Here is a 57,671-nt window from a genome sequence, read left to right as displayed (position 1 = left end):
GTTGTTGGGTTGGGTTATTGGGGGGATTTCGTTTACGATAAGTTCGAGTTCCGCAATTGAATAACACGGAAGTATTGCAGGAGGAACACTTTTGGTTACTCTTGCGTATACTGTTTGATTGAAAGGAACTGTATTTGTGTACAGTCCAAGAATCTCTGTCCCTGGTATTCCATTTTGTGCGCTTTGAAGCGTTTCATAGTATCTAATATTAACATCAGGTTCACCGTCAATAATATCAAGATCTGCTAAAGTTAAATCCCATTCTCCAACAATACCATCATTGTCATCATCACAAAGTTCAAGTGGGTCTGGGTTATAATTGATGTTTGGGTTTGGAAATACTTGTAATGTAAGTTCAACAATATCATAACAACCTTCAGCACTATTTGGATTTGGCGGAATAGTTCCATTAGCATTGCTCACCAATAAAATATAGATGGTCTGTGGATTGTTTGAATTAAGAAAGTTAGAAGGATTAGTAATTGCCTGCGAAAAATCTGGATTTGTAGCTGCTAAATCTCCAGCGGTTGTTGCGTCTGCCAAACTTTCATAATAATAAAGATCAAAACCCAACGGATCTAAACTTCCAAGAACTTCCGTGGCTACTGTAGTAAGGTCAAAAAATGCAAAGCCATCATTGTTATCATCACATACACGCAAAGGTGCTGGAGTATTTCCAACGGGAGAAAAACGTACTTCCAGCCCAAAAGGAACAATATTTATTTCACTACTGGTACTACTTTCTACTCGCGCCCAAGCTCCACCTGTTCCATAATTTGGATCATTAGGATCAGTAAATGGGACATCCAAATATCTTTGATCATTCACATATGGAGTAGGCAATGGCAAAACACCGTCCTCAGCATTCAAAAGCGTTCCGTGATAAGTTACTGATAATTCAGGGTCGCCCATAGTTATCACTAGATCTTGTTCTGCGAGATCGAATGGATAAAACCCATCATTATCGTCATCACAAGCTACTAAATTCGCAACGGGAGGATTCACTATAATCTGCGCCTGCGTTGAAATACAGAACGTCATAACTAAAAAAAGTACTAATTTCTTCATAAGTAATAATTTTCCATGCAAGATATAAAAATATTTCAAAAAGTTAAGAAACTTTTAACTTCAGCATTTTATACTTGACAACATTATCTTTTTTCAGTAATCTTGCTTTATTAATACCTTAAAAAAAAATGAAATCCTATTTATACAAAATAATTCTCTTTACTGTCATACTATCATTTTCAAGCTGTGAAAAACTTGAAATTACCAATAACGAAAGACTCTTGGTTAAAGGAATAATAGTTGATCAAAACGGAAATGCATTATCCAATATTTCCATAAAAACCGAAGCCGTAAACCGCATTCTTGCTAAAACCAGCACAGATGCAAATGGAAACTTTGAGCTTACATCGCTTAACGCAAGTACTGATCCACTGTATGTTTTGGTAAATATTGAGTCCAATTTCTATTTCGAAAACGAAAACCCCGATTATGCAAGTAAAGTATATTCTTCTGAAGACGCCAACAAGCAGTTGTTGTTAGATTTGGGAACCGTAACTCTTAGTGGTTTAGGCTCTTTTTCACTATTATTAAAAAACCTTCCAGGTGATAATAATACTGTGGAGTACACACTTTCATACACTTCAAAAGTTTGTCATCTTCCCTTAGAATTTAACAACGACATTTGTGAATTTGACCAGTCCACTCAGGACTTTTTGGAAGTCAATTCACAAAACCGAACGATAGGTGGTGAAAGTATTTTAGGCTCCGTTGCTGTTTTTGAGTACAAAGTAAATGGCGGAAGCACACAAACTATCGAAATTCCAGTAACAAATCCCCCTACTACGTATGTTTTTGAATATTAGAATACTTTTCATTTCCCTGCTTTTTACGGCAGCTACTTTTGCACAACAAACGGAAACGGAAATAGAAAATGAAACAGCCCAAGAACAAACTAATCTTGGAACCAAAGTAGGCAGCATTACTGTAGGCGCCTATCTGCCCATTGCTTTTGGAGAAAACTTTGTAAACGATGGAATGGATTTAAAAACGGGCGCACAAGCACAACTTAAACTAAATGTTATGGGAGATTTTTATATTGGCCCAGCCATGAGTTTCTTTTTTGCTGATGTTACCAATCGAAACCTTGTAGGCAATTACGATGAAATGTCCAATTTAGTATTGGGAGGTGTAATTGGCTATGAAAAACAATTGGAACGGTTTGACCTCTCCATTGGTTTAGGCGTTGGCTATTCGGGCTATTTCAACAAAGGCTTGGGCGATAGTTTTGAAGACAATGCCACCGCGCTATGGCTAAGACCGGAGGTAAGCTATAAATTGGCAAACTATGTTTCAATTTATGTAGCCCCAGAATTGCGCCATGATTTTATGAATATTGAAGTCCCATCAGAGCTAGAAGACACTTTTGGAGGTGTAAACTATTTTAATATTGGTTTTGGTCTTCGCATCAATTTGGGTACTGGATATAAATTTCAGTAGCGTATCTTTGGAAAAGTTTTAAGTAGCAGTTAGCAGTAAAAATAAATTGCGACTACTATCTTCACGAGACATTTTTCAAACACAATATGTACAAAAACATCACAAGCTTTCAAAATCCGCTGATAAAACAGATTGTTTTATTGCAAGAAAAGTCGCGCGAACGTCGCAAAACACAACTTTTTGTAATTGAAGGACTGCGCGAAATTTCATTGGCAATAAAAGGTGGCTATCTTTTGAAAACGGTACTTTTTTGTTCCGAAATAGTTTCCGAAGAAGAAATTTATATTCTGAAAGAAACTGGCGATAACGAAACTGAGTTTATTGAGATTTCTTCTGAAGTATATGAAAAGCTAGCCTACAGAAGTTCCACCGAGGGCGTTTTGGCTATAGCATATTCCAAAACCTTAGAACTTGCCGATCTTCAACTTGCAACCAAAAACCCTTTAATTTTAGTAGCTGAAGCCCCCGAAAAACCAGGCAACATAGGTGCGATACTCCGAACCGCGGACGCCGCAAATGTAGATTGTGTAATCATTGCCAACCCGAAGACCGATATGTTCAACCCCAACATCATCCGCAGCAGCGTGGGTTGTTTGTTTACAAACAGGATTGCCACTGGAAGCACTTCAGAAATCATATCGTTTTTAAAGGAATCCAAAATCAACATTTATTGTGCTGCTTTGCAGGCGTCTGTAAATTACGACACTCTAGATTTTAAAAAACCAACCGCAATAGTTGTAGGCACTGAAGCCACGGGACTTTCCGAGGAATGGCTACAAAACAGCACCCAAAACATCATTATCCCGATGCAAGGCGAAATAGACAGCATGAACGTTTCCGTAGCCGCGGGAATCCTTATATTTGAGGCAAAGCGTCAGCGTGGATTTTAATATTCAGTCGCAGTCGCAGTTTGGAGTAGTAATTTGAAACCTGAAACTTGAAACCAGAAACACTTTTTTACATAATAATAGCAATCCTAGTCATCAGCTTTGTTATTGACCAAATATTAGATTTCCTCAATGCAAAACACTTCAACGACCCACTTCCCGCAGAACTGCAGGATGTTTTTGATGAGGAAGAATACAAGAAATCGCAACGCTACAAAAAGGAACGTTACAAATTCGGAATAATCACAGCCGCCGTTTCCCTCATTGCTACCCTCCTCTTCTTCTTTTTAGACGGTTTTGCATTTGTAGACAGTGTAGCCCGTTCCGTTTCAAACAATGAAATTATCATCGCCTTGGTTTTCTTCGGAATTATTATGATTGCCAGCGATATCCTCAGTACGCCCTTCAGCTATTACAGCACTTTTACTATTGAAGAGAAATACGGTTTTAATAAAACCACACGTAAAACTTTTTTCCTTGACAAACTGAAAGGTTGGGCAATGGGGGCCGTTATTGGGGGAATTCTTCTAAGTGCAATTATTTGGTTTTACCAAAGCACGGGTAAAAACTTTTGGCTTTACGCTTGGGGCGTCATTACTGTTTTTACAGTTTTAATGAATCTTTTTTACGCGCGTTTTATCGTTCCACTTTTCAACAAACAAACCCCTTTGGAAGAAGGCTCGCTTCGTTCCCAAATTGAAACCTATGCTTCAAAAGTAGGATTCACCCTCGATAAAATCTTCGTGATAGACGGGAGCAAGCGCAGCACAAAGGCCAATGCCTATTTCTCAGGTTTTGGTAGCGAAAAGCGCGTTACCCTTTATGACACTCTAATTAAAGATTTAAACGAAGAAGAAATAGTAGCCGTCCTTGCCCATGAAGTAGGCCATTACAAGCGAAATCATATTATCATCAACCTTTTTGCAGCCATTATCACTACGGGATTTACACTTTGGCTTTTGTCATTGTTTATTGGTAATCCTTTATTTTCTGAAGCTTTGAATGTTTCCCATCCTACATTTCATATTGGCCTGGTCGTTTTCGGAGTGCTTTATAGCCCAATTTCAGGCATTACAAGTTTACTGATGAATTATTTAAGTAGAAAATTTGAATACCAAGCAGATAATTACGCAAAGAATACTTTTGCGGCATTGCCGCTGATTTCAGGTTTAAAAAAGCTTTCTAAAAATAGCCTGAGCAACCTTACACCGCATCCGCTTTATGTGTTTGCGCATTATTCACATCCTACGCTATTGCAAAGGTTCCGAAATTTGAAGAAATAATTTTTATCATTTGAATATAATGTAGGAAAAAGCTACTTTGCGACCTCTTAAAAATTTCAAATGAATACAAGACTACTATTATTTTCAACCATACTTTTTTCCTTTTCAATTAATGCCCAAATAGATTTTGAAGCGCATATTACTGTCGATGACACTGGCGGAACTAATAATCCAACATCGGTATATGCTGCAGATCTTGATGGTGATGGTGATATGGATATAATATCTTCTTCCATAAACGACTCTAAATTAGCCTGGTATAAAAATACAAATGGAAGTTTCGGAGCACAACAAATAATTACAGAAAACGCAATTAGAACCAACCAAGTAATTGCTATAGATATTGATAATGACAGTGATATAGATTTAGTTAATGCTACCTATTATGGTATCTTTTGGTATGAAAACGTAGACGGTCAAGGAAATTTTGGAACTCCGCAAACTGTTAGCGCTCCAGATACACAAGCCAGAGAAATTCAAGCAGCAGATATGGACGGCGACGGCGATTTGGATATAACTGCAAATTCTAGCTCAACCAATTCAATTGCATGGTTTGAAAATATGGATGGGCAAGGTACTTTTTCTGTTGAGCACATTATCGCAAACAATTCAGCTAGCTATAATAATATTTATGTGGAAGATCTTGATAGCGATGGCGATATGGATATTTTGGTCTCAGACTATACAAATGATAATGTTTCTTGGTTCAAGAATATCAATGGCCAAGGAGATTTTGGCCCAATACAAGTTATCTCAACAAATGTGCAACGTCCAAGAGGGGTTTCGGCGGCAGATATTGATGGCGATGGAGATAAAGACGTTCTTGCCACTTCCCTATTATTCGACCAAAAATTAGTTTGGTATGAAAATTTAAACGGACAGGGCAATTTTGGTCCACAGCGTTTTGTAAGTGCTGATGTACAAGGTCAATTTTTGGTCACTTCTGCAGATGTGGATAATGATGGCTATTTAGACGTAATATCAGGATCCGATGCCCAAGGAATAATTTATTGGTACAAAAATCTGGATGGCCTTGGTAATTTCGGACCAAAACAACAAATAACAAACCAAACAGAATATCTTAGGGAAATCAACTTGGCAGATTTGGATAGCGATGGCGATTTAGATTTAATTTCCGCCTCTGCTACAGATGACAAAATAGCATATTACATAAATACTGATGGACAAGGAAATTTTGGTACTCAAAATGTTGTGGTGGAAATTAACGGTACCAACAGACCATATACAGTTATGTCTATTGATATGGATGGTGATGGCGATAAGGATGTAATTTGTGCATCCAGTGGTGATGACAAAATATCTTGGTTAGAAAATATGGATGGTATAGGAAACTTTTCTTCACCAAAAACCATTTCTTTACAATTGAATTATCCAATCTCTATTGACGCGGCAGACATTGATGGCGATGGAGACATGGATGTAGTTTCTCAATCATATTATAATAACACAGTAGCGTGGTTTGAAAATATGGATGGGCAGGGCACCTCTTTCACAGCTCATATTTTTAGTCCGCTTATTTCATCTCCTTACGTAACCTATCCTATGGATGTAGATAATGATGGAGATATTGATATTGTTTCTGGTGGAGATTTTGGGTTGTTATGGTATGAAAACACGAATGGCCAAGGAAATTTTGGCCCAACCCAATTAATTAATAATACAGGTATGTGTATAGAATCTGTTAGAGCTGCAGATATTGACAGTGATGGACTTTTAGATTTAGTTGCAGCAGACTGGTGTAATGATGTCCTATTTTGGCATAAAAATAACGGGGGAGGTAACTTTGGAGCACAACAAACAATTTCAACAGAAATAAGTGGTTCATTATCCGTGGATATAAAAGATATGGATAATGACGGCGATCAGGACGTCCTTGCTTCCTCATTCGGCGACCATTCCGCAATTTGGTTTGAAAATTTAGATAATCAGGGTACATTTGGCCCATTGAGAGCTATAAATAATAATACAGAGGGCGCCTTTGAAGTCTATGCTAAAGATTTAGATGCAGATGGAGATATGGATGTACTTACAGCTTCTTTTTCTAGCAATACGGTCTTTTGGCATGAAAATCTTGGTAGTGGGAATTTTGGTTCAGAACAAATAGTCTCCTCCCAAGTTGACAATACAACTTGTGTATTTGCAGATGATTTTAACGGCGACGGGAAAATGGACGTACTAGCATCGTCATATTCCTTAGACGAAATAATCTGGTTCGAAAACCGCGGCCCACTCGGCATAGAAGAAAACACAAAAAACCATTTAAGCATCTATCCAAACCCAACAAACGGTTTTTTAAACATTAAATCCGCTACACCGCTTTCCGAAATAACCGTTTATAACAATCTTGGCCAATTGCTCTTAGTTTCAGAAAAGAACAATCAGGTAGATATTTCAGCTTTAAGCCAAGGAATTTATTTCGTGAAAATTAAAGATGAAAACGGACAAACAGAAACTAAAAAAGTGGTAAAAAAATAAATTGAAGTATCTTTCAAGGTAATTTATCCAAGCCCTTGAAACCTATAACCCGCACTGTCTGGATTCTCTCACTAGTCAGCCTGTTTACAGACATGGCAAGTGAAATGCTTTATCCAATCATGCCTATCTATTTAAAAAGTATCGGCTTTTCAATTTTATTGATTGGTGTTTTGGAAGGTTTGGTTGAAGCCGTGGCGGGACTCAGCAAAGGCTATTTTGGGCAATTAAGCGACAGCAAAGCGAAACGAGCCCCTTTCGTGCAACTCGGTTACTCGCTGAGCGCCATTTCAAAACCGATGATGGCTTTCTTCGTCTATCCGCTGTGGATATTTTTTGTTAGAACTACAGACCGATTGGGAAAGGGAATCCGTACCGGCGCCCGAGACGCCATGCTTTCAGCGGAGACAACAAAGGCAAACAAAGGAAAGGTTTTCGGCTTTCACCGCTCTATGGATACTTTCGGAGCCGTACTCGGTCCTGCCCTTGCCTTGGGCTATTTATACTTTTATCCCGAAGATTACATAAACCTTTTTTACATCGCCTTTATTCCGGGTGTGCTGGCTGTAATTGCTTCCTTTCTTTTGAAAGATAAAAAAGTAGAAATTTCTTCTGAAAAGAAAAAAATAAGTTTCTTCTCCTTCATCAACTATTGGAAACAAAGCCCTGCGGAATACCGAAAAGTAGTGATTGGCTTACTTTTTTTCGCCCTTTTCAACAGCAGTGATGTTTTTTTGTTATTAAAAGCGAAAGAAGCAGGACTGGACGACGCCTGGGTGATCGGAATTTATATTTTTTACAATTTAATTTATGCTCTCACCGCATACCCCTTGGGAAGTTTTGCAGATAAAATTGGTTTGAAAAAAATGTTCATTTTTGGATTAATCATATTCAGCTTAGTTTACTTCGGAATGGGTTTAACTACAAATTTATACGCAATAATCGCTCTCTTCTTCGGCTACGGAATTTATGCCGCAGCAACCGAAGGTATTTCCAAGGCGTGGATCACGAACATTTCCAAAGACGAAAACACTGCCACCGCCGTGGGCACTTACACCGCCTTTCAAAGCATCATCGCGATGGCAGCAAGCGTAATGGCTGGACTACTATGGTTTTATTTTGGGGCGAGCGTAGCCTTCATCGTTACAGCTATCGCTACGGTTTTGGTTATCCTGTATTTTGTCGGAAATTTTTCTGCAACAACTAACTAAAAATTTCCTACACTCCCGAAAAACCGCTAATTAAATTTTCAAAGCCATCCCTCATACAACACTCCGCACTCCGCACCCAGCACCCAGCATCCGTCACCCGTCACCCAGCACCAAGCACCCAGCATCCATCATCCATCAAAAATTCTCAAATCCAAAATCGTAAATCTAAAATCGTAAATACTATCTTTGCCCTCTGTTAAGAATTTACACCTATGACAATTTCATACAACTGGCTAAAACAATTCATCAACCTCCCTTGGGACGCCGAAAAAACTGGCGAATTATTGACCGATCTCGGACTTGAAGTAGAAGGAATAGAAGATTTCTCTTCCGTAAAAGGAGGATTGGAAGGCGTTGTGGTAGGCCACGTTTTAGAATGCACCCAACACACAAACGCTGACCGACTAAAAGTGACCAAAGTTGACGTTGGCACGGGCGAACCCATACAAATAGTTTGTGGGGCACCCAATGTTGCGGTAGGTCAAAAAGTACCCGTTGCTACCGTTGGCACCACACTTTACGATGCTGAGGAAAAGCCTTGGCAGATAAACAAAGGCAAAATACGCGGCGAAGTTAGCGAAGGAATGATCTGCGCCGAAGACGAACTCGGCCTCGGAAAATCGCACGACGGAATCATGGTTTTGGATGCTAAATTAAAGCCCGGAACCCCTTTAGCTAAAGTTTTGGAGGTTGAAAACGACAAAGTTTTTGAAATTGGCCTGACCCCAAACCGTGCCGATGCCATGAGCCATTGGGGCGTTGCGCGCGATTTAAAAGCTGGACTGCTCCATCAAGGTATTTCTACAAAACTAAATACACCATCAACCAGCAGTTTCAGAATTGATAATCGCACCCTTAAGATTGACGTAAATGTAAAAGACAATGCTTTGGCGCCACGTTATTGTGGGATTACAATAAGCAATCTCAAGGTTGGAACTTCACCTGCTTGGCTTCAAAATAGATTGAAATCCATTGGGCTATCACCTATAAATAATATTGTGGATGTTACCAACTATGTGCTTCACGAACTTGGCCAACCATTGCATGCCTTTGATGCTTCAAAAATTGCTGGGAATATTGTGAATGTGAAAACACTTCCCCCAGGAACAAAATTTACAACCCTCGATGGCATAGAACGCGAACTGCACAAAGAAGACTTAATGATTTGTGATGCTGAAAAACCCATGTGCATCGCAGGAGTTTTCGGAGGAATTAATAGTGGCGTCACAGAAAGCACAACAAGTATTTTCTTGGAAAGCGCATACTTTAATCCTGTAAGCATTCGCAAAACTGCAAAACGCCACAGTTTGAGCACAGATGCTTCCTTCCGTTTTGAAAGAGGCATTGATCCAAACATTACTGATTACGCGCTTCGTTACGCAGCCATTTTAATTATTAAAGTAGCCGGAGGACAAATAACTAGTGATTTAATAGATGTTTATCCTAAGAAAATTGAAGACCATCAAGTTTTTCTGAATTTTGAAAAAGCAAATAAACTTATTGGTGAAGAAATTCCGAAGGAAACCATTAAAGACATCCTTACTTCGCTTGAGATGAAAGTGAATAACGTAACCGAAACCGGCATCGGGATGACTATTCCCGCTTACCGAAACGACGTTACCCGTGATGTTGATGTTATTGAGGAAATACTTCGTGTTTATGGTTACAACAACATAAAGTTTACTCAAAAACTGAACGCTTCAATTTCCACCATTTTGCCCGGTGAAGATTATGATGTTCAGAATAAAATAGCTTTGCAGTTAACGGGGCTTGGTTTTAATGAAATGCTGAACAATTCGCTTACCACACCAAAATACAACGAACTGAGTGAAACCATCAAAGAAAACTATAACGTAACTATGCTCAACCCCTTGAGCCAAGATCTTTCTGTGTTGCGCCAGTCCATGTTATTTTCAGGTTTGGAAGCTATTGAATATAACAGCAACCGAAAAAACAGCGATTTAAAATTGTTTGAGTTCGGAAAGACCTATCACAATTTTCCGGGTGGAAGAACAGAGACAAAACACCTTTCTCTTTTCATCACAGGTTTGAAAACGGAAGGAAATTGGGTATCCCCAGAAACAAAAAGTAATTTCTTCTTCGGAAAAGGAACTGTTGCAGCTTTAATGGAACGCTTAGGGCTTGAAGGTTTTACCGAAGATTCCACTGATAACGATATTTTTGCTGAAGGAATTTCCCTAAAAAGAAATAAAGAAAAAATCGTTGAATTTGGTATTGTAAAACAAAAAGTCACCAAAGAACTTGATGTTGATGCCGAAATATTTTTCGCAGATTTCAACTGGGATGCGGTTCTGAAACAAATTTCAACTAAAAATTTTAAGTTGAAACCCATCGCAAAATTCCAAGCAGCGCAACGCGACTTTGCTTTGTTGCTTGATAATTCAGTGCGTTTTGGCGATCTGCAAAATGCGGCCTTTAATACCGAAAAGAAATTCCTAAAAGCTGTTACACTTTTTGATGTTTATAAAGGCAAAAATCTTCCCGAAGGCAAAAAAAGCTATGCGCTTAGTTTTACTATTCAAGACGAAGAAAAAACTTTGACCGATAAACAGATAGACAGAATAATGGGTAAACTCCAACAAAAATTTGAAAACGAATTTGGAGCAACACTTCGATAAAAACAAAAAAACAGCGACTTTAGAAGGTCGCTGTTTTCATTTTAATTGATTGGGAATTGGGTCAAAATTACTTTGGTAAAACAACACTATCAACTACGTGAATCACTCCATTCGATTGGTTAACGTCAGCAATAGTAACAGTTGCCATTCCCCCATTTTCATCCATCAACATAACATTTTTGCCTTTCATCATCGCTGTTAAAGTTCCGCCATTCACAGTTGTATAAGTAGCTTTGCCATTCCCTTTTTTGATATCCTTCATTATGGCTGCAGCACTGTGTCTACCTGCAAGAACGTGATAGGTTAGGACGGTTTGCAATGTTTTTTTGTTTTCAGTTTTCAGTAAAGTTTCCACAGTTCCTTTTGGTAGTTTTTCAAAAGCCTCGTTTATTGGTGCAAAAACTGTAAACGGACCATCGCTTTGAAGTGTTTCCACCAAATCTGCAGCTTTTATGGCTGCTACAAGTGTTGTGTGGTCTTTTGAATTTACTGCATTTTCAATAATGTTTTTGCTGGGATACATTGCTGCCCCGCCAACCATAACTGTTTTTTCGTCTTTCATCATTTTGTCTTGAGCAAAAATTGATGAAGTTCCAGCCATAAGGGCAATAGAAAATAATGTTGCTGTAATAAATCTTGATTTCATAATAATGTGTTTTTAGTTTTAAGTTTATGTGTATATAAACGAAAGTCCGGAAACTACGGTTTTGCAGTTTCCGGACTTTAGGGTTTATTTAACTTTTATAAAACTATTCTTCCGAAGGTGGAAAAATTAATCCATCAATAATATGAAAAAAGCCATTTTTATGATAATAGTCTGGAGCTATAACTCTGGCAATATTTTTATGTTCATCAATTAGCATTAATTGTCCCGCATTTTCCATAATTTCTAATCTGTGTCCCTCAATGGTCGTCAAGTATGCCTTACCGCTATTTTTCTCCACTGCAGTTTTAAGGCTATTGCTATCAAGTCTTCCGGGCACGGCTAGGTACTTTATCATTGAATTTACTAAAGGGGTATTTCCTAAAATTGAGTCCCTGCTTTTCTTCGGTAAGTTTAAAAACGCCTCATCCGCTACTGCAAAAATGGTAACCATCTCTTGATTTTCCAACTTTTTACGCAAGTGTTCATTTTTTAAGATTTTAGCCAAAATCATAAAATCTGGAGCTTCTTCAATATTTTCATAAAACGTTTTACTTGAAGTAAACTCGCTATCTCCCAACATTTTGGTAACCTCTGCATTTTTAGTTGACTTGTACTTCTGTGCGGATACGGTTGCTGTAAAACAAATTATGAAAACTAAAAGGAATGTATGTTTGATCTTCATTTGTGTAAGAAATTTAATAAAGTGAAAAGCGAAATGTCCGAAAAGTTACTTCTGAAAATTTTCAAATCAGTTCGGAACATTTCCTAAAAAATTAGATTGTAAATATAGCAAATACGAAGCCAAATTATCTATGAATGAAAAAGCGTTTCCAACATTTAAAATTTCACTCAAACTGTGTTAAATTCTTGTTTTGCACAAATGTACTGTGTACATTTATTTTTCCAAAAAATTGCAACTTATGTTTTCTCGGACCAATATTGAAAAACAACTGTTGAAATATCGTTCAAAACGAATTGACGAGCAGTCTGTTATGGATGAAGTAAACCGAATTTTTTCTGAAAATAAAAAACAGCGCGAAGCAATATTTGCAACACTAGAGAAAGAATCTGTAGAAATTGAAAATCATTTTAATTTTGATTTACTGGAAAGTTCACACATTTTTCACATAGATGACATTAAGAATCTTTGCATAAATTATCGTTTACGCTTTTTGGGATCACATTTTTTTAAGGGCGATTTTCCCGAAGAGGCAATTTCAGAAATTAGAAATCTTGAAAACAAACACGGCATTGCCTTGAAAAACTTTAAGATTGTTGCTCCCGCAAAACTTCTTAAACTTGAAAATGCTGACGATCCGTTGCTATTTGCACCAATGGGCAACGATTATTTTTACTTAATCCACAAATGGGGCAATGATCTGCATCCGTTTAGAAAATTATTGATGTGGCCCTATAAAAATTTTGAAAATCTGGTGTTTACCGTAGCTTTACTGAGTCTTTTCATAACTGTCTTAATGCCCATGCAATGGTTCACCCCGAACGCAACTTTTGCGGAATATCTTTTTTTATTCCTTTTCATTTTCAAAGGTGTGGGCGGAATGGTAATTTTTTACGGTTTTTCAAAAGGAAAAAATTTCAACGGCGCCATTTGGAAAAGTAAATATTACAATGCTTGATTTCAGAATTGAGTAAAAAAATTAACTTATTATTTAATAACAAATAATTTAAAAATCATGTCAGAAAACAAAGAAGAAACCGTTCGCATATATACAGGCTCCGATATAATAGCAACAGGATTAGTAGGAAGATTGGAGGACGCAAATATCACCCCAATACTTCGGGACGATGAACAAAGTGGAGTCATGTTTGGTTCGGGAAGTAAATATGACGATCAAGTTCGTGTATTTGTTCGCAAAGATGAACTTGCCATTGCCCAACCAATTGTGGATGCCTATTTGAAGGAAATTGAGGAATAGTAAATCCTTAAAAAATACAATGTAACAATGAGCACTAAAAGCAAAAGAATACTCGCTCTATTGTTGGATTTGACGATAATTGGTGTTATCGCAAGTGTAGCAACAAACTTTTTTAAATTTGAATGGGAACTGGGTGAATATTTATTATTTAACCATCACATAACTTGGGGATTAAGTCTATCCTTTTTATTCTATTTGATGTATTTTATTTTATGTGACGTTTTTGGAAATTCAGTTACTATTGGTAAAGAAGTATTGAAAATCAGAACGATTTCTGTTAGTGGTAAGCAATTAAAATTAAAAAATCGAATTTATCGAACCCTATTAAAAATTCTCAGCATTATATTTTGGCCAATCAGTGCAACTGTATTTTTGATAAATGGCTTTACTATTGAAGACGGTTTTTGTAACACGAAAACTGTTGAAAAACAGTATCATTTATTAAATTAAAAAGACAGGCTCTATTTGATTTTTTCAGATAAAGCCTGCCTTTTTTATGAAATTTCGATAACAATCTTAAGCCTCTACGGAATACATTTTCTCGCGTAACTCCTTTATTTTTTTATCGCCCATATATTCATCAAAAGTCATATAGCGATCAATAGCACCGTTTGGTGTAAGTTCTATAATGCGGTTACCCACCGTTTGTGCAAATTCATGGTCGTGGGTGGTTAACAAAATGGTTCCTTTAAAATTTTTCAAGGAATTGTTGAAAGCGGTAATTGATTCCAAATCCAAATGATTTGTAGGTTCGTCGAGCATCAGAACGTTGGCACGCTGCATCATCATTCGGCTTAGCATACAGCGTACTTTTTCCCCACCCGAAAGCACGTTGCTTTTCTTCAAGGCCTCTTCACCACTGAAAAGCATTTTGCCCAAAAATCCACGTAAGAAAACTTCTTCACGCTCCTCCTCTGTTTTAGCATATTGGCGTAACCAATCTACCAATGAAAGGTTGTTTTTGAAAAATTCTTCATTATCCAATGGAAGGTAACTTTGATTAGTGGTAATCCCCCATTGAAAAGAACCAGTATCTGCCTTTGCGTGGCTGTTTAATATTTCATAAAAGGCAGTTGCAGCGCGAGAGTCGCGCGAATAAATAATAACCTTATCACCTTTTGCCAAATTGATATCTACATTCTTGAAAAGCACTTCTCCATCGATAGAAGCAGATAGGTTTTCAACATTCAAAATCTGGTCCCCCGCTTCACGATCGCGTTCAAAAATAATTGCCGGGTAGCGGCGGCTTGAAGGTTTTATTTCTTCTACGTTAAGTTTTTCGAGCATCTTTTTACGTGAAGTTGCCTGTTTACTTTTTGCTACGTTTGCACTGAAACGCATGATGAACTCCTGCAGCTCTTTACGTTTTTCCTCTGCTTTTTTGTTTTGCTGTGCACGTTGGCGTGCTGCAAGTTGGCTACTTTCGTACCAGAAAGTATAGTTACCACTATAGTGGTTTATTTTGCCAAAATCAATATCGCTGATGTGGGTGCATACAGCATCGAGAAAGTGACGGTCGTGGGAAACAACAATCACGCAGTTATCATAATTTGCAAGGAAGTTTTCAAGCCAATTGATAGTTTCATAATCCAAATCGTTGGTGGGCTCATCCATAATAAGCACATCCGGATTTCCAAAAAGCGCTTGGGCCAAAAGCACACGTACTTTTTGTTTTCCATCCAAATCCTTCATCATTGTATAATGCAGGCTTTCGTCAATACCGAGATTTGAAAGCATGGCTGCGGCATCACTGTCGGCGTTCCAACCGTTCATTTCTTCAAAAGCCACCTGTAGTTCACCAATTTTTTCGGCATTATCATCCGTATAATCTTCGTACAGTTTGTCTATTTGGGTTTTTATGGAAAACAATTCCTTATTACCACGCACTACGGTTTCCAGCACCATAAAGTCATCATAAGCATTGTGGTTTTGTTCAAGTACAGACATACGTTTGCCCTTTTCTAAATGAACATGGCCGGAAGTAGGATCCTGCTTGCCTGAAATGATTTTTAGAAAAGTGGATTTTCCGGCTCCATTGGCGCCTATAATTCCATAAATATTGCCACTTGTGAACTGTGTGCTCACCTCGTCAAACAATACTCTTTTACCAAATTGCACCGAAAGATTTGAAACTGAAAGCATAAATTTTTAAATTTTGCGCAAAAGTAGCTATTTAAGTGTAACGCTGAAAACATTAACGTTTTAAAAATCCTTTTAACTACCATTTAACAAATTGCATTATAAGGGTCGTCTACATTTGTTTATTAATCCTTAAGTGCGTGCGATTGTTTAAAAAAATACTTCCTCTTTTATTACTTACTTTATTGCTATCCTGTAAAGACACGGAAGAAAATGCCGTACAAACTACCTGGATAAGCGGACAGATAGTAAACCCAACATTGGATTTTATTATTTTTTCCCGTGGAAACGAAATTCTGGATACAGTAAAACTTGATTCAAACAACTTCTTTTTATACAAAACAGACAAAATAAAAGCTGGGCTCTATAACTTTATGCATAGTGAAACCCAGGTTTTCTATATTGAACCTGGCGATAGTTTATTGATGCACATTAACACTATGGATTTTGACGAATCTCTGGCCTATTCAGGAAGAGGTGGTGAGCAGAACAATCTGTTGATGTATCTCTATTTAAAAAATGAGACTGAAAATAATAATTTACCAAATTGGTATACGCTTTCTTCAGAAGAATTTACCCGTAAAATAGATTCACTGAAGCAACTAAAGCTTCAGGAATATCAAGATTTTATAAATAGATATGAGGTTGCCGAAGGTTTCAAAAACGCAGCTTTGGCAAACATTAACTATGATTATTTTATAAAAAAAGAAAAATACACAGCGGCCAACCGAAGCAATCCAGAAAAATTTGACCAGCACTTTTTTGATTACAGAAATGATGTAGATTTTGAACGTGATGAACTCAGGTTTTATTACCCCTATTATCGCTTTATGAACCGGTATTTTGAGAATGTTATATACTCAGAATATGATAACGTAGCAATGGTAGATCGCAACTCATACGACTTTAATCATCGGAAAATCCAATTGATTGATAGTTTAGTGACTTCAGACACTCTTAAAAATAGCTTGTTGCGAAATAATGCACTTTGGTATTTACTAAATGCCAATGATGCCAAGGAAGAAAGAAAGTTTTTTGAGGAATTCTCAAAAATGAATACAAATAAAAAACATGTTGCCGAAGTATCCAAAATGCTGGAGACCACAGTGAAGCTTACACCCGGAAACACAGTACCCAATGTGGCATTGGTCAATACGGAGAATGTTGTAAAAGATCTGATTAGTATAATTAAAGCACCTACCGTTATATATTTCTGGTCAGGACAATCCCCGGCACATTACAAAAACATTCATAACCGTGCTGCCGAATTGAAATCAAAGTATCCTGAGTATGACTTTTTAGGAATAAACACGGATACCCACTTCAAAAAATGGCGGCAAACTATTTCAAAATCGGGTTACAATCCCTTGCAGGAATTTCAGATAGAGAATTTGAGCGATGCTGAAAAAAAACTTCTTTTAAGGTATAAAAACAGTGCAATAGTCCTTGATAAGGATGGGATAATCCTTGAAGGAAAAACCAACCTATTCAATACAAATTTTGAAGAGCTGCTTTTAGGTTTTTTGAATAGATAATATTTTCACCTCCAATCAATGGCCAAAATTTGTCGTGCGACGGAGTGCCGAATCAAAAATTAATTCCCCTTTTTATAATCTTCCAAAAACTGCTTTAAACCACTATCGGTCAATGGATGTTTCAGCAATCCCTCTATTGAAGAAAGTGGGCCGGTCATAACATCGGCGCCAATTTTTGCGCAATTAATAACGTGCATGGTATGGCGCACGGAAGCCGCGAGAATCTGGGTCTCGAAACCGTAATTGTCATAAATTAATCGAATATCTGCAATCAGTTCCAGACCATCGGTTGAGATATCATCGAGTCTTCCAATAAATGGAGAAACGTAGGTTGCTCCAGCTTTTGCGGCCAACAATGCCTGCCCGGCAGAAAAAACCAAGGTACAGTTTGTACGGATGCCGTGGTCGGTGAAATATTTTAGGGCCTTTACTCCATCCTTTATCATTGGAATTTTTACCACAATTTGGGAATGAAGTTCTGCAAGCTCCTCGCCTTCCTTGACCATTTCTTTAAAATCGGTTGCAATTACCTCTGCAGACACGTCGCCATCCACAATATTGCAGATGTCCACATAATGTTTTAAGATGTTGTTTCGGCCGGTGATGCCTTCCTTCGCCATCAATGAGGGGTTTGTAGTTACGCCGTCAAGTACGCCCAAATCTTGGGCTTCGCGAATTTGGTCTAGGTTTGCGGTATCGATAAAGAATTTCATAAATGTGGATTTGTATTATTGATGTAAAAATAGCGAAGAATGTTTCCATGAAATAGCGTTGTTGAAAAAGATTTATAAGTTAGTTGTCTGTTCTCAATTCTCTGTTATAGGTTGTCTGTTGTTGCGGGAAGGAAAATGTGAATTGCGGGGAGGAAAATGTGAATTGTTCGAGTGAAAATGTGAAATGTGGGAAGAAGAATGTGAAATGTGAATGGTAAAACGTGAAATTTCGAAAGTGAAATATGAAAGGTGGGAGGTAAAATGTGAAAGTAAAAAAGGAAAATATGAAATGCGGAAAGTAAAATGTGAAATATGGGTAATAAAAATAGGAATGTGGGGATAATCTAGTTCCTTTTATTGTCGTTTTCCTCAATAAAAATATCGTCCTTTCTCCATATATAAATGGGCATAGTAACTATACTCACAAATAGTAATAATACAGTCCAATTCCCTTTTGTGTTTTTATCAATGTTTTTGAATTTCCAAATTCTAAAAATTAAATAAGCTAACGCTGGTAAATACAGTATGCAAACTAGAAGGTTTTGATATTCAAAAGGAACTAGATTATTCGTTATCCAAAGAAAAAAATCTATATAATAAAATGTTACCGCATAAGCCAATCCCACTAAATATGATATTGTCAATAAAATTTTTAAATAAAATTTCATAAACATATTCCCTTTTACTTCAACCCATAATGCCGCAAAAGCATCCGTTCATAGACCTTATCGGGCAGGATTCTTTTTAGCACAATAGAAAATTTCTGCAATGAAGAGCCTACTTTATAGTGGATTCGGGGGTTTTCGGTTTCAATAATTTTATGGACCACTTTTGCCATTTCCGACGGATTACCGCCATTGTCCACATGTTCGTTCATGGTTTTTAAGGTGTTACCGTAATCTTTTTTATATGGGGAATTTTCCAAAACCGGAGCGTGGTAACGGCCCGCTGCAATGTTGGTGGCAAAATCGCCCGGAGCGATGTTGGTCATTTTTACACCAAACTGCAAGGTTTCCATGCGCATAGCTTCAATGGTAATTTCAAGTGCCGCTTTACTTGCAGAGTAGATACCTCGATATGGAAGTCCCATATATGCCGCGATAGAAGTAATATTCAAAATATGCCCAAAACCTTGTTTGCGCATTTGTGGCAACACAGCTTTTATAACATTTATAGGGCCGTGAAAATTGGTGTCGAACGCTTTTTTAATTTCACTTTCAGGAGTTTCTTCAATTGGGCCCGTTATGCCTACCCCAGCGTTGTTTATAACAACATCAATTCTTTGAGCTTTGCCTATAACTTCAGCAATAACCGCTTCGATGGACTCAGTTTCATTCACGTTCATTTTCAGAAGTGGAAATGCTGAATTAGTAATATTCTGGGGATTTCGGCTGGTTCCAAAAACGCGATAGCCTTTTTCGGTAAGATATTCGCCAATGGCTTTACCAATTCCCGAAGAACCGCCTGTAATGAGTACTGTTTTTGGCATAAGATCTTGTTGAAAAGCAAAGGTGCGCTTCTGCGGCGTGTTTTCCAAATAGTTTCGTGAAAAAGAAGAGAGAAAAAAGATTTCCGCCTTTTGGATTTTGGAGTTTGTTTTTTGGAAGTTGCCATTTTTTGTTCCCGTCCCGAAACTTCGGTATAGGGAACAAAAAATGGCAAGCTACCTACATCACACCGCTACGACCGTATACCCTTGCTGCGTTCCCGCCCTGGGGGATTCAACAGGAGCTGGTTGTGTAGGACTTGCCGCTGCAAAGATAAGGCTTTTTGAGGTTTTTGCAAGTATTTTTACATTTCAATTTTAATAAATACCTTGCGGAAAAATAATAGTTCGTAATGAAAATCCATAACATTTTAGTTCCTACCCTTTTAGTGCTTTTGATGGGCAGCTGTGGAAGCAATTCTGAAGATAAAAAAGATGCTTTTTCTCTGGAAATTAAGAACCAAAAGAAAGCTTATACCACAGAAGATGTGCTTACTATTTCTCTCAACAACAAAAAGAATATTGAAACAGATTCGGTTGTCTATTTTTTGAACAAGGATCGTGTATCGATAACAAATAACACTTTATCCCTTTCGGGGAAAAAACTTGGCGAGAAAACCCTAAGGGCTCAAATATACAGTGATGATGAAACATATGAAGCTTCTACGAAAGTTACCATACTTTCTTCCATAAAACCAAAACTTTATACTTATAAAGTACTGGAAACGTATCCACACGATATTAATGCCTATACCCAAGGACTTGAGTTTGAAAATGATACCTTATACGAAAGCACAGGCCAGTATAAGGAATCATCTTTGCGAAAAACTGATTACAGAACCGGAGAAGTTCTTCAAAAAGTAAGTCTTCCCGATCAATACTTTGGCGAAGGGCTCACCATATTAAACAATAAAATATATCAACTTACCTGGCGCGAAAACACTGGTTTTATCTATAATCTGAAAACAATGGAGCAAACCGGAACCTTTGTATATGGTGAAAGCAAAGAAGGTTGGGGACTTTGTCATGATGCCGAAAAGAATATCTATAAAAGTGATGGTACCGATAGAATCTGGACCTTAAACTCCAACACGCTAGCCGAAAAGGATTATATTGAAATTTTTACAAACACCAGTAAAATAAGCAGTGTGAACGAACTTGAATGGGTTGATGGAAAAATATATGCAAATGTGTACCAACAAGGTTCTATCGCTATAATTGACCCTTCAAACGGTGCCGTGGAAGGTGTTATTGATCTCACCGATTTAAAGGACAAAGTTACACAGCATCCTAAGCTGGACGTGCTTAATGGTATTGCATATAACGGGGAACCGAACATACTTTACATTACCGGAAAAAATTGGGATAAGCTTTTTAAAATTGAAATTCTTTTGAAATAATAAAACATTTCAGATTTAAGGAAGCAGATTTTTCTGCCACGAATGCACGAATATTTTAAGTAATTATTCGTGCATTCGTGGCAATTTTTTTATCTCCCATTTCCCTCAATGAAACGACCGCTTTACTCAAAAGCGGTTTTTTTATGGTTTGATGTTTGGTTTCTTTGAATCAACAAAAACCATCATTATGAAAAAATCCATCACAATCCGAATTCCAGAGCCTTGCCACGAAGATTGGGCTAAAATGACCGCAACTGAAAAGGGAAAATATTGCAGTGTTTGCACCAAAGATGTTTTCGATCTCACTTCAAAAACAGATGAAGAATTGGTTAAAATCCTTATTAAAAGCAAAAATGCCTGTGGCAGGGTAAAAAAATCACAACTAAACCGCGAAGTAAAAATGGAGCGTAAAAGCGGACAAAGTTTTGCTCCTCTGGCAGCTTCGATGTTACTTCCACTGACGCTCTTTTCAAACAGTCCAGGGTCTGAAAATAATTCACTTTCGGAAAAACCAATGGTTTCTTTAGGAATTGGTCGTTTCAGCAATAGTTTGGACAGAATTCAAATTGTTACCACTGGAACTATCAGGGATGAAAATGGAAACCCTTTAAAAAACGTTGCAATTTCTTCAAACGAAACCGGAGCCAGAGAATGGACCAATAAAAATGGAGAGTACAGCATAGTAACTTTAGATAGAGAGCAATTAACCTTTCAAAAGGAGAATTTTATAGAGCACCATATTAAATTGTCCAATAAATCAGAGCGACAAGACATTTATTTAATTTCAGAAACTCCTGTTACCACTTCGGTATTAGGGAGAATTGCCGTGCAGCAAATAGAGGAAAAGACTGAACAAGTTTCATTCATTACAAAAGGAGTGGTGTCTGACGATACAGCCTTACCGCTTCCAGGAGCAAATGTTATTATTAAGGGAACTTCCAAAGGAACACAGACAGATTTTGACGGTAATTATAGTATTGAAACCAAACCGGGTGATGTCTTGGTATTTAGCTATGTAGGGTTTGAAACTAAGGAAATTACGGTTTCAAATGTCTCAAATAATATTGATGTATCTCTGGAAGCGGGGGATTTTTTTCTGGGTGAAGTAGTTGTGGGTGGTATTTCTTGGGAAAGTTCTGAAGATTACGTGTCGTACAAAGATCCGGATTGGTATGAAAAAGCAAAACAAGCTTATAAGAATACCGTGAAGTTCCGCAAAATAAAGATTGCCAAAAAAAGGGCATTGCGAAAAGCAAAACGCAATAATAAGTAGTGGTTAGTAATTGCATTTGGCCGAATTGCGCAAATTACCCGTTGTAATTGGCTTTTGAAAAGTTCTTTGTATTACAATAATTAGCTTCATAAAAAGTTATATTTTTACCAAAATTATATTTGAATGAGGTATTTATACGGTTTGGCAATTTTGTGTTGCCTAGTATTATGGAGTTCTTGCCGCAACGATTTTGAAACCGTTGCCAGCACTGGGAACTTAGAATTTTCCAAAGACACGGTTTATCTTGATACTATTTTCACCAATATTGGGAGCAGCACCTATAATTTAAAGGTTTATAACCGAAGTGACGAGGATATTAATATTCCTACCCTACGGTTGGCTCAGGGAGAAGCTTCCAACTATCGGTTGAACGTTGATGGAATGCCCGGAAAAGTGTTTGAGAACGTACAGGTTTTGGCTAAGGACAGTATCTTCATTTTTATTGAAACCACATTCGACATCAATAATCTGCCAACGGATCCAAAGAATTTTCTTTATACAGACCAACTTCTTTTTGATAGTGGCGGTAACGAACAAAAAGTAGAATTGGTAACGCTCGTAAAGGATGCTGTTTTTCTTTTCCCTGAAAAATATGCTGACGGAACCACTGAAACATTGAACTTAGGACAAGACGAAAACGGAGAGGATATACTTGTAAAAGGATTCTTTCTCGAAGATGATGAACTTACTTTTACAAATGAAAAGCCGTATGTAATATACGGTTATGCTGCCGTTCCAGGAAATAAAACACTTACGGTAGAAGCTGGTGCCCGTGTTCATTTTCACGATGGAAGTGGAATAATCGTAGCACAAAACGCATCGATGAAATCACTAGGTTTACCAAGTTTAGATCGTGAAGAAATGGAAAACGAGGTGATTTTTGAGGGTGATAGGCTGGAACCTGCATTTGCCGATGTTCCGGGACAATGGCTTACTATTTGGCTAACCTCTGGAAGTGTGGACAATGAATTTAATTATACAACAATTAAAAACAGTACCGTTGGTATTTTAATGGAAGACTGCCCGGTTACGTTAAAAAATGTTCAGATTTACAACAGCACCAACGTTGGTTTACTTTCCAGGACGGGAAGTATCGACGCTGAAAATATGGTAATAAACAATAGTGGCCAATCCTCTTTGGCTATACAATTGGGCGGAAGTTATGAATTTAGACACTGCACATTTGCCAATTACTGGACCAACGGTTTTCGTTCCTTCCCTGCCGTTTCATTGGACAACAGCTTGGAAACTTCCACCGAAATTCTTGTTTCCGATTTGATAAAAGCAGACTTTACAAATTGTATTATTTACGGTAACGAACGTCGTGAGCTTTCGCTTTTCCAAGTTACAGGGGGCGCTTTCAATTTCAATTTTGAAAATTGTTTGCTGCGTTTTGAAGACCCTACTGGGGAATTTGACAATGATCCGTTATATAATTTTAACAACAGTGCGTTATATACCGCAACAAAATTTAATTTAGATCCTGTTTTCCAAAACACTGAAATGAATAATTTCAATATTGAAACTGGAACCTCGGGAGCAGAAAATATAGGGAAAGCCGGCGTACTTCCATTAACAGATTTAAATGGAACTTCCAGAAGCAATCCGCCTGATGCCGGGGCATATGAGACCACGGTCTTCCCCGAAGATTGATATAAAAAACCCGTCTTATCTGACGGGTTTTTTTATATCAATCTTTGAAAAAAATTATTTTACTTGTAACCATTTCAATTTCAATTTAGAGTTTTTAAGCTCCACGGGTTGCATTACCAACGTATCACCGCTGAAGTAAAACCTTCGTTCGGCAGTCAATCCAAATTCAGAAGGGTTGGAGTGTGAAAGTTTGAAGTGCGAAACAATACTATCCGCTTCAGAAACTTTGTAATTACCCATATAGTAGTAGGATTTGGTGATATGTTTCAAGGCTTCCAAAGAAATGGAATCGTTGAAATTAGGGAATTCAATTCCTGCTTTTTCGTAACCTTTTTCATATAGATGAAGTGCTACATGTTTATTTTTATCATACAACAAATAACCGTCCATACCGCCTTTGTAGTCACTCCAAGTGTTAGTGACGGTGTCGCGCACCTTCATACTTTCCAATTTCCAAAGACCTGTAATTGTTGGGTTGGATGGCATATCATTATTACATGAAAATGTAACTGCCAAAATTATAACTGAAACAATAATTTTTATTCTCAAATTTTTAAATTTAGTAATCAATCCTTCCCTCCTTTGCTTCCCACTTTTTAAAGACTTTACGTCCCTCTTCCCTATCCAGATTGATGAATTGTATGTTTCGGTTTTCAATATTTTTATCAATTTCAGCATAAATAAAATCATCGTCAAAACCTATTTCCGCAGCATCCTCTTTAGTGCAGGCGTAGTAAACCGCTTTTGGCCGCGCCCAATAAATGGCACCCAAACACATTGGGCAAGGTTCGCAGGAAGTGTAAATAATACAATCCTCGAGTTGGAAAGAGTCTAATTTTTCACACGCTTTCCGGATAGCAACAACCTCAGCATGAGCCGTAGGATCGTTGCTTGAAGTAACCTGGTTAAAACCTTCGGCTATAATTTCTCCATTTTTTACAATCACTGCTCCAAAAGGGCCTCCGGCATTACTATCCAATCCTTTTTCAGAAAGTTCGATGGCACGTTTTATAAATTGTTTGTTTTTTTCTGTAATCATTTTTTTAATTTGAAAATAATAAAAGTTCCTCTCCATCTTCGTAGGTATAGTTTCCCACTTCCGAAAGACCGAGCTTTTTTAAAAGTTTTATTGAAGAAATATTTTCCGGAATAGTTATACCAACTATGGTTTTCAGTTTTAATGTTTCTGAAGCAAACTGCATAACGGCTTTCGCAGCTTCAAAAGCATAACCTTTTCCGCTGTATTCAGCCAAAAAAGCAAAACCTATATCCGGGTGTTCCAGATTATCCCGCTTATATAAACCTGCTGAGCCCAATGCCATTCCATCTTCTTTTAAGGAGACCAAATAAGGCCCAAAACCATGCTTTTCATAACTGCTCAAATAATTCTTCTGCATATAAGCTTCGGCGTTTTCAATAGTTTTAATATTTCTATCCCCAATATTTTTAAGCCAGCCTTCGCTGTTCATAAGTTTATAAATAAAGGGAGCATCCTGTAAAGTGTACTCCCTTAATTTAAGTCGTTCGGTTTCTATAATCAACATTTAAAAATTTTCTGAAGAATCAAAGATAATTAATAGAATTGTTGCGAAGCGGCACAAATAAAAAAACCTTCAACTAATAGTTGAAGGTTCAATCAAAAATCAAACAAAACTATACTATTCAAATCGTTTTGAAAAACTGTCAATAAAACCATTAACCGCTGGAATTTCGTAACGTTTTCCTGTTATTTCAAACTTTAAAATATCTTTATAAGCGTTTGTTAAATTGTAATAAACTAAAGAAGCCGTATCTAACGACAATGTTTCAAACCCCGTTAAGTCCTGATAGGATTGTTGAATATTCATCCGCAAGTTTTCCTTTGAAAAAGAAACTTCGGGAGTAACCTCACCGTAAATATTATGGAATAAAAAATCTCTGCCATTAGAATTTTCTGCTTTAAATCCTACTTTATATATAGTTGCTTCTCCTGTTGTACTCATGTTAAAATTCTGTGGAGACGGGTTATTAATTGTAAAGTCAAATGCGGGAGTATTTATTCCTTCTGGAATATTGTTTGTAAGCAATTGTTTAGAATACTCTATGTTATTATTATGGTAATAGACATTAAATATATAATTATCAAAAACATTAGGCGGTGCAGAAGTTGAAAGCGATGTATTGCCTCCTGCAAAATTTCCATAAGCGATTGAATGATGAATATTACTTATATCATTATTTTTAAGTCCTTCTACTGAAAAGAAAGAAAAATTGTTTGATGGAATTTGTGTATTTACTGGGTTCGTAATTTCCGGCAGCGTGTTGTAATCAATATTAAAAACAGAGCCTTCAGGTATAGATTCTCCCCAGTAATATCTAACAAACTGATCATTGGGGCTTTTGAAAGAAACGTAGAAATCACTTGTTGGTGAACCTATTAAATTTGAACTGAAATTAAAATAGCCACCATTTTGCGGACCGCCATCTCCTTCTAAAGTAGGAGTAGATATAACCTCTAAAGGATAACCTGTATTGTTAAGTTTTAGGGTAATCTCGTCTTGCGAATTTTCACAAAAAAGACTTTGGCTTAAATAGTATGTTCCCGCTTCAATATTTGTAAACGTAACAAGTGAATATAGTTCTATACCAAGATCATTATCAATGTCATAGCGCATATAGCTCAAATCGAAATGCGCAGAAGGATCTTTAGAAAAACTTAAAGTTGTGAGTTGTCCTTTTTTCAAATCGCCACTGTCCAAAATAGTTCCATTTTCATCACTCAGAAAAGCACGCGTACTTGCATTATTGTTTCCAATATTATTAAATCGATCAACGTTTAAGTGTACGGTAAAATTTTGTGTTTCGTCTGCATCTTTTGAACAGCTAAATAATGTCACTGAAAGCACCAAAAAGAAGAATATTTTTTTCATAACTATAAATTTTAATGAATTGAAATTTAAAACACTTTACCCTATAGTCTGTTTCTTTTAAAAAAGTTGCGTTAAAACAAAAAACCTTCGGTGTCTAACCGAAGGTTTTAAAAATTTAGATAATGCTTCACTTAGTTCTTAAACAAAGGCAACCCTGCCATCATTTCATTTACTTTTTCAGCAATGCCTTCTAATCTGGCCTCATCTGAATGATTCATAATTACTTCATCAACTAAATCGACAATTTTTTCCATATCCTTTTCAACCAACCCGCGCGTAGTAACAGCAGCCGTTCCAATACGAATTCCACTGGTAACAAAAGGCGATTTGTCATCGAATGGTACCATGTTTTTGTTCACCGTAATTTCGGCTTTGCCCAAGGCTTCCTCAGCTTCTTTACCTGAAATATTTTTGTTGCGAAGATCAATAAGCATCATATGGTTATCGGTTCCGCCGGAAATAATATCGTACCCTTTTTCAACAAATTTCTGAGCCATTATGGCTGCGTTCTTCTTCACCTGTACCATATAATGAAGAAAATCATCTTTCAAAGCTTCCCCAAAGGCAATCGCTTTTGCGGCTATAATATGTTCCAATGGACCACCTTGATTTCCTGGGAAAATAGCACTGTCAAGCAAACTGCTCATTTTCTTTAGGCTACCATTTTTAAGCTTGTGGCCGAAGGGGTTGTCAAAATCCTTTCCCATTAAAATCATTCCTCCACGAGGTCCGCGAAGGGTTTTATGGGTTGTTGTGGTAACCACGTGGCAATGCGGAAGCGGGTCGCCAATAATTCCTTTTGCAATTAAACCAGCTGGGTGTGCAATATCTGCAAAAAGCAGCGCGCCAACCTTATCGGCAATCTCTCGAAAACGCTTGTAATCTATCTCTCTTGAATACGCCGATGCACCGGCAATAATCATTTTCGGTTTTTCCTTTATGGCAATTTCTTCTACTTTATCACAATCAATACGTCCAGTTTCTTTGTCAACTCCATAAAAAACAGGGTTGTATAGTCTTCCAGAAAAGTTAACGGGTGAACCGTGCGTTAAATGCCCACCGTGGGAAAGATCAAAACCTAAATAAGTATCTCCCGGATTCAAACAAGCTGCAAAAACCGCAGTGTTCGCCTGCGAACCGCTATGAGGTTGTACGTTTGCATATTCAGCTCCAAATAAAGCTTTTGCACGGTCAATAGCTATTTGTTCAACCTCGTCCACCACTTCGCAACCGCCGTAATAGCGTTTGCCCGGGTAGCCTTCAGCATATTTATTAGTTAAAACAGAACCTGCGGCTTCCATAACTTGGTCGCTCACAAAGTTCTCTGAAGCAATCAGCTCCAGACCATTCAATTGGCGTTGCTTTTCGGCTTCTATCAATTCAAAAATCTGTTCGTCACGTTGCATAGTAAAATTTTATTGTTTTGAAGATTGTATTTAGAGTTCATTTTTTTCGATTATAGCTTTGGAGTGCTACTCCTAAGGCATAAATTCACACAAAAGTTAATTAAAATCAAAAATAGCAAATCCATTCGGTAACTATAATGAAATATATATATTTGATGAAGAATTTTACTAACAAAACATAGGTTGTAACCAAAAAAGAAAAGTGAATTAATTTATTGATTTTTAATAAATTGATTTTTTTTAACTAGTTTTATTTACAACTACAAAAGAATATAAAAAATGCCAATAACCGCAAACGACCCCACACGCAAAACCTGGCTGGACACCGCTCCAGACACTGATTTTCCAATACAAAACATACCATTCGGCGTATTTTTAACGCGCGACGATATTATCACCATAGGAACCCGTATAGGCGATTATGCCATTGACCTTGGCGCCCTGCACCAGCTTGGATATTTTAAAGGAATTGACCTTACCGATGATATCTTTCTACAAGACACCTTAAATGATTTTATTAGCGATGGAAGAAAAACGTGGCGCTTGGTTCGAAATAGAATCGCTGATATTTTTGATGCGGAAAATCCTAAACTTCGCGATAACAAAGATCATAGACAGCACATCCTTTTTACGATGGATGAAGTAGAAATGCAACTACCCGTGCAAGTTGGCGATTATACTGATTTTTATTCCAGTAAGGAACACGCCACGAATGTAGGAACTATGTTCCGCGGAAAAGAGAACGCGTTGATGCCAAACTGGCTTCACATACCCGTAGGCTATCACGGAAGAAGCTCCTCAATAATCCCGAGCGGAATTAATGCCCGACGACCTTGGGGACAAACTATGCCAGAGGGTGCAACGGAGCCTGTGTTTGGCCCTTCCAAATTGGTAGATTTTGAATTGGAAATGGCATTCATAACTACCGATGCAAATGTATTGGGAGAGCCAATTCCTGTTGATGAGGCAGAAGAATATATCTTCGGATTAGTACTTTTCAACGATTGGAGTGCACGAGATATTCAAAAGTGGGAATATGTGCCGCTCGGACCATTTTTAGCGAAGAATTTTGCTTCGTCCATTTCGCCTTGGATTGTAACCTTGGACGCACTGCAACCTTTCAAAGTTGAAGGCCCGAAACCCGAAATGGAGCAACTACCCTATCTTCAGTATAAAGGAAAGAAAAGCTACGACATAAACCTTGAAGTATATATTGCTCCTGAAAAAGGAACTGAAACAAAAGTTTCTACTTCAAACTTTAAATATATGTACTGGAATATGAGCCAGCAGTTGGCACATCACACCATTAATGGCTGTAACGTGAACAGTGGCGATATGATGGGAAGCGGAACAATTTCAGGTCCAACGCCAGATAGTTATGGCTCTATGCTAGAACTTACTTGGCGCGGGGAAAAGCCTATTAAACTTTCCGATGGGTCAGAACGTAAATTTATAAACGATAATGATACCGTTATCTTAAAAGGTTTCTGTAAAAACGAAAAAGTGCGGATTGGTTTTGGGGAATGTAGAACAAAGCTTTTACCTGCCATCAAACAATAATATTTGGCACTACTATTGTAATTTAGCCTTCATAACCAAATCAATTTCGGTATGAAGGCTTTTTACATTATTCTATTTACGGCTCTTTTCAGCGCTTCTTGCAATAGCGTGAAGCGTACCCAAAAATTCGTTGCTCAAGGAAATTATAATCAAGCCATTGAACTTGCCGTAAAAAAACTTCAAAAAGATAAAGACGCGAAAGAATACGATGCCCACATTCGTCTTTTGGAAGAAGCCTATTTAAAGGCAAAGGAAGATGACACTCGACATATTAATTTTCTGAAAAAGGAAAATAGTCCTGCTGGCGCCAAAGAAATTTACTATACTTATCTCGATCTGCAGGCCCGCCAAGATTTAATTCGTCCCCTCCTTCCACTCTACAGTAATGAGATGGGCAGAAAGGCAAACTTTGTATTTTCAGATTATACCAATGATTTACTAGGTGCCAAAGATGCATATATAAAGTCTTTATATCAAGAAGCTATTGCTTACATGCAGCGCAACACTAAAAAGGATTACAGAAGCGCTTTTAATGTTTTTTGCGAATTGGATGAAGTGCAACCGAATTATCGCGACGTACATCAGCTTAGGGAAGATGCCCGCTTTCGCGGAACAGATTTCGTATTTGTTACTTTAAATAATCATACTGGCCAGTTTATTCCTTTTCGGTTAGAGCGGGATTTGCTTGATTTCAACACCTATGGATTGGATGATTTTTGGACTGAATATCACGGCCAACGGACGAACGGTATCAATTATGACCTGGGAGTTGACTTAAATTTTCAGACCATTCAAATTTCCCCTGAACGAATTTCAGATAGGCAATATACCCGAACACAGCGCATTAAGGATGGGTATGAATATGGTCGTGACCGCAAGGGGAATATTGTGCGCGACAGTCTGGGCAACCCAATCAAAATTGATAAGTATATTAATGTTTCAGCCCAGATTACCATCACCACCCAGCAAAAAAGTGTATTTGTGGGCGGCACCGTGGTTTACATGGATTTGAACAGAAGGCGGCAATTAAACAGTTTTCCAATTTCCTCGGAATTTGTTTTTGAAAATGTCTTTGCAAAATATCGAGGCGATGAACGCGCCCTGACCCCCGAGGACCGAAGACTGCTGAACAATTACTTTATACCTTTTCCGAACAACGAACAAATGGTCTTTGATGCCGGAACAAATATAAAAGAACGGTTTAAAGAAATTTTAAGGGACAATACCTTTTAAATCTTAAATATATCGCTCCAAGTGCGAAGCCTCAATAGAATGATGCGAATCATGGTGTACCACTGCCCCATTTTTAATAACAATAATTTGCGGACTTTCATGCTGCACTTTAAAACGAGCCGCTATTTCGTTTGATATATCACGGTTTTGCAATAAATCCAAGAAATAAAGTTTTAGCTGATTGTCAGTAAGATTGTAGTTTTTCTCAAACAATTTTAAAACCCCTCGGCTAATTCCGCAACGGGTGGAGTGTTTAAAAATAGCAATAGGTTTGGTTTTGGATTCCTCTACGAGTTCATCCAATTGTTCCATAGTGCCCAAAACGTGCCACGGCACTTCTACTATTTCTTCTTTCGCAATGTCTCTCGGTGTTTTAAATATATCTAATAATCCCATGGTTTTCTTTTTTTACAAAACTACAAGTTATAGCCATGATATTATCTAAAAGAAATTATAAAAAGCACAACTTTAAATCAGTCATAATGTCTGTTAAACTAGTGGTTTTTACGGACATTATGTCTTAATTTTATTGTGGCTTTGTATTTGAAAACACTAAACCACAAACAATAAATAACAAACTTTTTTATATATGAACTTTAACAACTTTACAATAAAAAGCCAAGAGGCCATACAGCAAGCGCAGCAGATTGCGCAGGGCTACGGCCACCAGCAAATTGAAAACGAACACCTCCTCAAAGCTATTTTTGAGGTGGATGAAAACGTGGCGCCTTTCATCTTAAAGAAACTTAACGTAAACCTTGTTACCCTAAAACAAATCTTGGACAAGCAATTGGAAAGCTTTCCAAAGGTTTCCGGCGGTGATATTATGCTTTCGCGTGAAGCAAACAAAACGGTAATCGAAGCCAGCAATATTGCAAAAAAGATGGGCGATGAATATGTTTCCATAGAACATCTTTTATTGGCGATTCTAAACTCAAAAAGCAGCATTGCACAGAGCCTGAAAGACCAAGGCGTAACCGAAAAGGGAATGAAAGCCGCGATTGACGAACTCCGCGGTGGTGAAAAGGTAACCTCCCAAAGTGCCGAGGAAACTTATAATTCCTTAAACAAATACGCCAAAAACCTCAACCAACTTGCCCGTGATGGCAAGCTGGATCCCGTTATTGGCCGTGATGAGGAAATACGAAGAATTCTTCAAATCCTTTCGCGAAGAACCAAAAACAACCCGATGCTCGTGGGCGAGCCCGGTACAGGAAAAACTGCCATTGCGGAAGGTTTGGCGCATAGAATTGTTGATGGCGACGTGCCCGAGAACCTAAAATCAAAAGAGATTTATTCTTTGGATATGGGCGCGCTGATTGCAGGAGCCAAATACAAAGGAGAATTTGAAGAGCGTCTAAAAGCCGTAATCAAAGAAGTAACTTCCAGTGAGGGAGATATCGTGCTTTTCATTGACGAAATCCACACCCTCGTTGGCGCCGGTGGCGGACAGGGTGCCATGGACGCCGCGAATATTTTGAAGCCCGCCCTTGCGCGTGGCGAATTGCGCGCCATTGGAGCAACGACATTGGATGAATATCAAAAATATTTCGAAAAAGATAAAGCCCTGGAACGCCGTTTCCAAAAAGTAGTTGTGGACGAACCCGATACCGAGAGCGCTATTTCAATTCTTCGTGGAATTAAGGAGAAATATGAAACCCACCACAAGGTGCGCATTAAGGACGAAGCAATTATTGCCGCTGTAGAACTATCAGAACGATACATAACAAATCGTTTTCTTCCCGATAAGGCAATTGACCTTATGGACGAAGCAGCCAGTAAACTTAGAATGGAAATCAATTCCAAGCCAGAAGAACTTGACGTTTTGGACAGAAAGATTATGCAGCTTGAAATTGAAATTGAAGCCATAAAGCGTGAAAAAGATGAAACCAAACTGAAATCGCTTCACTCAGAATTGGCAAATTTAAAAGAAGAACGCAACGAACTCAACGCAAAATGGCAAAGTGAAAAAGAGGTGGTGGACAATGTACAAAACCTTAAAACCCAAATTGAGGAATACAAACTGGAAGCCGAACGTGCTGAACGTGAGGGCGATTTTGGAAAGGTAGCCGAATTGCGTTACGGTAAAATCAAGGAAGCACAGGAAGAGCTTAACAAACTTGAAACCCAGCTTGCCGAAAATCAAGATGGTTCTTCTATGATTAAAGAAGAAGTAACCCGTGAGGATATTGCCGAAGTAGTTGCAAAATGGACCGGTATCCCGGTAACCAAAATGTTGCAGAGCGACCGAGAAAAACTTTTAACGTTGGAAGACCACTTGCACAAACGCGTAGTGGGCCAAGACGAAGCCATTCAGGCCGTAAGTGATGCCATACGCCGTAGCAGAGCAGGATTACAGGATGAAAAGAAACCAATAGGTAGTTTCCTTTTCCTGGGAACCACAGGTGTAGGTAAAACCGAGCTTGCAAAAGCCCTAGCGGAATATCTGTTTGACGATGAAAACGCAATGACCCGTATCGATATGAGTGAATACCAAGAGCGGCACAGTGTGAGCCGCTTGGTGGGTGCCCCTCCCGGATATGTGGGTTATGATGAAGGCGGGCAGCTAACAGAAGCCGTACGCCGCAAACCGTATAGCGTAGTATTGCTGGACGAGATTGAAAAAGCCCATCCGGATACTTTCAATATTCTATTGCAGGTTTTGGATGAAGGGCGTTTGACCGACAACAAAGGGCGCTTGGCAGATTTCAAGAATACGATTATTATTATGACCAGCAATATGGGAAGCCAGATAATCCAAGAGCGTTTTGAGAGCGTGAAAGACCCTGAGACTGCTATGGAAGGTGCCAAGGTAGAAGTACTTGCCTTACTGAAACAAACCGTGCGCCCAGAGTTCTTAAACCGCATTGACGACATTATTATGTTTACGCCACTTTCAAAAACGGACATTCAGAAAATTGTTGGCCTGCAATTGAAAGGCGTTTCCAAAATGTTGCTGAAACAGAACATTGTGCTAGACGCTACGCCAGAAGCTATTAAGTACCTTTCAGAAAAAGGGTACGATCCGCAGTTTGGCGCAAGGCCGGTAAAAAGGGTAATACAGCGCGAAGTACTTAACCAGCTTAGTAAAGAAATACTTGCCGGAAAAATTACTACCGAGAGTGTTATCTTGCTGGATAGCTTTGATGATGGACTGGTTTTTAGAAACCAGGATGCCGTTATCGATGAAAAGTAAGCAATAAATAAATTAAAACTATAAACCCCTGGGCGTTTGCCTAGGGGTTTTTATTTTAGTAGAAGAAACAGAATAAAGTGGTTTTAAATAGTTCTTTTGTATGTTTCAGAGCTATAAATAGCGTGTGGTTTACTTTTCTGAGATTTCTTTCAGTTTGTTTAATGCGTTTGGGTAGGTCTTATCAAAGTAATCCAAGTATTCATCAACAACATCTACTTCTACGGTTACAGTAGTAACGCCATTGTTTTCGTTAAACTTGTAGTTTTCGTGTCCACCTGCCCATTTTTCTACCATTTCACCAGAGGTTATCTCTGTATCGCCATCTAAAATTCCATAGTGTCTGATTGAAACAAAACTTGCAGGCTTATTTTCTACTATTTCTGCAACCATGCCCCCTCTTTTGCCATTTTCATCCTGCCCCACAAAAAGTATTTTGCTTCCTTCATTCCAGCTGCCCTCAAAAGTGGAGGTAGGATTGAAAGCTGCTGTCCACGACTCATAAGTAGCTTTATCTTTTAAGCCAAGCATCGTTTCATAGACCTTTTGAGACGATGCATTTATCTTTTTTTGGTATTGTATCTTTTTCATCGGTAGTTGTTTTAAAGGCTTAAATTTAGCTAATATTCTGAATTTAATAATGTTAGCTTTTAAATTTATTAATTCTTAAAAAGTGCACTTCTTTCTTGGCCAGCCAAGGGTTGCGGATAGCGAGAAGCGGGGCGGAAAGCCTTTTTTTGTGTTTTTTGCCAAAAACAGTGCTCCAGAATGTAGCATGGCTTTTTTTAAAAGCACCAAATTTGGCTCATTCTCAAGTCCAATCAAAAAAACAAAGCCGCTTAAAACGGCTTATATTGGTTCGGACTTAAAAATTTAAGGGGTTGTGCAACGGTTACTATTGTTGTATGCCGTTTTTTATTTTTCATTTATCAGTTCTGTTGTCTTGAATGAGAACATAGTCAAATCGTGCATTTTCTTTTCTACATTCTTGTATTTCCCTACATAAAATGTGATAATTGGACAGGTTTGATATGTTCCTGTACTGTCCGTTTTGCTTCCAGTTCCAGAGTGTTGTTCTCCAAAAACATAAACCGAATCTTTATCAAATTTCACGTCTTTATCATAGAAATTTAAAAATCGGATTTCTTGTCTGTTATTGTCTTTAACGTAATAATATTTGTTAAACTGCCAACCGAACTCCGCCTTAAACTTTGTAATCAAAAGTCCGTTAGTGTCAATTTCATAAATCCGTTTTCCATTTTCCAATTTTTCTTCTTTTCCTTTTCCGTCACAAAGGCTAATTTTTACTGGTCCAGTATAACCATCAGGAATTAGCGTAATCGTATCAGTCGCACTATTTGAGCAACTAAAGAGTAAAATTGAAGTCAGTATTATTAAGTATTTCACGGTTCTCTCTAATGGCATACAACTATTATATATCAAATGCAGTATATTTTCCATGTTTCTGCTAATATATTAATTTATCCCTTCCCTACCACCGCCAGTAGCGTATCTACCTTTGTTTTTAGTATCCTATTCTCCTCCTCCAGTTGTGCAATGCGTTGTGCTTGGGTGGTGTCTTCGGGTACGTTTGTGGTGTAGGTTTGCGGCAATTGCGCGGCCAGGTCTGCAAAAAAATTGTGCTCTACCGCCACACATATATCCCAAAGCACATTGCATTGCAAACTCTTGCGCTCCTCATAATCTTGAACGGTCGCCCTGCTCCGGTTCATTACCCGCGCAAGTCCAGATTTGTTAATGCTGTTTGTTTTATAATAGGTTTTCAGTAAATTCCCTAAATGTGGAGGTATTAATTTCTTCTGTGTTTTCATTTTTAGTAGTCTTTATAGTTAATTAGTGTTTTTTGTAAGATAAAATCCAACAGCTGTATGTTTTAGCCTAACACGTGTAAGGTATTTTCTAACAGAAGTATGTTTTAACCTTACATTTATTAGGTGTTTTATAACAAAAGTATGTTTTAGACTTACTTGTTTTAGATTGTTTCTAACAGCTGTATGTTTTAGCCTTACGGGTGTTAGGCAATCTCTAACAGTTGTATGTTTAAGGCTAACAAAATTCATTATTCTTTTGGCCCGCCCTTCTTTTTCTCCCTTTTTCCCTGCTTCTCAAACCGCCACGCCAACTCCCCCATCGCGCTTTGTGCGTGGGGAACGCCCGCCTTTGCAGAAACCTTGTACATTCCATAGTGCGCTAGCCCCGTGCCGTAGGCCTCGTGCCCTACGATGCGCTCCACGTCTTTCAGCAGATAGTTTAGTCCATTTATGCTGCTGCGCAGGGTTTGCAGTTGTTTAAATAGTTTTAGGTCTGTATCTGTGTTATCGTTGAGCAGTACTGGGGGCAAGATACCCGCGCCAATGCCGTTCTTGAGCCGCACCACATCTTCCACAAAGGCCAGGTTGCGCACGTCTAGCGAGCGGTAGCGTTTGCGTTCCGCATCAGTGAGAGTGCCTTTGGGCAGCAGCTCCCTTATTTCCTGAATTTTTTGAAGTATAAGCGCCAAGGTGGCCTCGTCCAGCGTTTCGTGGATCTGGTTGTAGCTTATGTTTGCCATAAGTAATCAATAAAAAAGTTATACAATATACTATAAGCGGCAGGAGCCGCAACTGGGGAGAGTGCTAAATGTAATAAAAAAACAGAAAGACTAAAGCGGAATTTTTTTCAAAATTTGAAAACAAAAAAAAGACCCCTTAAAATCTCAATAACTTGAAATTTTAAGGGGCCCGGCTTCAAATAAAGTGGTAATTAAAGTTTAGGTGAAAACTACCACTTGTCAATCTTTTCCTTCAATTTTTCTTTAGACTCACCTGTCTTCTCTTGAAGGCGACCAAGCAATTCATCAGATTTTCCTTCGGCATACTTTAGGTCATCATCGGTAAGGTCTGCATATTCTTGTTTAAACTTACCTTTTACTTGGTTCCATTTTCCTTTAAACTGATCTTCGTTCATAGCTTTTTTGTTTTAAGTTAAATTAATTTTTCTTTTTCGTTTTATAAAATTACAACAGTTAGCATCCTATTTATAATAATGAAATATTAAAGATTCAGCCGTTTTAGTTATAACTTTGCCAATGAGTCTTAAAAAATGTTATTTAAAAAAAAATTTATGAAACATTTCATCGTACTGTTAACAATATTGCCATTTTTTACATTCTGCGGCCAACAAAAGAATAAAGAAGAAACCTCACAGACTCCCCAAACCCAGGAAAGTATTTCTGGTAATTACAGCGCCACCTATTACCTTATACGCCATGCCGAAAAAGTGCGCACAGACCCTAAAGACCCAGATCCTGCCTTAAATATAGACGGCATGGTGCGCGCCAAGCGTTGGGCCACCTATTTTGAACCCATCAAGATTGATGAAATTTACATTACCAAATACATGCGCACCAAGCAGACCATTTCGCTCATAGCACAGCAAAAACAGATTTCCCCAAAGCGCTACGACCCCAATACTGTTTATTCGGAAGAATTTTTAAAACAAACGAACGGCAAGACTGTGCTTATTGCGGGCCACAGCAACACCACCCCGCAATTGGTAAACCAGCTAATAGGCGAAGAAAAATTTGAGGATATGGACGATAATGATAATTCCACACTTTTTAAGGTAACCATAAACGGCAGCGACAAAAAGGTAGAAACCATTACTGTTGAGTAGTGAGTAGTAGATATTGAAATATTAATTATTCATTAAACATCATACATTTTTCATTATTCATTCTACTTTTGCACCTATGGCAATTCAGAAAAACGTAAAAATAAAAAACCGAAAAGCTAAGTTTGAGTACGAAATTCTCGATACCTATACTGCCGGCATTGTGCTTCGAGGTACCGAAATTAAAGCCATACGCGAAGGCAAGGCATCTATTGCCGAAAGTTTTTGCGATTTCAGCAATGGGGAGCTTTTTGTGATTAACATGACCGTGCAGGAATACAGCCACGCAACACATTACAACCATTCCCCAAAAAGCGAGCGCAAGCTACTATTGAACCGCAGCGAACTAAAAAAACTGGAAAAAGAAGTAAAAAACAGCGGACTTACGATAATACCCCTATTACTCTTCACCAATGATAAAGGTTTGGCCAAGGTAGATATTGCCCTTTGCCGCGGTAAGAAAGAATACGACAAACGCGAAGCCATTAAAGAACGCGACTCTAAAAAACAGCTAAGCAGGATTAAAAAGGCTTTTAATAATTAATTCATAAAAATTTTACTGGCACACAAGCTTTTGGTATTTTGGTTGAAGAATAAACCATAGTACCCATTGTTCCTTTTTATGAAAAAAACAATCCTTGTTTTTCTACTTTTTTCAACGTATTTTCTTCAAGCCCAAATAATCGGGAAAGTCACTGATACCAAAGGTCAGCCCCTGCCCTACGTAAACATTTATCTTCAAGATAGCTACATAGGCACCACCACAAATGACGATGGTAATTATTCACTAAATGTAGCTGAAAATACTGATTACAAAATCATCTTTCAGTTTTTGGGTTATAAAACCTTGACCAAAACCATTTCCCCCAACGTTTTTCCTTTTATTCTAAACGTTTCCCTCGAGGAAGAAACCACCAGCCTAGATGAAGTTGTGGTTAACACTTCAGAAGATCCCGCTTATCGTATCATTCGAAAGACAATCGCACAACGCAAAGAAAACCTAGAAAAGCTAAGTGAATACTCTGCAGACTTTTACTCACGCGGCCTCTGGAAAGTAAAGAACGTACCCGAAAAAATAATGGGGCAGGAAGTGGGTGATTTTGACGGAATGCTTGATTCTACACGTACGGGCATCATTTACCTCTCAGAAACCATCTCAGAAATAGCCTACCAAAAACCCGATAAATTCACTGAAAAAATAATTGCCAGCAAAGTAAGCGGGAACGATAACGGCTTCAGCTTTAACAGTGCACAAAGCGCCAATCTTTCTTTTTATGAAAATACGATTGAATTAAACGCAGCTCTCGTTTCACCCATTGCCAATAATGCGCTGAGCTATTACAACTATAAATTGGACGGCGTTTTTTACGAAGGCCCCAAACTTATCAATAAAATAAAAGTCATTCCCAAACGCCCAAATGACAGGGTTTGGCAAGGCTACGTTTATATAGTTGAAGACGATTGGCAACTTTACGGCGTGGAACTTTCTACAACTGGCGCCGCCATACAAGTGCCCTTTGTGAGCAATTTGATGGTGAAGCAGAATTATAAGCACGATACTACAAATGAGTTTTGGGTGAAAATTTCACAATCCGTCGATTTCGGTTTCGGTTTTTTGGGAATGGAGGGCGATGGTCGTTTTATAGCCGTTTACAGCAATTATGAATTTAAGCCACAGTTTACCAAAAAATCCTTTACCAACGAAGTGCTTTCCTTTAAACCCGAGGCCAACAAAAAAGACAGTCTGTTTTGGAGAGGTAGCCGCCCCGTGCCCTTAACTGATGAAGAGCTTAAGGATTACCTAAAAAAAGACAGCATTCAGGTTTTAAGGCGCTCCAAGCCCTATTTGGATTCGCTCGATGCCAAGTCAAACAAACCTGGTGTTTTGAGCTTGTTAACAGGCTATGCCTTTAAAAATTCCTTTGAAAAATGGTCCGTCGGCTATGAAGGCCCGTTGCCCAACATAAATTTCAATACCATACAGGGATGGAAGAGTACGGCGGGACTAACGTTTAACAAATGGTACGATGATAACCAAACCAATACCCTTTCGGCAGCTCTTCGTGCAGATTATGGCATTGCGGAAGATAGACTTCGGTTTACGGCAGACATTCTTCGGAATTTTAATTGGACCGATAAATTGCGTATTTCCCTTTCCGGAGGAAGCACAGTGACCCAATTTAACGCTTCCGAACCTATTTCACCACTTATAAATACTTTCGCCACCCTTTTCTTTGAAAGAAACTATATGAAGCTGTACGAGCTTAATTTCGGACGAATCGGCTACAGTCAGGAAGTTTTTAACGGGCTGCACCTGTATGCCGCTGTGGCTTATGAAAACAGAAAGCCGCTTTTCAACAATACCGATTATGTTACCATTCCTTTTGATGATGTAAGCTACACGAGCAACAACCCATTGGCTCCAAACGATTTCAACAACGCTGCGATTGAGGAACACAACATTGTAAAGAGCAAAATCCGCACGCGAATCAACTTCGCACAAAAGTATTTTTCGAACCCTGATATGAAATTCAACATTGGCGACAACAAATACCCTGAGTTAAATCTTTCGGTGGAAAACGGAACGGCGATTACTGAAAGCTATTATGATTACACCCAATTTGAAGCCAGTTTGAACCAATCCATTTCCTTGGGAAATAAGGGCCAGTTCTACTACAATTTAAAAGGGGGAACATTCGCAAATGGCGATGGAATCTCGTTTATTGATTACAAACACTTCAACGGAAACCAAACGCGGGTGGGCACTTCGCCGAATTATACCAATGTTTTTAACTTGATGCCCTATTACGATTTCAGCACCAACAAAAGCTATTTTGAGGGACATTTGGAGCATGATTTCCGCGGGTGGATTTTGGGGAAAATCCCCGGAATCAATCAAATCAACCTCAACTTGGTAGCTGGCGCACATTTTTTAAGTACCGAAGAAAGAAAACCATATTCAGAATTTTCCGTAGGTATAGATAACCTTGGCATTGGTAAGTTTAGATTGCTACGTGTAGATTATGTACGGTCGTACTACAATGGCGGAAGTGATGGGGCCTTCATTTTTGGATTGAAGTTTTTGGATTTGTTAGGGCTTTAAATAAAATTATTATGAAAACCATATTTAAATTAATACTCGCCTTTTCGTTTTTCACAAGCTGTATCCCGATGCAAAAAGTGCCGAAAGATGCAGTAATGACAGACTTTTTCCACTTTCAAAAAGCGAAGGATTACGATGCTTCCAAATGGGCGGTATTTCTTCCCGGAACCGGTGGCTTGCGGATTTTTAAGGACACAACGCATTATTATGACGTTGCCGAAAAACTCAACGCCGAGGGAATTTCGGTTTTGCTGGTTGATAATGCCGCAGCTTATAAAGCTTCCAAAAGAGACGTGGACGAAGAGGAACCCGCACAAATTCTTTGGACGCTGGAAGAAGCCTTAAAATGGGCAAAACAGAAAGGAAAAATTGATCCCAATTCTGATGGAAGTATTGTGGGGTGGTCGCGCGCAGGCTTGGGTTTAATTCCTTTGGCAAATGACGCTTCAGAACTTGAAAGGCTTAAAGTGAAGAGCATTGCAATGTTTTATCCTGCAAATGGTTACGAAATTCAACTTAAACCAAAAGTTCCAGTGCTCGTTTTGACAGGCGGAAAGGACAGAATCGTAAAAGTTGATGATATTTTGAAGTATATGATAGCCGAAAACGCAACCATTAAAGTGTATGACGATGCATATCACGGATACGATGTAGCAAGTTTGGAAAAAGGAAAGTATTATCGCTATATTCCCTTTATCAGCAAAAAGCATTACCTTTTGAAATACAACGAAGAAGCCGCAAAGGAGTCGACAGACGAATTAATTAAATTTCTAAATAAATAAATTTACTGCGCTTCTGCGATATTTTTTTCCGCAAAATCACAAAGTTCACAAAGAGAAATTATGGCAATACCCTTTCCTATTATAATTACCGAGCGGTTAAATCTGCGGAAAATAATTCCAAGTGATTTGGATAGGGTTCACTTTTTACGTTCCGACAAAGCAATCAATAAATACATAAAACGGGAACCACAAACTTTGGAAACCGCCAAAGCACATATTGAAAGATTGGATTCAAATCTAAAAAGGGATATAGCCATCGCTTGGGGAATTACAACCAAAGAATCAAATGTATTGATTGGCTCAATTTGTCTTTGGAATTTCTCTGAAGATAAAAAAAATGCCGAAGTGGGTTACGACCTCGACCCAAAATTTCAAGGCAAGGGAATTATGAGCGAAGCACTAAAAGCGGTTTTGGATTTTGGCTTTAACCAAAGAGGTTTTGAAACCATCGAAGCTTATACAGATTTTAGGAATATTCCTTCAAAAAAGCTCTTAAAACGACATGGATTTATTCCAAGTAGGAACAAACAAGATGCTGATAACCAAAACAATGAAGTGTATTATATAAACCGTTAGTTTTTGTCTTCCAAAAGTGGTACAAATCGGAATTCCCCATACTCTTCTTTTTCAAATTCGGTCTCAGATTTACGTAAAAACACGGTCATAATTTGCGTATTTTCACCTACGGGAATGACCAATCTTCCACCAATTTTCAATTGCGCCAACAACGGGTTTGGAACAAAAGGTGCTCCGGCCGTTACGATAATTCCGTCAAATGGAGCTTCCTCCTCCAGCCCAATATAGCCATCTCCAAATATCAGGCGTTTGGGTTTGTAACCAAGTTTTGGTAAAAAAAGTTTTGTCTTTTTGAAAAGTTCGTTTTGCCTTTCAATTGTATAAAGTGTTGCACCAATTTCCAAAAGCACTGCCGCTTGGTAGCCACTCCCCGTTCCTATTTCAAGTATTTTATCGCCTTTTTTAACCTCTAGAAGTTCCGTTTGGCGGGCAACGGTATAGGGTTGCGAAATGGTCTGGTCTGCAGCAATTGGGAAAGCTTTATCAACATAGGCATGGTCCACAAACCCAGAGTCCATAAAAAGATGCCGTGGGATCTTGCCAATGGCCTGCAGAACATTTTTATCAACAATCCCTTTCTCCTTAAGGGTTTCGACCAATTTTTTACGCATTCCTTGGTGTGTAAATGTATCTTTCACGGCTTGTTTATTTTAAACCACAAAGTAACCAAATTTGTTATCAAAGCACAATTTACATTTGCATAAATATGTATCAATAACTTGTAAACTCTAATCCCATAACCTTTTCAACTTTCCCCCGAAACACGTACATTTGTGAAAAACACACGCCAATGCTAAAAGCGGGAGTTCTGGGTGCCGGTCACTTGGGAAAAATACATTTGAAATTGCTGCAACAATCCACAAAGTATGATCTTGTGGGTTTCTTCGATGCCAGCAAAAAAGCTTCGGAACAAATAGAAACTGAATTCGGCTACAAAAGCTTTCCTTCCATGGAAAGCCTTATAAATGCTAGCGACATGGTGGTTGTAGTAACACCCACCAGCGCTCATTTTGAATGTGCTGAAAAAGTAATAAAAGCTGGAAAACATCTTTTTATTGAAAAACCAATCACACAAACTGTTGCGCAAGCTGAACAGATACGCGATTTGGCCAAAGAAATGAAGGTACGCGGACAAGTAGGACAAGTGGAACGCTTTAATCCGGCATTTCAGGCAATTAAGGATAAAATCCACAACCCAATGTTTATTGAAACGCACCGTTTGGCGGAATTCAATCCGCGCGGAACAGATGTTTCGGTGGTTTTGGATTTGATGATACACGACATCGATGCAATTTTAAGCGTTGTAAAAAGCCCTGTAAAAGCTGTGAGCGCAAGCGGAGTTTCGGTAATTAGCGAAACTCCAGATATAGCAAATGCCCGAATTGAGTTTGAAAACGGTTGCGTGGCAAATCTTACCGCAAGCCGCATTTCACTCAAAAAAATGCGGAAGGCACGTTTCTTTCAGCGAGATGCCTATATTTCAGTGGATTTCCTGGAAAAGAAATGCGAAGTTGTAAAAATGAAGGACGCTCCAAAGGAAATAGACGATTTCGCAATGGTTTTGACCAATGCCGAAGGTATTAAAAAACAGATCTATTTCGAAAACCCAAAAATAGAAGCCAACAACGCCATACTAGACGAACTTGAAAGTTTTTACGAAGCCATAAAAGCTGATAGAACGCCGGAAGTATCGCTTATGCAAGGCACCGAAGCGCTTCGGGTTGCAATGTTGATAATTGAAAATTTTAAGAAAATATAAATCACATAAAGTTCATTTTAATGAAAAACGTAGCAGTAATAGGCGCAGGAACCATGGGCAACGGTATAGCCCACACCTTCGCACAATTCGATTATAAAGTACAATTGATTGATGTTCAACAAACATCGCTTGACAAAGGTATTGCCACCATTACCAAAAATCTGGACAGAATGGTAGCCAAAGAAACCATTACTGAAGCCGATAAGCAACGAACCCTCAAAAACATAACCACCTACACCAATCTTGAGGAAGGTGTGGAATACGCAAGTCTTGTAGTGGAAGCAGCTACAGAAAATGTAGATTTGAAGCTGAAAATTTTCCGTGATTTGGATAAATTCTGTCCTGACGATACCATTCTTGCTAGTAATACTTCCTCTATTTCAATTACACAGATTGCTTCGGTAACGTCGCGACCGGGAATGGTTATCGGGATGCACTTTATGAATCCGGTGCCGATTATGAAATTGGTGGAAATCATTAAAGGTTACAGCACCAGCGAAGAAACATTCAAAATTGTTGAGGAGCTTTCCAAAAAACTGAACAAAGTGCCCGTAGAGGTAAATGATTACCCAGGTTTTGTGGCAAACCGCATTTTGATGCCGATGATAAACGAAGCTGTTGAAACACTGTACAACGGCGTGGCTGGCGTGAAGGAAATTGATACCGTAATGATGCTCGGAATGGCGCACCCAATGGGCCCACTGGCATTAGCAGATTTTATTGGCTTGGACGTTTGCCTTTCAATTTTGAAAGTGATGCACGAAGGCTTCAAAAACCCTAAATACGCCCCTTGCCCGTTATTGGTTAATATGGTAAGGGCAGGAAAACTGGGCGCCAAAAGTGGTGAAGGTTTTTACGACTACAGCCAAAACCGAAAAGCAGAAGACATTTCAAAGATGTTTTCAAAATAATTACTTGTAGGCTGTTATTGCAACTTCCACTGAATACTGAATACTGAATAAATGGCAAAAATTATCCCCTTTAAAGCCGTCCGCCCTACGCGGGACAAAGTGAGTCTTCTTGCAGCACGTTCCTATGACAGCTATACGGCAATGCAAGTAGAGTCGCGCTTGCGGGACAATCCGTTTTCGTTTTTGCACATTGTGAATCCGGGCTATAAATACCAAAAAGAAATTTCAGGTGAAGAACGTTATGGCTTGGTCAGAAACCGCTATCAGGAGTTTAAGGAGGATGGCATATTTATCCAGGATGAAAAGCCTTCATTCTATATTTATAAAATTGTAAACCGGGACGGACTTGAGTTTAGCGGTATTGTTGCCGCCGCAAGTGTTCAGGATTATGCAGATGATGTTATAAAAAAACACGAGGACACACTTGAGTTTCGGGAATTGATCTTTAAAGAATATTTAAAAACCGTGGGCTTCAACGCTGAATCTGTACTCCTCACCTATCCTGACAATCCTGAATTGGAGGAGATAATAAACTCTGTGATGTTGAGCCGTCCAGAATATGAGTTTACAACCACTTATCGCGACACGCATTATGTATGGAACGTAGATAATGAAGAAACCCTGCAAAAAATTCAAGAAATTTATAGTGAAATGCCTTCATTATACATTGCCGACGGCCATCACCGCTCTGCTTCTTCTTATTTATTGGCGAAGGATTTAAAGGAAGAAAACCCAAACCATACAGGCGATGAAGCTTATAATTTTTTTATGAGCTACCTCATTCCTGAAAGCGATTTAAAAATATACGAATTCAACCGTTTGGTAAAAGACCTTAATGGTATGGAAAAAGAAGAGTTTCTAATAAAATTGGATGAATTTTTCCGAATAGAAAACCGTGGCATGGAATATTACAAACCCTCAAAGTTGCATCATTTCAGTATGTATTTGGATGGTGAATTCTATTCATTATACCTACGCAAAACAAAATATGAAATAAAAAACGCCTTGGATGCTCTAGACACACACATTCTATACGTAACAATTTTAAAGCCACTGTTAGGTATTGAAGATCTCCGCAACGATCAACGCATAGAGTATTCCCACGGAAAAAAGGATTTGGCATATGTTAAAACCGCTGTGGATTCGGGAACCTTCGCCGTAGGTTTTGGGTTGTTGCCCGTTACAACAGAAGAAATAAAAATGATTGCAGACGAAGGCTTAAAGATGCCTCCAAAAAGTACTTATATTGAACCAAAGCTTAGAAGCGGCGTTACTATTTACGAATTCTGAAAAAAGAAGAAAGAAAAAGAAAAAAGATGACTATTTCAGAGAATTTAAAAAAATTCAATAAAGAACTGCCCGATAACGTTACGTTGGTAGCGGTTTCCAAAACCAAGCCAACTAGTGATTTGATGGAAGCCTACAATGCCGGGCAGCGCGTTTTTGGTGAAAACAAAATACAGGAAATGGAGGCCAAATGGCAGGAAATGCCAAAGGATATAGAATGGCATATGATTGGCCACGTGCAGCGCAATAAGGTGAAATATATGGCACCGTTTGTGAGTTTGATACACGCGGTGGATAGCCTGAAGCTTTTAAAAGAAATCAATAAAGAAGCAGAAAAGAACGAGAGAACAATTAATTGTTTGCTTCAAATAAAAATAGCCGAAGAGGACAGTAAATTTGGGATGGAGGAAGCAGATGCCGTAAAAATTTTTTCGTCTGAAGAATTTAAAAGACTTCAAAACGTAAAAATTGTTGGCCTGATGGGAATGGCAACATTTACCGATGATGAAAAGCAGATTTCGGAAGAATTTCAGAAATTGAAAAAAATATATGACCAATTCAGAATTCAATCCCGAAACTTCGGGACAGAATTAAGAATTTTGAGTATGGGAATGAGTGGCGATTATAAGGTTGCAATTGAAAACGGCAGTAACATGGTGCGCGTGGGCAGTGCCATTTTTGGTGAACGGAATTATAATTAATTAGGGTAGTGAATAAAAAATTTGATGTACGCAATTTTAGACATAGAAACCACGGGCGGGAAATATAATGAGGAAGGTATCACCGAGATTGCAATATATAAATTTGACGGTCACAAAGTCGTAGACCAATTTTCAAGTTTGGTAAATCCAGAAAAACCCATTCAACCTTTTGTTGTAAACCTTACGGGAATTAACAATGAAATGCTTCGGCACGCGCCAAAATTTTATGAAGTGGCCAAACGTATCATTGAAATTACCGATGGCTGCATTATGGTGGCCCACAATGCGCTTTTCGACAATAGAATTCTTACAACAGAATTTGATCGTTTGGGATATCAATTTGAGAAAGAAACCCTTTGCACCGTTGAACTTGCAAAAAAATTGATTCCAGATATGCCTTCATACAGTTTGGGTAAATTGGTGCGCTCTTTGGGAATTCCGCTCAGTGACCGCCACCGTGCGCAAGGTGATGCAAAAGCTACCGTAGCACTTTTCAAGTTGTTGCTGGCCAAAGACACTTCAAAAGAAATAATAACAGAAACCTTACGAAAAGATCCAAAACGACAACTAGAGCCCAAGCTTCTTGATATCATTGAAAATGCTCCCTCCGAAACAGGCGTGTATTATATGCACAACGAAGCAGGAAACGTAATTTACATTGGTAAAAGCAAAAACATAAAAAAAAGGTTACTGCAGCATTTTACTAATGACAACCGAAAATCAAAAAAAATACAACTAGAAGTAAAGTCGGTTACTTTTGAAAAAACAGGCAGTGAACTGGTTGCCTTATTAAAAGAAACTGAAGAAATAAAACAGAACAAGCCTTTGTTCAATAGAACACATCGGCGCACTCTTTTCACACACCAGTTAACATCTTTTGTGGACGAAAAGGGTTATATAAACCTAAAAATTGAAAAGGCTGATGCCAGAAAAAAAGCCATTACCACTTTCAGCAATTATCAACAGGCAAAATCTACACTTTTCAAAATAACAGAGGACAACCAACTTTGCCAAAAACTTACAGGGCTTTACGATACCAAAAAACAATGTTTCAATTTTACTATAAAAGAATGCTATGGGGCGTGCGTAGGTAAGGAGTCGGTGGAAGAATATAATAACCGTGTAAAAGCATTTTTGGAAAAAAGCAGCTACGATAACCAAAATATGTTAATCATAGATCGCGGAAGGGAAATTGAAGAACGTTCCGTTATTTTAATAGAAAATGGAATTTATAAGGGTTATGGGTTTTATAACTTGAATTATCAGATTAACAATCCTGAAATTCTAAAATCTATTATTAACCCGATGCAGGGCAGTCGCGATGTGCAACACATTATCCAGAATTATTTACGAAGGAATAAAGTACTTAAAATCGTAAACCTTTCTGCCAATACAGTTAATTAAGCTAAAGTTGCTTATTTTAGTCCTTCAAAAATTTCATATTGAAACCAACCAATAAAAGATCCTGGCGTTACCGACTTCACGAAATCATTTATGAGGCCGATACACCCATGGGAAAGCTCTTTGATGTAATACTACTTATTCTTATTTTACTAAGTATTGTGCTTGTTATGCTGGAAAGTGTGCAGGGAATTGATGCAAAATATCACGAGATACTTTACATTGGAGAGTGGGTCATCACCATATTTTTCACTTTTGAATACATTGCACGCATTATAACAGTAAAAAAACCGAAAGCTTACATTTTCAGTTTTTACGGGATTATCGACTTTTTATCAACCATTCCTCTTTATATATCCTTTCTTTTTGCGGGCAGCAGTTTTTTATTGTCCGTACGTGCGTTGAGGCTTTTAAGAGTTTTCAGAATTTTGAAATTAGCCCGCTACGTTGGCGAAGCAACAAAATTGCGCAGGGCATTAATAAGCAGTAGGGCGAAGATTCTGGTTTTTCTATTTGCAGTGCTTGTAATTGCAGTAATTGCGGGTACATTGATGTACATCATAGAAGGACCCGAAAACGGTTTTAAAAGCATTCCCACAAGTGTGTATTGGTGTATCGTAACTCTTACTACAGTGGGCTTTGGTGATATAGCCCCCGTAACTCCTTTAGGCCAATTATTGGCAACGGTCATTATGATTTTGGGTTATGGAATTATTGCCGTTCCCACAGGAATTGTAAGCGCTGAATACACAAGGAGTACAGATAAGGACTATGTACACGTAAACACACAGTCCTGTAGAAATTGTGGGGCGCAAAGACATCGGGATGATGCAAAATATTGCCATGAATGTGGGGAAGAATTAAACCCTAAAAGTCACATAGAAACATAATGTCTTCAAAAAAACCATTGCTAATATGTGTAGTGGGTGCTACGGCTATTGGCAAAACTTCTTTAGCTATAAAACTTGCAAAAGCTTTTAATACCGAAATAATTTCGGCAGATTCACGTCAGTTTTTTAAAGAAATGAATATAGGCACTGCAGTTCCTTCAAAAGAAGAGCTGGAAGCCGTTCCGCATCATTTCATTCAAAACAAAAGTATTTTTGAGGATTACTCCGTTGGCGATTTTGAAAGGGACTCACTTGCATTATTAAAAATTCTTTTTAAAAAAAACACAGTGGTTGTAATGGTTGGAGGTTCGGGATTATATGTAGATGCCGTGATAAAAGGTCTGGATAATTTTCCAGAGGTGCCTTCGATAATTAGAGACCGGTTAAATTTTGAATTGGCTGAAAAAGGCATTGAAGCACTTCAAAGGGAACTAAAAAATATAGATCCCGAATATTATAAAAAGGTTGATATTCATAATCCACACCGATTGGTTCGCGCTTTGGAAATTCATAGAGCTACCGGCAGGCCGTATTCATCTTTTCTTAGAAAGGAAAATTCAAAAAGAGATTTCAATACTATTTTTATTGGCTTAACTGCAGAACGGGAGCTAATTTACAATCGTATAAATCTTAGGGTAGATATTATGATGGCAGACGGACTACTAGATGAAGCTAAATCCCTACTATCTTTTAGAGACAAAAATGCTCTGCAAACAGTGGGCTATCGAGAGCTTTTTGAATATTTTGACGGTAAAATTTCTTTGGAAGAAGCCATTTCAGAAATTAAAAAAAATACCCGAAGGTTTGCAAAACGCCAGAATACATGGTTTAAAAAAAACGAAGCTATCAACTGGTTTGGTTATGATACCCAACCGAACGAAATTATAGATTATATAAAAGAAAAAAACGCCCTATAAAGGCGTTTTTTTACACTTATCTTAATATTTACAATTAATTGTCCACTTCACTCTTCACCACCAAACGGAACCCTTCACCATGAATATTGATTATTTCCACACCATCATCCTTACTTAGATATTTCCGAAGTTTGGCTATGTAAACGTCCATACTTCGTGATGTGAAATAATTGTCATCTCTCCAAATTTTTGTCAATGCCAGTTCACGTGGCATCAAATCATTTTTATGAAGTGCCAAAAGGCGCAGCAATTCATTTTCCTTTGGGGAAAGTTTTATTGGGGTTTCTTTGTTATAGGTCAAGAAACGCAGTTTGGAATTTAAGTGGAAATTGCCCACCTGAAATTCAAATTGCTTACTGTCTGCAATAGAATCAGTAGCTTTTCTTTGAATAATTGCTTTGATTTTCATCAAAAGCACCTCGCTATCAAAGGGCTTATTTAAATAATCATCTGCTCCTACTTTATAGCCTTTAAGCACGTCCTCTTTCATGGCTTTTGCAGTAAGAAATATAATCGGCACATCTTCGTTTTTCTCACGAATTTCCTTTGCAAGTGTAAAGCCGTCTTTGTATGGCATCATTACATCTAGTATGCAAAGATCGAAATCGTCTTTTTTAAATTTCTCAAAACCTTCCATCCCGTTTTTAGCGTGGGTAACGTTATAATCGTTCATGGCTAGGTAATCTTTCAATACTGTCCCAAAGTTGGGATCGTCTTCAACAAGAAGGATTTTTTTGTTTTCTGTTTCCATAATTTTAAGATATTAAGTGTAGTTTTATAATAAAAGTGCTGCCTTTTCCTTTTTCGCTTTCTACGTAAATTTCGGCATCATGATCGTCCAAGATGCGTTTTACATAGGCCAGTCCAAGACCGTGCCCTTTAACGTTGTGTATATCACCTGTGTGTTCTCGGTAAAATTTTTCAAATATTTTTTTCTGGACAGGCTTGCTCATTCCCATGCCTTGATCACGAATTTTGAGGATGATGCTATTTTTTACATTTTCTGAATAGATGTCAATTTTGGGCTCATCTTCAGAATATTTAATTGCATTGTCCAGAATATTTACTATTACATTGCTTAAATGTGATTCATTGGCCAAGACAGTTGATTTTAAAGCTCCGTAATGGGTGTTTATATATCCTCCCCTATCTTCTACAATAAGGCTTACGTGAGAAATGGCTTCTTCAACTATATCCTTTAAATCCAAGCGTTCCTTAGGAAGATCTAGTTCGTTCTTTTCAAGTTTAGAGATTCTAAGAACATTCTCAACTTGGGCATTCATTCTTCTGTTTTCGTCCCTTATCATCCCCAAGTAACGATCTAAAAATTCCCTATTATCCTTAACTTTAGGATTTTTAAGTGAATCCAGTGCCAGATTAATGGTTGCTATGGGAGTTTTGAACTCGTGGGTCATGTTATTTATAAAATCACTCTTTATTTGTGAAATTTGCCTTTGTTTGTAAATCTGTGATATTGCACTGGAATATGCCAAGATTATCACTGCCGTAAACACCAACGAAAGTATGGCCATCCCTAAAATACTATTTAGAACTAATTTTTCCTTTTCTGAAAAGTTTACATATAGTTCATAATTGTTTTTGTTTTCATTTACAAAAAGCGGTACTATATAGGTACTTCCGTCGTCAAATTTAAAACCCTTGGAGCGTACTTTAGTTTCTAGGTTGTTGCTGTAAATAGCAAATTCAAATTTAGATTTTAACCCTCTTTCTTTAAGCTCTTTAGCAATAAGGCTCCTTACCTCTTCTTCATTTACCCTTTTATAAATTGGCACCATTGCCGTTACATTGCTAACAAAGTCCTCAAACTGCTTTCGTTCATAATCTTTCATTCTAGAAAAAGACTCCACGCGTGTATCAGTCATGGTTATTCCATCCAATCCTTCAGAAATTTTAGTTTTTGTCTTCCTGCTGGTAAGTTTACGGAACTGAACGCTATCCATATCAGAATCAAAAAGCCCCGAAGAAAGTTTATAATCCTGTTCTAAAATTCCGTCGGTATATATATAAGTTTCATTTGTAGCTTTATTTTGAATTCTATAGGCCAGTTCTGTAAAACTTTGATTGTCTGGGATTTGAATGCTGTCTACATATGCACTATAAACCTGATAGTAAGCTTCGTTTTCTCTTAGTTGGATTTCTTTTGCAACCGATATCAACACTTGCTTTGAGTTGATTGTAAACTGTTCTGCTTTTGTACTATAAGCATTTGATATCCAATATCCTTGAACGAAAACTATTCCCAACAATGAGAGGCTCATGAGCGCTATAAGCAATACGAATAGCTTTTTGTTCATACCTCAAAAGTAAGATTTTAACATTTAGTGACTTGTCCATTTAACCAAATGTTAACAAAAGAAGAGAATGGATTTAAGAAGCTTTTAAAAGAAGTGTTTTATGTATTTCTGTAACTCGTTTTTTTGTGGCCTCAAGGTCTATATTATTTACTACAATATCAGCTAATTGTATTTTATCTTCATCGCTCCATTGATTGTCCATTCGCTGTTCTATTTCAGCTTTTGAAATTTTATCACGTGCCAAAATACGCCTTATTCTTATAGGTTTTGGAGCAGTTACAAGGATGACCGTATCGCATTCTTTATAACTACCATTTTCAAAAAGTATAGCAGCTTCTTTTATTACATATGAAGTATGCTGTTTTGAAACCCATTTTTTAAAATGTGCCGCAACCTTGGGATGGATTATTTCATTTACGGACTTTAGCAGGCCTTTGTCATTAAAGATTTTTTCGGCAACAAAAGCGCGATTTAGACCTTCTCCAGTATATGCTTCCTCACCAAGTAATTTTACCAATTTACGATGAATGACCTTGGACGAATTGGTCAATTTTTTTGCCTCTACATCGGCTATATATACGGGCACACCAAGCTTCGAAAACATTTTTGCTACTGTAGTTTTTCCACTCCCTATTCCACCTGTAAGACCTACAATTTTCATTTCTTATTATTTTGAACAGCCAAAAGCTAAATTATTTAAAGATCAGAAAATCAATCTTTTTTGGCTCAAAAACCACATTCCGAACATTCGGAGGCATTTTTTCCAGTATGGGAAGCATAAAATTTTCCTCCTTATTTCTTTTGGAATAATCACATATTACCCGAAAGCTATCTTTCGAAATTTCGGAAAAATCATTCACCGATACATCGTATGAAACCGTAACATTTGGGGAAACCAATTTAATATCCAAATCTGGAGGCAAATTAATTACCTCAATAGGAAGCGTAAATTTTCCTTGTGAAAATTCGGCTACTTTTAGGCTCACCAATATTTTATCGGGTTTTATAGAGACAATCTCATTGTTGTTGTTTATAATTTTTACAGTTTTGGAAATATCTTTTTCAATATTTTCAATTGAAATCACTTCTGTTTCTATTGCGCCTATGTTTTTTAGACTGCCGGAAGGACCAGATATAACAACAGAATCTGGAGATACATTAATACTGTCAATAGGTTTAAAACCATCTTTGAAGGTAAAACTATGCTTCGGAATTACCTTAACTTTTTTCAAAACAATTGGATCCAAAAAAACTTTTAGCTCTTCAACAGAAAGGTTTTTTATAGCCAAGTTTCTATTGAAGTTGGAAGAGACCATACGGTTTAATTCACTCTTTGTAATAGTAAAGTGATCTTTTTCCTTATTATAATATTTATTTATTTGTAGTTCAATAGTTGGCTTTTTAAATTTGTAAAATAATATTTCAAAACCATTTGCGGTAAGGTCAAAAGTAATGTTCTTTAAATTTCCCTCAGATAATGCAGCATTTTCAGGAACGTTTTCATATTGAATTTTAGCAACCATAGTAGCGGTAAATTCCCTACTAAACTTGGTTAACACCCAAAAAATAGCTGCGACCAATAAAAAGAAAAGAAAACGCTTTACTTTAAGATTTTTGTGCTTTTTAAAAAATCCTTTCGACATATTTTTATTATTGGGCATCAATAAATTTACTTAAAAAATAAAAAGGGAAATTGTTTCTGGGGATCTTTCTTTAGAAAATTTATAAAAATGGTTGACATAGCAAACGCTATTCCATAGCCAAAAAACTGAACAAATACAGCTTTTATTGAAAGTATACCTATATATATACTTTTATTCCTTAAAGAAGAATCTACAAGGAGAAGAATTAAATATAAAGTGACAGGAACTAAAAACAAGGGTGAAACAATAATTGAGAGCAATAACGTAAGCAATACGAATATCACAAAAATAGTAGGAAACCAATATGTTATTTTAGCCGCCGAAGGGTGCCAACTATTTAATATAGGACGTACCAATCCAAACTTTTTTACTTGTATATAAAATTTTTCCCAAGAAATTCTGCGTTTGTGATATACAAATGCCTTGGGAAGAAATGTAGTATTGTAGCCTGCTTTTAATATACGTTGTGAAAGATCAGGGTCCTCTCCAGGGTGAATTTTTGAATAACCTCCCGTTCTCTCAAAAGCTTCTTTTGAAATACCCATGTTAAAACTTCGGGGTTCAAAACTATTGATGCTTTTCACACTACCTCTTATTCCTCCTGTTGTAAAAAAAGAAGTCATGGCATAGTTAATAGCCTTCTGCAAAGGTGTAAAACTTTCATGGGCAGCATCTGCACCACCAAAACAATGATAATAATTTTGGTTTAGAAATTTATCCACAACAGTTAAATAATGTGGAGGCAACAGGCAATCAGAATCAAGAATTATAAAATAATTTCCTTTTGCGCGCTTCATTCCATAGTTTCGAGACTCTCCCGGACCAGAATTATTTTTATAATAGTATGAAATAGAAAGTTTATTTGAAAATTCCGCTACTACACTTTCTGAAGTTTCAGTGGATCCATCTTCTACTAAAACTATTTCAAATTCATTTCCAAAATCCAAATTCACAAAACTCTCCAAAAGTTCCTTTACTTCTTGAGGACGGTTAAACACAGGGATTATAAAGGAATAATTTATTTGCATCGGGCAAAGTTAATCAAATAAAAAAAGCCACCCACTTTCGTGGATGGCTTTTCATATCAATTATGAAAATCTAGTTCTTCAACACTTTGTAAGTTCCGGTTTGTCCATCAACAGTCACTTTCATAATGTAAGTTCCCGCTGTAAGACCAGAAAGGTTGATGTCAGATGTGGTAGCACCAATCTCAGTGCTGATAACCTGCTGACCCAATAGGTTGAACAGAGATACAGATTCTATATTGCTGGCAGATTTCAAAGATAGAACCTCAGTGGCTGGATTTGGATAGTAAGAGAATCCTGCCAGTGCATTATCGCTAACGCCCAACGAATCGCAAGTACCGCTCCAAATGTAAACACCGTCCATTAGTGGATCTGGAATGCCCCAGGCCGCACCGTCAAACTGCGCTGTAGGATTGCCTATAGCTGTAGAAGAGGTAACTACCCAGAAAACACTTCCGGTAGCACCACCATCGGTAACAGAAAGCTCAATCCAGTAGGTGGTAGGAACACCAGCCTGACCGTTGAAGGTAAATGGCGTAACGCTCATCTCAACCTCGTTCACGTCAAAACCAAAGTTGCTGCCGATAACCGCCTGGTTGTCGATGGTAACAGAGGCCTCAGAACCAATTAATGATCCAGGAAGACCAGCTGCGTCATCATAATAGTTAACATCAACGTTAGAAATACCTCCGTTGGCGAAAATACTAGCTGTAATATTCTCCAGTGTGAAGTTCTCGTCAGCCGCTACGGTAACATCGTTAGCAGTCATAAAGGCCGCAGCAGAAGAACAGTTGAAACCATTCTCAAAAGTACCGTCGTTAGGGTTCTCCTCATCACAAGCGCCGCCACCGCCGCCGATAGGAGCACAATCACCTTCCCAAATGTAAACGCCGTCCATAAGTGGATCCGGGATACCCCAAGCTGCACCGTCAAACTGTGCAGTAGGGTCGCCTACAGCTGTAGAAGAAGTAACTACCCAAAATACACTACCTGTTGCACCGCCATCGGTAACAGAAAGTTCGATCCAATACTTAGTCGACATACCCGCTTGTCCGTTAAAAACAAATGGTGCAACGGTCATCTCAACTTCGTTCACATCAAAACCAAAGTTGCTTCCGATAACTGCTTGGTTGTCGATAGTAACAGAGGCCTCAGAACCAATTAATGATCCAGGAAGACCCGCTGCGTCATCATAATAGTTAACATCAACGTTAGAAATACCTCCATTGGCGAAAATACTCGCTGTAATATTCATTAGAGTGAAATTTTCATCCGCCGCAACTGTAACATCGTTAGCAGTCATAAAGGCCGCTGCAGAAGAACAGTTAAAGCCATTCTCAAAGGTACCGTCATTAGGGTTCTCCTCGGTACAAGCCGCCAAGTAAGTTGGGTTATTCATTCCCAATGCAGAAATGTCCATTGATGGAGCTGCATTCTCAGAAATGGTAATAACTGGGTTTACATCAGTTCGTTGCTGTTCAAAAACAACAGGACTATTAGTACCCATCATTTTAATTTGTTCTTGGCTAAACCCAATAGCACAAACAAAAAAGAACATCATAAGAGTAATTTTCTTCATAATAATTTAAGTTTTAAGTTAATTTGGCACTAAGGTATTCAAAAAAAAAATTGCAACAAAACTTTAACGCAATATATTTAACAATATAATAATCTCTTCAATAAGATAAACATCTGTGAATTTAATAATACCGCCAACAATTATCATATTCATTGAAAAATCAACATTTCCATCCGCTGCCATCCCAAGGACAGGATATAACCCAAAAAAAAACCACCCGCCAATGGCGGGTGGTCCTGTTGTTATGGCCAAGTAACTTGCCCGGGGCTAGTCCTTGAGCACCTTGTACGTGCCGGTCTGGCCGTTCACCGTCACCTTCATCAGGTAACTGCCCGTGCTCAGCCCGGATATGTCAAGCTGCGTTGCGGCAGCTCCCACCCTGCTGTCCAGCACGCGCTGGCCAAGAAGGTTGTAGAGTGACACGCGCTCGATGTTGTCCACGCTCTTAAGGTTGAGCACCCCAGTGGTCGGGTTCGGGTAATAGCTGAACCCGGCTATCGAATTGTCCGAGACCCCAAGGTTCGTACCGTCTATCACGATGTCGGTAACCGCCCCAGTGTTCAGAACGAAAACATAGTAGGCCTGGCCCGCAAGGGTAAAGATCGACGCCGAGGTGCCCGGAACGCACTGGTTGGTGTTCTGCGGCACCAGCACAAGGTCGGTCTCCGTGGCGTTCTCGTCAGGAGCGGTATAGAAGGTCACCGAGCTGGCACCGCCAGGGGTAACGATCATCGCGTTGGCAGTCCCGTCGCCACCGGCAACGAAATTGTACCAAACGCCGTTGGCGCCCGTAAGGTCGCAGCCCTGTGGGTTGCCGTCCTCAGTGGTAGCGGCAGGCATCGCAACCGAAGGGTCCGTGTAGGGGAACCCTATCTCGTCGACATCGATCGAGTTCACGATCATATCGTTGGGCGGAGGCGTAGGCATACAGGTAACGTCCATCGTGAAGTTGCCGGTGGCACCGCCAAAGCTGTGGATCAGTATGTAGAACTTCGTGTTCCCATCAGTG

General features: G+C 38.2%; 54 protein-coding genes and 1 other RNA gene (1 of these 55 running past the window's edge). 29 read left to right on the top strand and 26 right to left on the bottom strand.

Going from position 1 to position 57,671, the window contains the following annotated elements; translation table 11 throughout:
* Positions 1–1,068 carry the 5' portion of a T9SS type A sorting domain-containing protein gene (locus AC58DT_RS03310; RefSeq protein WP_497215390.1) on the bottom strand. 882 nt of this gene lie to the left of the window's left edge, so 1,068 of the gene's 1,950 nt are visible here — the first part of the coding sequence; its start codon is at positions 1,066–1,068; its stop codon lies beyond the left edge, outside the window.
* Positions 1,069–1,196: 128 nt separating this feature from the next.
* Between AC58DT_RS03310 and AC58DT_RS03305 the strand changes: the two genes are divergently transcribed.
* The 7 genes from AC58DT_RS03305 (at position 1,197) to pheT (ending at position 11,018) form a co-directional block, all read left to right on the top strand.
* Complete coding sequence (locus AC58DT_RS03305) at positions 1,197–1,871, top strand: carboxypeptidase-like regulatory domain-containing protein (RefSeq protein WP_497215389.1); 675 nt, start codon at positions 1,197–1,199, stop codon at positions 1,869–1,871.
* Positions 1,855–2,505 carry a hypothetical protein gene (locus tag AC58DT_RS03300; RefSeq protein WP_497215388.1) on the top strand — a complete coding sequence of 217 codons (651 nt, stop codon included), beginning with the start codon at positions 1,855–1,857 and terminating at the stop codon, positions 2,503–2,505. Before AC58DT_RS03305 ends, AC58DT_RS03300 begins: the two co-directional genes overlap by 17 nt.
* Positions 2,506–2,591: 86 nt before the next feature.
* On the top strand, positions 2,592–3,395 hold the full coding sequence (locus AC58DT_RS03295; RefSeq protein WP_497215387.1) for a TrmH family RNA methyltransferase: 804 nt from the start codon (positions 2,592–2,594) through the stop codon (positions 3,393–3,395).
* A gap of 47 nt (positions 3,396–3,442) precedes the next feature.
* Positions 3,443–4,675, top strand: a complete 1,233-nt coding sequence (locus AC58DT_RS03290; protein ID WP_497215386.1) for a M48 family metallopeptidase — start codon at positions 3,443–3,445, stop codon at positions 4,673–4,675.
* 60 nt (positions 4,676–4,735) lie between these two features.
* Positions 4,736–7,171 (top strand): T9SS type A sorting domain-containing protein, encoded by a 2,436-nt coding sequence (locus AC58DT_RS03285; protein WP_497215385.1) that lies wholly within the window; start codon positions 4,736–4,738, stop codon positions 7,169–7,171.
* Positions 7,172–7,206: 35 nt separating this feature from the next.
* Complete coding sequence (locus AC58DT_RS03280) at positions 7,207–8,379, top strand: MFS transporter (protein ID WP_497215384.1); 1,173 nt, start codon at positions 7,207–7,209, stop codon at positions 8,377–8,379.
* A 212-nt stretch (positions 8,380–8,591) separates the two neighbouring features.
* On the top strand, positions 8,592–11,018 hold the full coding sequence (gene pheT, locus AC58DT_RS03275) for a phenylalanine--tRNA ligase subunit beta (RefSeq protein ID WP_497215382.1): 2,427 nt from the start codon (positions 8,592–8,594) through the stop codon (positions 11,016–11,018).
* Between the two features lie 67 nt (positions 11,019–11,085).
* Here pheT and AC58DT_RS03270 read toward each other — a convergent pair whose 3' ends face one another.
* Together AC58DT_RS03270 and AC58DT_RS03265 are read right to left on the bottom strand one after the other, a co-directional pair.
* On the bottom strand, positions 11,086–11,664 hold the full coding sequence (locus tag AC58DT_RS03270) for a fasciclin domain-containing protein (RefSeq protein ID WP_497215381.1): 579 nt from the start codon (positions 11,662–11,664) through the stop codon (positions 11,086–11,088).
* Positions 11,665–11,767: 103 nt separating this feature from the next.
* A complete protein-coding gene (locus tag AC58DT_RS03265; protein ID WP_497215380.1) occupies positions 11,768–12,346 on the bottom strand; it encodes a fasciclin domain-containing protein in 579 nt (192 codons plus the stop codon).
* Positions 12,347–12,584: 238 nt separating this feature from the next.
* Here AC58DT_RS03265 and AC58DT_RS03260 point away from each other — a divergent pair, with 238 nt between their 5' ends.
* From AC58DT_RS03260 to AC58DT_RS03250, 3 genes are read left to right on the top strand one after another with little or no spacing between them, the layout of a single operon-like run.
* Entirely contained in the window at positions 12,585–13,301 is a 717-nt protein-coding gene (locus AC58DT_RS03260; protein WP_497215379.1) for a hypothetical protein, read from the top strand.
* A gap of 57 nt (positions 13,302–13,358) precedes the next feature.
* A complete protein-coding gene (locus AC58DT_RS03255; protein WP_497215378.1) occupies positions 13,359–13,601 on the top strand; it encodes a putative signal transducing protein in 243 nt (80 codons plus the stop codon).
* Positions 13,602–13,628: 27 nt separating this feature from the next.
* Positions 13,629–14,051, top strand: a complete 423-nt coding sequence (locus AC58DT_RS03250) for an RDD family protein (RefSeq protein ID WP_497215377.1) — start codon at positions 13,629–13,631, stop codon at positions 14,049–14,051.
* 66 nt (positions 14,052–14,117) lie between these two features.
* Here AC58DT_RS03250 and AC58DT_RS03245 read toward each other — a convergent pair whose 3' ends face one another.
* On the bottom strand, positions 14,118–15,743 hold the full coding sequence (locus AC58DT_RS03245; protein WP_497215376.1) for an ABC-F family ATP-binding cassette domain-containing protein: 1,626 nt from the start codon (positions 15,741–15,743) through the stop codon (positions 14,118–14,120).
* Positions 15,744–15,886: 143 nt separating this feature from the next.
* On the opposite strand from AC58DT_RS03245, the gene AC58DT_RS03240 reads away from it, so the two are divergent.
* Complete coding sequence (locus tag AC58DT_RS03240; RefSeq protein ID WP_497215375.1) at positions 15,887–17,275, top strand: TlpA family protein disulfide reductase; 1,389 nt, start codon at positions 15,887–15,889, stop codon at positions 17,273–17,275.
* A 59-nt stretch (positions 17,276–17,334) separates the two neighbouring features.
* On the opposite strand, the gene fsa is transcribed toward AC58DT_RS03240, so the two are convergent.
* From fsa to ffs, 3 genes are all read right to left on the bottom strand, one after another.
* A complete protein-coding gene (gene fsa / locus AC58DT_RS03235; RefSeq protein WP_497215374.1) occupies positions 17,335–17,988 on the bottom strand; it encodes a fructose-6-phosphate aldolase in 654 nt (217 codons plus the stop codon).
* A gap of 682 nt (positions 17,989–18,670) precedes the next feature.
* Complete coding sequence (locus AC58DT_RS03230) at positions 18,671–19,477, bottom strand: SDR family oxidoreductase (protein ID WP_497215373.1); 807 nt, start codon at positions 19,475–19,477, stop codon at positions 18,671–18,673.
* 164 nt (positions 19,478–19,641) lie between these two features.
* Positions 19,642–19,740, bottom strand: an RNA gene (gene ffs, locus AC58DT_RS03225) — signal recognition particle sRNA small type.
* An 87-nt stretch (positions 19,741–19,827) separates the two neighbouring features.
* On the opposite strand from ffs, the gene AC58DT_RS03220 reads away from it, so the two are divergent.
* From AC58DT_RS03220 to AC58DT_RS03210, 3 genes are all read left to right on the top strand, one after another.
* Complete coding sequence (locus tag AC58DT_RS03220; RefSeq protein ID WP_497215372.1) at positions 19,828–20,874, top strand: glutaminyl-peptide cyclotransferase; 1,047 nt, start codon at positions 19,828–19,830, stop codon at positions 20,872–20,874.
* A gap of 187 nt (positions 20,875–21,061) precedes the next feature.
* On the top strand, positions 21,062–22,147 hold the full coding sequence (locus AC58DT_RS03215) for a carboxypeptidase-like regulatory domain-containing protein (RefSeq protein WP_497215371.1): 1,086 nt from the start codon (positions 21,062–21,064) through the stop codon (positions 22,145–22,147).
* A 123-nt stretch (positions 22,148–22,270) separates the two neighbouring features.
* Entirely contained in the window at positions 22,271–23,800 is a 1,530-nt protein-coding gene (locus AC58DT_RS03210; protein ID WP_497215370.1) for a hypothetical protein, read from the top strand.
* A 54-nt stretch (positions 23,801–23,854) separates the two neighbouring features.
* On the opposite strand, the gene AC58DT_RS03205 is transcribed toward AC58DT_RS03210, so the two are convergent.
* The 5 genes from AC58DT_RS03205 to glyA form a co-directional block, all read right to left on the bottom strand.
* On the bottom strand, positions 23,855–24,349 hold the full coding sequence (locus tag AC58DT_RS03205) for a lipocalin-like domain-containing protein (RefSeq protein WP_497215369.1): 495 nt from the start codon (positions 24,347–24,349) through the stop codon (positions 23,855–23,857).
* 10 nt (positions 24,350–24,359) lie between these two features.
* Positions 24,360–24,839: a nucleoside deaminase gene (locus tag AC58DT_RS03200; protein ID WP_497215368.1), complete on the bottom strand. Its 480-nt coding sequence runs from the start codon at positions 24,837–24,839 to the stop codon at positions 24,360–24,362.
* Positions 24,840–24,843: 4 nt separating this feature from the next.
* Positions 24,844–25,344 (bottom strand): GNAT family N-acetyltransferase, encoded by a 501-nt coding sequence (locus AC58DT_RS03195; protein ID WP_497215367.1) that lies wholly within the window; start codon positions 25,342–25,344, stop codon positions 24,844–24,846.
* A gap of 114 nt (positions 25,345–25,458) precedes the next feature.
* Positions 25,459–26,709 (bottom strand): hypothetical protein, encoded by a 1,251-nt coding sequence (locus tag AC58DT_RS03190; RefSeq protein ID WP_497215366.1) that lies wholly within the window; start codon positions 26,707–26,709, stop codon positions 25,459–25,461.
* Positions 26,710–26,840: 131 nt separating this feature from the next.
* Positions 26,841–28,115: a serine hydroxymethyltransferase gene (gene glyA, locus AC58DT_RS03185; RefSeq protein WP_497215365.1), complete on the bottom strand. Its 1,275-nt coding sequence runs from the start codon at positions 28,113–28,115 to the stop codon at positions 26,841–26,843.
* A 279-nt stretch (positions 28,116–28,394) separates the two neighbouring features.
* Between glyA and fahA the strand changes: the two genes are divergently transcribed.
* The gene (fahA, locus tag AC58DT_RS03180; RefSeq protein ID WP_497215364.1) at positions 28,395–29,675 is read left to right on the top strand and encodes a fumarylacetoacetase; all 1,281 of its coding nucleotides are present in this window, start codon (positions 28,395–28,397) and stop codon (positions 29,673–29,675) included.
* Positions 29,676–29,726: 51 nt separating this feature from the next.
* Positions 29,727–30,908 (top strand): hypothetical protein, encoded by a 1,182-nt coding sequence (locus AC58DT_RS03175; RefSeq protein WP_497215363.1) that lies wholly within the window; start codon positions 29,727–29,729, stop codon positions 30,906–30,908.
* 3 nt (positions 30,909–30,911) lie between these two features.
* Here AC58DT_RS03175 and ytxJ read toward each other — a convergent pair whose 3' ends face one another.
* On the bottom strand, positions 30,912–31,304 hold the full coding sequence (ytxJ, locus tag AC58DT_RS03170; protein ID WP_497215362.1) for a bacillithiol system redox-active protein YtxJ: 393 nt from the start codon (positions 31,302–31,304) through the stop codon (positions 30,912–30,914).
* 193 nt (positions 31,305–31,497) lie between these two features.
* On the opposite strand from ytxJ, the gene clpB reads away from it, so the two are divergent.
* Positions 31,498–34,104, top strand: a complete 2,607-nt coding sequence (gene clpB, locus AC58DT_RS03165) for an ATP-dependent chaperone ClpB (protein WP_497215360.1) — start codon at positions 31,498–31,500, stop codon at positions 34,102–34,104.
* A gap of 129 nt (positions 34,105–34,233) precedes the next feature.
* On the opposite strand, the gene AC58DT_RS03160 is transcribed toward clpB, so the two are convergent.
* The 5 genes from AC58DT_RS03160 to AC58DT_RS03140 form a co-directional block, all read right to left on the bottom strand.
* Positions 34,234–34,692, bottom strand: a complete 459-nt coding sequence (locus tag AC58DT_RS03160; RefSeq protein WP_497215359.1) for an SRPBCC domain-containing protein — start codon at positions 34,690–34,692, stop codon at positions 34,234–34,236.
* A gap of 324 nt (positions 34,693–35,016) precedes the next feature.
* Positions 35,017–35,508: a DUF6843 domain-containing protein gene (locus AC58DT_RS03155; protein ID WP_497215358.1), complete on the bottom strand. Its 492-nt coding sequence runs from the start codon at positions 35,506–35,508 to the stop codon at positions 35,017–35,019.
* Positions 35,509–35,582: 74 nt separating this feature from the next.
* Entirely contained in the window at positions 35,583–35,933 is a 351-nt protein-coding gene (locus tag AC58DT_RS03150; RefSeq protein ID WP_497215356.1) for a hypothetical protein, read from the bottom strand.
* A 248-nt stretch (positions 35,934–36,181) separates the two neighbouring features.
* Positions 36,182–36,526, bottom strand: a complete 345-nt coding sequence (locus tag AC58DT_RS03145) for a hypothetical protein (RefSeq protein ID WP_497215355.1) — start codon at positions 36,524–36,526, stop codon at positions 36,182–36,184.
* A 356-nt stretch (positions 36,527–36,882) separates the two neighbouring features.
* Entirely contained in the window at positions 36,883–37,068 is a 186-nt protein-coding gene (locus AC58DT_RS03140) for a CsbD family protein (protein WP_202336452.1), read from the bottom strand.
* 156 nt (positions 37,069–37,224) lie between these two features.
* Here AC58DT_RS03140 and AC58DT_RS03135 point away from each other — a divergent pair, with 156 nt between their 5' ends.
* The 5 genes from AC58DT_RS03135 to AC58DT_RS03115 all read left to right on the top strand — a co-directional run bounded on the left by AC58DT_RS03135 (position 37,225) and on the right by AC58DT_RS03115 (position 42,234).
* Entirely contained in the window at positions 37,225–37,776 is a 552-nt protein-coding gene (locus AC58DT_RS03135) for a SixA phosphatase family protein (RefSeq protein WP_497215354.1), read from the top strand.
* Positions 37,777–37,852: 76 nt separating this feature from the next.
* Entirely contained in the window at positions 37,853–38,317 is a 465-nt protein-coding gene (gene smpB, locus AC58DT_RS03130; RefSeq protein ID WP_497215353.1) for an SsrA-binding protein SmpB, read from the top strand.
* Between the two features lie 78 nt (positions 38,318–38,395).
* On the top strand, positions 38,396–40,876 hold the full coding sequence (locus AC58DT_RS03125) for a DUF5686 and carboxypeptidase regulatory-like domain-containing protein (RefSeq protein ID WP_497215352.1): 2,481 nt from the start codon (positions 38,396–38,398) through the stop codon (positions 40,874–40,876).
* Positions 40,877–40,887: 11 nt separating this feature from the next.
* Positions 40,888–41,658 (top strand): dienelactone hydrolase family protein, encoded by a 771-nt coding sequence (locus tag AC58DT_RS03120; RefSeq protein WP_497215351.1) that lies wholly within the window; start codon positions 40,888–40,890, stop codon positions 41,656–41,658.
* Positions 41,659–41,718: 60 nt separating this feature from the next.
* Complete coding sequence (locus tag AC58DT_RS03115; RefSeq protein WP_497215349.1) at positions 41,719–42,234, top strand: GNAT family N-acetyltransferase; 516 nt, start codon at positions 41,719–41,721, stop codon at positions 42,232–42,234.
* Here AC58DT_RS03115 and AC58DT_RS03110 read toward each other — a convergent pair.
* Positions 42,231–42,872: a protein-L-isoaspartate(D-aspartate) O-methyltransferase gene (locus tag AC58DT_RS03110; RefSeq protein WP_497215348.1), complete on the bottom strand. Its 642-nt coding sequence runs from the start codon at positions 42,870–42,872 to the stop codon at positions 42,231–42,233. The genes AC58DT_RS03115 and AC58DT_RS03110 overlap by 4 nt on opposite strands.
* A gap of 152 nt (positions 42,873–43,024) precedes the next feature.
* Here AC58DT_RS03110 and AC58DT_RS03105 point away from each other — a divergent pair, with 152 nt between their 5' ends.
* The 7 genes from AC58DT_RS03105 to miaA are packed head-to-tail and all read left to right on the top strand — an operon-like array spanning position 43,025 to position 50,100.
* Positions 43,025–43,993, top strand: a complete 969-nt coding sequence (locus AC58DT_RS03105) for a Gfo/Idh/MocA family protein (protein ID WP_497215347.1) — start codon at positions 43,025–43,027, stop codon at positions 43,991–43,993.
* Positions 43,994–44,013: 20 nt separating this feature from the next.
* A complete protein-coding gene (locus AC58DT_RS03100; protein WP_497215346.1) occupies positions 44,014–44,904 on the top strand; it encodes a 3-hydroxybutyryl-CoA dehydrogenase in 891 nt (296 codons plus the stop codon).
* 51 nt (positions 44,905–44,955) lie between these two features.
* Positions 44,956–46,194 carry a DUF1015 domain-containing protein gene (locus AC58DT_RS03095; protein ID WP_497215344.1) on the top strand — a complete coding sequence of 413 codons (1,239 nt, stop codon included), beginning with the start codon at positions 44,956–44,958 and terminating at the stop codon, positions 46,192–46,194.
* 26 nt (positions 46,195–46,220) lie between these two features.
* Positions 46,221–46,892 carry a YggS family pyridoxal phosphate-dependent enzyme gene (locus AC58DT_RS03090; RefSeq protein WP_497215343.1) on the top strand — a complete coding sequence of 224 codons (672 nt, stop codon included), beginning with the start codon at positions 46,221–46,223 and terminating at the stop codon, positions 46,890–46,892.
* Between the two features lie 24 nt (positions 46,893–46,916).
* A complete protein-coding gene (locus tag AC58DT_RS03085; RefSeq protein ID WP_497215341.1) occupies positions 46,917–48,296 on the top strand; it encodes an exonuclease domain-containing protein in 1,380 nt (459 codons plus the stop codon).
* A gap of 38 nt (positions 48,297–48,334) precedes the next feature.
* The gene (locus tag AC58DT_RS03080) at positions 48,335–49,183 is read left to right on the top strand and encodes an ion transporter (protein WP_497215340.1); all 849 of its coding nucleotides are present in this window, start codon (positions 48,335–48,337) and stop codon (positions 49,181–49,183) included.
* Entirely contained in the window at positions 49,183–50,100 is a 918-nt protein-coding gene (gene miaA, locus AC58DT_RS03075; protein ID WP_497215338.1) for a tRNA (adenosine(37)-N6)-dimethylallyltransferase MiaA, read from the top strand. The genes AC58DT_RS03080 and miaA overlap by 1 nt, the downstream gene beginning before the upstream one ends.
* A gap of 34 nt (positions 50,101–50,134) precedes the next feature.
* On the opposite strand, the gene AC58DT_RS03070 is transcribed toward miaA, so the two are convergent.
* From AC58DT_RS03070 to AC58DT_RS03040, 7 genes are all read right to left on the bottom strand, one after another.
* Positions 50,135–50,851, bottom strand: coding sequence for a response regulator transcription factor (locus AC58DT_RS03070; RefSeq protein WP_062620724.1), 717 nt, complete (start codon positions 50,849–50,851; stop codon positions 50,135–50,137).
* 4 nt (positions 50,852–50,855) lie between these two features.
* Positions 50,856–52,415, bottom strand: coding sequence for a sensor histidine kinase (locus tag AC58DT_RS03065; RefSeq protein ID WP_497215336.1), 1,560 nt, complete (start codon positions 52,413–52,415; stop codon positions 50,856–50,858).
* Positions 52,416–52,488: 73 nt separating this feature from the next.
* Positions 52,489–53,076, bottom strand: coding sequence for a dephospho-CoA kinase (gene coaE / locus AC58DT_RS03060; RefSeq protein WP_497215334.1), 588 nt, complete (start codon positions 53,074–53,076; stop codon positions 52,489–52,491).
* Between the two features lie 31 nt (positions 53,077–53,107).
* On the bottom strand, positions 53,108–54,058 hold the full coding sequence (locus AC58DT_RS03055) for a CdaR family protein (protein ID WP_497215332.1): 951 nt from the start codon (positions 54,056–54,058) through the stop codon (positions 53,108–53,110).
* A 26-nt stretch (positions 54,059–54,084) separates the two neighbouring features.
* Positions 54,085–55,086 (bottom strand): glycosyltransferase family 2 protein, encoded by a 1,002-nt coding sequence (locus AC58DT_RS03050; protein WP_497215331.1) that lies wholly within the window; start codon positions 55,084–55,086, stop codon positions 54,085–54,087.
* A gap of 70 nt (positions 55,087–55,156) precedes the next feature.
* Positions 55,157–56,662 carry a T9SS type A sorting domain-containing protein gene (locus AC58DT_RS03045; protein WP_497215330.1) on the bottom strand — a complete coding sequence of 502 codons (1,506 nt, stop codon included), beginning with the start codon at positions 56,660–56,662 and terminating at the stop codon, positions 55,157–55,159.
* Positions 56,663–56,929: 267 nt separating this feature from the next.
* Positions 56,930–57,671: T9SS type A sorting domain-containing protein (locus tag AC58DT_RS03040; protein WP_497215329.1), on the bottom strand; the 742-nt coding region annotated here is incomplete at its 5' end.

The sequence above is a fragment of the Aequorivita sp. CRS11 genome (assembly GCF_059693805.1).
Note: the sequence above shows the minus strand (reverse complement) of the source record. Positions and strands in the feature narration are given on the sequence as shown.

Bases quoted from the DNA above. Each gene is read 5' to 3' on its own strand.
- AC58DT_RS03305 (WP_497215389.1), top strand. From the start codon at position 1,197: ATGAAATCCTATTTATACAAAATAATTCTCTTTACTGTCATACTATCA.
- AC58DT_RS03300 (WP_497215388.1), top strand. From the start codon at position 1,855: ATGTTTTTGAATATTAGAATACTTTTCATTTCCCTGCTTTTTACGGCA.
- AC58DT_RS03295 (WP_497215387.1), top strand. From the start codon at position 2,592: ATGTACAAAAACATCACAAGCTTTCAAAATCCGCTGATAAAACAGATT.
- AC58DT_RS03285 (WP_497215385.1), top strand. From the start codon at position 4,736: ATGAATACAAGACTACTATTATTTTCAACCATACTTTTTTCCTTTTCA.
- pheT (WP_497215382.1), top strand. From the start codon at position 8,592: ATGACAATTTCATACAACTGGCTAAAACAATTCATCAACCTCCCTTGG.
- AC58DT_RS03270 (WP_497215381.1), bottom strand. From the start codon at position 11,664: ATGAAATCAAGATTTATTACAGCAACATTATTTTCTATTGCCCTTATG.
- AC58DT_RS03265 (WP_497215380.1), bottom strand. From the start codon at position 12,346: ATGAAGATCAAACATACATTCCTTTTAGTTTTCATAATTTGTTTTACA.
- AC58DT_RS03260 (WP_497215379.1), top strand. From the start codon at position 12,585: ATGTTTTCTCGGACCAATATTGAAAAACAACTGTTGAAATATCGTTCA.
- AC58DT_RS03255 (WP_497215378.1), top strand. From the start codon at position 13,359: ATGTCAGAAAACAAAGAAGAAACCGTTCGCATATATACAGGCTCCGAT.
- AC58DT_RS03250 (WP_497215377.1), top strand. From the start codon at position 13,629: ATGAGCACTAAAAGCAAAAGAATACTCGCTCTATTGTTGGATTTGACG.
- AC58DT_RS03245 (WP_497215376.1), bottom strand. From the start codon at position 15,743: ATGCTTTCAGTTTCAAATCTTTCGGTGCAATTTGGTAAAAGAGTATTG.
- fsa (WP_497215374.1), bottom strand. From the start codon at position 17,988: ATGAAATTCTTTATCGATACCGCAAACCTAGACCAAATTCGCGAAGCC.
- AC58DT_RS03230 (WP_497215373.1), bottom strand. From the start codon at position 19,477: ATGCCAAAAACAGTACTCATTACAGGCGGTTCTTCGGGAATTGGTAAA.
- AC58DT_RS03220 (WP_497215372.1), top strand. From the start codon at position 19,828: ATGAAAATCCATAACATTTTAGTTCCTACCCTTTTAGTGCTTTTGATG.
- AC58DT_RS03215 (WP_497215371.1), top strand. From the start codon at position 21,062: ATGAAAAAATCCATCACAATCCGAATTCCAGAGCCTTGCCACGAAGAT.
- AC58DT_RS03210 (WP_497215370.1), top strand. From the start codon at position 22,271: ATGAGGTATTTATACGGTTTGGCAATTTTGTGTTGCCTAGTATTATGG.
- AC58DT_RS03200 (WP_497215368.1), bottom strand. From the start codon at position 24,839: ATGATTACAGAAAAAAACAAACAATTTATAAAACGTGCCATCGAACTT.
- AC58DT_RS03195 (WP_497215367.1), bottom strand. From the start codon at position 25,344: ATGTTGATTATAGAAACCGAACGACTTAAATTAAGGGAGTACACTTTA.
- AC58DT_RS03190 (WP_497215366.1), bottom strand. From the start codon at position 26,709: ATGAAAAAAATATTCTTCTTTTTGGTGCTTTCAGTGACATTATTTAGC.
- glyA (WP_497215365.1), bottom strand. From the start codon at position 28,115: ATGCAACGTGACGAACAGATTTTTGAATTGATAGAAGCCGAAAAGCAA.
- fahA (WP_497215364.1), top strand. From the start codon at position 28,395: ATGCCAATAACCGCAAACGACCCCACACGCAAAACCTGGCTGGACACC.
- AC58DT_RS03175 (WP_497215363.1), top strand. From the start codon at position 29,727: ATGAAGGCTTTTTACATTATTCTATTTACGGCTCTTTTCAGCGCTTCT.
- ytxJ (WP_497215362.1), bottom strand. From the start codon at position 31,304: ATGGGATTATTAGATATATTTAAAACACCGAGAGACATTGCGAAAGAA.
- clpB (WP_497215360.1), top strand. From the start codon at position 31,498: ATGAACTTTAACAACTTTACAATAAAAAGCCAAGAGGCCATACAGCAA.
- AC58DT_RS03160 (WP_497215359.1), bottom strand. From the start codon at position 34,692: ATGAAAAAGATACAATACCAAAAAAAGATAAATGCATCGTCTCAAAAG.
- AC58DT_RS03150 (WP_497215356.1), bottom strand. From the start codon at position 35,933: ATGAAAACACAGAAGAAATTAATACCTCCACATTTAGGGAATTTACTG.
- AC58DT_RS03140 (WP_202336452.1), bottom strand. From the start codon at position 37,068: ATGAACGAAGATCAGTTTAAAGGAAAATGGAACCAAGTAAAAGGTAAG.
- AC58DT_RS03135 (WP_497215354.1), top strand. From the start codon at position 37,225: ATGAAACATTTCATCGTACTGTTAACAATATTGCCATTTTTTACATTC.
- smpB (WP_497215353.1), top strand. From the start codon at position 37,853: ATGGCAATTCAGAAAAACGTAAAAATAAAAAACCGAAAAGCTAAGTTT.
- AC58DT_RS03125 (WP_497215352.1), top strand. From the start codon at position 38,396: ATGAAAAAAACAATCCTTGTTTTTCTACTTTTTTCAACGTATTTTCTT.
- AC58DT_RS03120 (WP_497215351.1), top strand. From the start codon at position 40,888: ATGAAAACCATATTTAAATTAATACTCGCCTTTTCGTTTTTCACAAGC.
- AC58DT_RS03115 (WP_497215349.1), top strand. From the start codon at position 41,719: ATGGCAATACCCTTTCCTATTATAATTACCGAGCGGTTAAATCTGCGG.
- AC58DT_RS03105 (WP_497215347.1), top strand. From the start codon at position 43,025: ATGCTAAAAGCGGGAGTTCTGGGTGCCGGTCACTTGGGAAAAATACAT.
- AC58DT_RS03100 (WP_497215346.1), top strand. From the start codon at position 44,014: ATGAAAAACGTAGCAGTAATAGGCGCAGGAACCATGGGCAACGGTATA.
- AC58DT_RS03095 (WP_497215344.1), top strand. From the start codon at position 44,956: ATGGCAAAAATTATCCCCTTTAAAGCCGTCCGCCCTACGCGGGACAAA.
- AC58DT_RS03090 (WP_497215343.1), top strand. From the start codon at position 46,221: ATGACTATTTCAGAGAATTTAAAAAAATTCAATAAAGAACTGCCCGAT.
- AC58DT_RS03085 (WP_497215341.1), top strand. From the start codon at position 46,917: ATGTACGCAATTTTAGACATAGAAACCACGGGCGGGAAATATAATGAG.
- miaA (WP_497215338.1), top strand. From the start codon at position 49,183: ATGTCTTCAAAAAAACCATTGCTAATATGTGTAGTGGGTGCTACGGCT.
- AC58DT_RS03070 (WP_062620724.1), bottom strand. From the start codon at position 50,851: ATGGAAACAGAAAACAAAAAAATCCTTCTTGTTGAAGACGATCCCAAC.
- AC58DT_RS03065 (WP_497215336.1), bottom strand. From the start codon at position 52,415: ATGAACAAAAAGCTATTCGTATTGCTTATAGCGCTCATGAGCCTCTCA.
- coaE (WP_497215334.1), bottom strand. From the start codon at position 53,076: ATGAAAATTGTAGGTCTTACAGGTGGAATAGGGAGTGGAAAAACTACA.
- AC58DT_RS03055 (WP_497215332.1), bottom strand. From the start codon at position 54,058: ATGTCGAAAGGATTTTTTAAAAAGCACAAAAATCTTAAAGTAAAGCGT.
- AC58DT_RS03050 (WP_497215331.1), bottom strand. From the start codon at position 55,086: ATGCAAATAAATTATTCCTTTATAATCCCTGTGTTTAACCGTCCTCAA.
- AC58DT_RS03045 (WP_497215330.1), bottom strand. From the start codon at position 56,662: ATGAAGAAAATTACTCTTATGATGTTCTTTTTTGTTTGTGCTATTGGG.